Origin of the sequence: Leeuwenhoekiella sp. H156, assembly GCF_052218455.1 — a bacterium.
In the GTDB taxonomy this organism is placed as follows: domain Bacteria; phylum Bacteroidota; class Bacteroidia; order Flavobacteriales; family Flavobacteriaceae; genus Leeuwenhoekiella; species Leeuwenhoekiella parthenopeia.
This window is the reverse complement of sequence record NZ_CP197499.1, coordinates 2,751,634-2,809,304: the sequence shown is the minus strand read 5'-3', so window position 1 is coordinate 2,809,304 and position 57,671 is coordinate 2,751,634. Positions and strand designations below refer to the sequence as shown.

Annotated in this window: 35 protein-coding genes (2 of these 35 only partly in view); 13 read left to right on the top strand and 22 right to left on the bottom strand. The window is 43.2% G+C overall.

All coding sequences use genetic code 11. From position 1 onward, the window contains the following. From ACSSS3_RS12115 to ACSSS3_RS12100, 4 genes are all read right to left on the bottom strand, one after another. Positions 1 to 684, bottom strand: partial view of a rhamnogalacturonan acetylesterase gene (locus ACSSS3_RS12115; protein WP_442844829.1) — the 5' portion only. The gene continues 828 nt to the left of window position 1, outside the view; only the first 684 of its 1,512 coding nucleotides appear in the window; its start codon is at positions 682 to 684; its stop codon lies beyond the left edge, outside the window. Between the two features lie 292 nt (positions 685 to 976). Further along, the gene (locus ACSSS3_RS12110; protein WP_442844828.1) at positions 977 to 3,823 is read right to left on the bottom strand and encodes a glycoside hydrolase family 2 TIM barrel-domain containing protein; all 2,847 of its coding nucleotides are present in this window, start codon (positions 3,821 to 3,823) and stop codon (positions 977 to 979) included. A gap of 10 nt (positions 3,824 to 3,833) precedes the next feature. Further along, positions 3,834 to 5,114: a rhamnogalacturonan acetylesterase gene (locus ACSSS3_RS12105; protein ID WP_442844827.1), complete on the bottom strand. Its 1,281-nt coding sequence runs from the start codon at positions 5,112 to 5,114 to the stop codon at positions 3,834 to 3,836. Between the two features lie 75 nt (positions 5,115 to 5,189). Beyond that, complete coding sequence (locus ACSSS3_RS12100; RefSeq protein WP_228231648.1) at positions 5,190 to 6,236, bottom strand: GntR family transcriptional regulator; 1,047 nt, start codon at positions 6,234 to 6,236, stop codon at positions 5,190 to 5,192. A gap of 139 nt (positions 6,237 to 6,375) precedes the next feature. Between ACSSS3_RS12100 and ACSSS3_RS12095 the strand changes: the two genes are divergently transcribed. The 7 genes from ACSSS3_RS12095 (at position 6,376) to ACSSS3_RS12065 (ending at position 18,977) form a co-directional block, all read left to right on the top strand. Continuing rightward, positions 6,376 to 8,472, top strand: coding sequence for a bifunctional aldolase/short-chain dehydrogenase (locus ACSSS3_RS12095; protein WP_442844826.1), 2,097 nt, complete (start codon positions 6,376 to 6,378; stop codon positions 8,470 to 8,472). Between the two features lie 75 nt (positions 8,473 to 8,547). Continuing rightward, on the top strand, positions 8,548 to 9,828 hold the full coding sequence (locus ACSSS3_RS12090; RefSeq protein WP_442844825.1) for a sugar isomerase: 1,281 nt from the start codon (positions 8,548 to 8,550) through the stop codon (positions 9,826 to 9,828). Positions 9,829 to 9,844: 16 nt separating this feature from the next. Further along, a complete protein-coding gene (locus ACSSS3_RS12085) occupies positions 9,845 to 11,218 on the top strand; it encodes an FGGY-family carbohydrate kinase (RefSeq protein WP_442844824.1) in 1,374 nt (457 codons plus the stop codon). Between the two features lie 5 nt (positions 11,219 to 11,223). Beyond that, the gene (locus ACSSS3_RS12080; protein WP_228231644.1) at positions 11,224 to 12,372 is read left to right on the top strand and encodes an alpha-hydroxy acid oxidase; all 1,149 of its coding nucleotides are present in this window, start codon (positions 11,224 to 11,226) and stop codon (positions 12,370 to 12,372) included. Positions 12,373 to 12,375: 3 nt separating this feature from the next. Then, a complete protein-coding gene (locus ACSSS3_RS12075; protein WP_442844823.1) occupies positions 12,376 to 13,806 on the top strand; it encodes a purine-cytosine permease family protein in 1,431 nt (476 codons plus the stop codon). Between the two features lie 366 nt (positions 13,807 to 14,172). Then, entirely contained in the window at positions 14,173 to 17,094 is a 2,922-nt protein-coding gene (locus ACSSS3_RS12070) for a restriction endonuclease (RefSeq protein WP_442844822.1), read from the top strand. A 5-nt stretch (positions 17,095 to 17,099) separates the two neighbouring features. Then, positions 17,100 to 18,977, top strand: a complete 1,878-nt coding sequence (locus ACSSS3_RS12065) for a site-specific DNA-methyltransferase (RefSeq protein ID WP_442844821.1) — start codon at positions 17,100 to 17,102, stop codon at positions 18,975 to 18,977. Between the two features lie 381 nt (positions 18,978 to 19,358). On the opposite strand, the gene ACSSS3_RS12060 is transcribed toward ACSSS3_RS12065, so the two are convergent. After that, the gene (locus ACSSS3_RS12060; protein ID WP_442844820.1) at positions 19,359 to 20,126 is read right to left on the bottom strand and encodes a DUF481 domain-containing protein; all 768 of its coding nucleotides are present in this window, start codon (positions 20,124 to 20,126) and stop codon (positions 19,359 to 19,361) included. A 396-nt stretch (positions 20,127 to 20,522) separates the two neighbouring features. On the opposite strand from ACSSS3_RS12060, the gene ACSSS3_RS12055 reads away from it, so the two are divergent. From ACSSS3_RS12055 to ACSSS3_RS12040, 4 genes are all read left to right on the top strand, one after another. Next, entirely contained in the window at positions 20,523 to 21,824 is a 1,302-nt protein-coding gene (locus ACSSS3_RS12055; protein WP_442844819.1) for a hypothetical protein, read from the top strand. Positions 21,825 to 24,602: 2,778 nt separating this feature from the next. Beyond that, positions 24,603 to 26,093: a glycoside hydrolase family 28 protein gene (locus ACSSS3_RS12050; RefSeq protein WP_442844818.1), complete on the top strand. Its 1,491-nt coding sequence runs from the start codon at positions 24,603 to 24,605 to the stop codon at positions 26,091 to 26,093. Beyond that, the gene (locus ACSSS3_RS12045; RefSeq protein ID WP_442844817.1) at positions 26,090 to 27,964 is read left to right on the top strand and encodes a rhamnogalacturonan lyase; all 1,875 of its coding nucleotides are present in this window, start codon (positions 26,090 to 26,092) and stop codon (positions 27,962 to 27,964) included. The genes ACSSS3_RS12050 and ACSSS3_RS12045 overlap by 4 nt, the downstream gene beginning before the upstream one ends. Before the next feature lie 10 nt (positions 27,965 to 27,974). Further along, positions 27,975 to 30,854, top strand: a complete 2,880-nt coding sequence (locus tag ACSSS3_RS12040) for an exo-beta-1,4-galactosidase (RefSeq protein ID WP_442844816.1) — start codon at positions 27,975 to 27,977, stop codon at positions 30,852 to 30,854. 3 nt (positions 30,855 to 30,857) lie between these two features. Here the strand turns inward: ACSSS3_RS12040 and ACSSS3_RS12035 are convergent, their stop codons facing one another. The 4 genes from ACSSS3_RS12035 to ACSSS3_RS12020 all read right to left on the bottom strand — a co-directional run bounded on the left by ACSSS3_RS12035 (position 30,858) and on the right by ACSSS3_RS12020 (position 36,808). Continuing rightward, a complete protein-coding gene (locus ACSSS3_RS12035) occupies positions 30,858 to 31,799 on the bottom strand; it encodes a glycoside hydrolase family 43 protein (protein WP_442844815.1) in 942 nt (313 codons plus the stop codon). Positions 31,800 to 31,962: 163 nt separating this feature from the next. Then, positions 31,963 to 32,859 (bottom strand): alpha/beta hydrolase, encoded by an 897-nt coding sequence (locus ACSSS3_RS12030; RefSeq protein WP_442844814.1) that lies wholly within the window; start codon positions 32,857 to 32,859, stop codon positions 31,963 to 31,965. Between the two features lie 70 nt (positions 32,860 to 32,929). Beyond that, entirely contained in the window at positions 32,930 to 34,099 is a 1,170-nt protein-coding gene (locus ACSSS3_RS12025; protein ID WP_442844813.1) for a glycoside hydrolase family 88/105 protein, read from the bottom strand. Positions 34,100 to 34,117: 18 nt separating this feature from the next. Next, a complete protein-coding gene (locus ACSSS3_RS12020) occupies positions 34,118 to 36,808 on the bottom strand; it encodes a glycosyl hydrolase (RefSeq protein WP_442844812.1) in 2,691 nt (896 codons plus the stop codon). Between the two features lie 227 nt (positions 36,809 to 37,035). Here ACSSS3_RS12020 and ACSSS3_RS12015 point away from each other — a divergent pair, with 227 nt between their 5' ends. Both ACSSS3_RS12015 and ACSSS3_RS12010 read left to right on the top strand, forming a co-directional pair. Further along, complete coding sequence (locus ACSSS3_RS12015; RefSeq protein ID WP_442844811.1) at positions 37,036 to 39,462, top strand: glycoside hydrolase family 31 protein; 2,427 nt, start codon at positions 37,036 to 37,038, stop codon at positions 39,460 to 39,462. Between the two features lie 102 nt (positions 39,463 to 39,564). Beyond that, the gene (locus ACSSS3_RS12010; protein ID WP_442844810.1) at positions 39,565 to 40,737 is read left to right on the top strand and encodes an ATP-binding protein; all 1,173 of its coding nucleotides are present in this window, start codon (positions 39,565 to 39,567) and stop codon (positions 40,735 to 40,737) included. A gap of 1,272 nt (positions 40,738 to 42,009) precedes the next feature. Here ACSSS3_RS12010 and ACSSS3_RS12005 read toward each other — a convergent pair. The 13 genes from ACSSS3_RS12005 to ACSSS3_RS11945 all read right to left on the bottom strand — a co-directional run. Continuing rightward, positions 42,010 to 44,427, bottom strand: a complete 2,418-nt coding sequence (locus tag ACSSS3_RS12005) for a GumC family protein (RefSeq protein ID WP_442844809.1) — start codon at positions 44,425 to 44,427, stop codon at positions 42,010 to 42,012. A 1-nt stretch (position 44,428) separates the two neighbouring features. Continuing rightward, positions 44,429 to 45,226 carry a polysaccharide biosynthesis/export family protein gene (locus ACSSS3_RS12000; RefSeq protein ID WP_442844808.1) on the bottom strand — a complete coding sequence of 266 codons (798 nt, stop codon included), beginning with the start codon at positions 45,224 to 45,226 and terminating at the stop codon, positions 44,429 to 44,431. Between the two features lie 63 nt (positions 45,227 to 45,289). After that, positions 45,290 to 46,636: an exopolysaccharide biosynthesis polyprenyl glycosylphosphotransferase gene (locus ACSSS3_RS11995; protein ID WP_442844807.1), complete on the bottom strand. Its 1,347-nt coding sequence runs from the start codon at positions 46,634 to 46,636 to the stop codon at positions 45,290 to 45,292. Positions 46,637 to 46,670: 34 nt separating this feature from the next. Continuing rightward, on the bottom strand, positions 46,671 to 47,432 hold the full coding sequence (locus ACSSS3_RS11990; protein WP_442844806.1) for a glycosyltransferase family 2 protein: 762 nt from the start codon (positions 47,430 to 47,432) through the stop codon (positions 46,671 to 46,673). Between the two features lie 916 nt (positions 47,433 to 48,348). After that, a complete protein-coding gene (locus tag ACSSS3_RS11985; protein WP_442844805.1) occupies positions 48,349 to 49,704 on the bottom strand; it encodes a PL29 family lyase N-terminal domain-containing protein in 1,356 nt (451 codons plus the stop codon). A 792-nt stretch (positions 49,705 to 50,496) separates the two neighbouring features. Beyond that, the gene (locus ACSSS3_RS11980) at positions 50,497 to 51,441 is read right to left on the bottom strand and encodes a UDP-glucuronic acid decarboxylase family protein (RefSeq protein WP_442844804.1); all 945 of its coding nucleotides are present in this window, start codon (positions 51,439 to 51,441) and stop codon (positions 50,497 to 50,499) included. 10 nt (positions 51,442 to 51,451) lie between these two features. Then, positions 51,452 to 52,417 (bottom strand): NAD-dependent epimerase/dehydratase family protein, encoded by a 966-nt coding sequence (locus tag ACSSS3_RS11975; protein ID WP_442844803.1) that lies wholly within the window; start codon positions 52,415 to 52,417, stop codon positions 51,452 to 51,454. Then, positions 52,414 to 52,968, bottom strand: a complete 555-nt coding sequence (locus ACSSS3_RS11970) for a WcaF family extracellular polysaccharide biosynthesis acetyltransferase (protein ID WP_442844802.1) — start codon at positions 52,966 to 52,968, stop codon at positions 52,414 to 52,416. The genes ACSSS3_RS11975 and ACSSS3_RS11970 overlap by 4 nt, the downstream gene beginning before the upstream one ends. Positions 52,969 to 52,971: 3 nt before the next feature. Next, entirely contained in the window at positions 52,972 to 54,135 is a 1,164-nt protein-coding gene (locus ACSSS3_RS11965) for a glycosyltransferase (RefSeq protein WP_442844801.1), read from the bottom strand. A 3-nt stretch (positions 54,136 to 54,138) separates the two neighbouring features. Beyond that, entirely contained in the window at positions 54,139 to 54,948 is an 810-nt protein-coding gene (locus ACSSS3_RS11960; protein ID WP_442844800.1) for a hypothetical protein, read from the bottom strand. Then, on the bottom strand, positions 54,941 to 56,137 hold the full coding sequence (locus ACSSS3_RS11955; RefSeq protein ID WP_442844799.1) for a hypothetical protein: 1,197 nt from the start codon (positions 56,135 to 56,137) through the stop codon (positions 54,941 to 54,943). Before ACSSS3_RS11955 ends, ACSSS3_RS11960 begins: the two co-directional genes overlap by 8 nt. 35 nt (positions 56,138 to 56,172) lie before the next feature. After that, entirely contained in the window at positions 56,173 to 56,859 is a 687-nt protein-coding gene (locus ACSSS3_RS11950) for a CatB-related O-acetyltransferase (protein WP_442844798.1), read from the bottom strand. Beyond that, a protein-coding gene (locus ACSSS3_RS11945) for a hypothetical protein (protein WP_442844797.1) crosses the window boundary here: on the bottom strand, positions 56,856 to 57,671 show its 3' portion. The gene runs 345 nt beyond the window's last position; only the last 816 of its 1,161 coding nucleotides appear in the window; its start codon lies beyond the right edge, outside the window; the stop codon is at positions 56,856 to 56,858. The genes ACSSS3_RS11950 and ACSSS3_RS11945 overlap by 4 nt, the downstream gene beginning before the upstream one ends.

Genomic DNA, 57,671 nt, shown 5'->3' with positions numbered 1-57,671 from the left:
GCGTTTGTAAAACAGGTTTCCGGTAACGGCATCTTCCCCTTTTGCCTCCATCGCTAAAGCCATCTTATCATTGAGGTTAATAAAGGTCACACCTTCTTCCGCTGCAACCTGTTTCGCCCAGCCTCCATACGAGTCCGTATTGCGGGGCACTTTACCCTTCTTCCAATCGTTACGCGGTATGGGTGCCATAACAATCGGGATAGCGCCTTTAGATTTAGCTTCCTTTACAATTTTACGCAGATACCAGCCGTAGCTGTGCACCACCTCGTGCTGGCCGGTAAGCATATTATCAATCTCCTCGGTTTCTTCACCTACTCCCTCAATCGTTCCGCGGGCACGTGAATCGTCATTTAAAGCCCCGCTATCATTATGTCCAAACTGAATCAACACATAATCGCCTTTTTGCAGACGGTCTAAAACCGGTTGCCAAAGTCCTTTGGTCTGAAAGGTGCGACTACTCGTTCCGCCCAGGGCGTGATTCTCAACCCGTACCTGAGTCATATCTAAAAACTGACCGATAAAATCACCCCAGCCCCAAAGACCGCCATCCCCCTTTCCGCTTCCGTTTTTTACGGTAGAGTCTCCTACGCAGTACACCACAGGTTTTTGGGCATTCAGCCCCATACAGTTAACCAGGATCAAAGCGAAAAACATGAGGTAACTTATCTTTTTTAAGGCTTTCATTCTTCTGAGTTTTGTAATCATTTGTTCGGTGTTCGGTGTTCGCTAAAGAAAAATAAATGGTTGAATTGCTGAATCGTTTAATCGTTAATAGACATCCTACGCTTTACTCAGCATTCATCATTCTGAATTCTGAATCCTGCATTCTAATTTCCTATTACCATTGAGTTCTCCTGCTACCGTTAGTGTAGGCTTATTTAAAAACGTATTTCGTATTTCGTATTTCGTATTTCGTATTTCGTATTTCTATATTCTTTTCTCTATTGTCTTTCATCTAAAATCTTTCGTCTAAAATCTACTTCCTAAAATCAAACCACAGCTTCATCGAGATGCCGTCATCGCCGCTTTTGATGCGAATGTTTGAAGGCTGACTGCTGGGGCCTTGTTGTTCCAAAGGTTTAAAAGCCCGCATTCCCGAAATCTCATACATAAACGAAAGGTTTCCTTGCGGAAATCGCGGCTGAAAATGACTGCCTTTAAATCCGTTTTTGGCTTCATCAGGAGTGAATAAACGTAAAAACAATTTATCGCTTTCGCTAAATACTTTAAAACTGTTGTCACCGGCCTGTAAATTCCCCGCCAAAAAATTGGCATAATAGCCCTTAAACTCAGGATAAATCAGGTTTTCAAAACTTTCTCCGGTGATCGTGGTGTTGTATTCCTTTTCCCAGATTCCGGTTTCGATTCCCTGCAAACGGTTACGCCAGGTATGATAGGGTCCGCGGCCAAAAAGCGTAATGCCCTCAACTCCTTCTTCCGGAAAGTCAAAGCTGATCCCAAACTGGTCGATATCACCCTCGTAAAACGCACCATCAAAACCGCTGTTTCTACCCGCATTTTTAAGCGCGATCAATTCCATATGCACCCGTCCATCGGGATACATCGTCCAGGTAATGTGATCGATACCGCCATTATAATCTAGCCGGCAAACGGCATGTTGACCCTCCTGACTCAGAACTAGTTTTTCAACTTCAGCTTTCATCCCTATGGGCTGTGGCCCATTCACAAAAGGAACCAAACGATCTCCATCTTTAATTTCGGTGATGTAACCGGTTTGAGCATCCAGCTTCAGGCTTAGTTCACCTGCACGCAATGTAACCGTATTACCCTCGCGAATGCCGGTTGCAGCCTTGTTGCCTTCCCCTTTATACATAAGCTTTTCGGCAAAATAATCAGCTTTATGTATTGGCCAGGTCCAGGTGTAGAGTTCGCGCCCATGGCTGTCTGTAGCCGTAATCTCCAGCCAGTCGCCGTAGAAAAAGTCGGGTGATACCGGTATCTGTAACTTTCGGGTTTCCCCGGGTTCTGCATCAGGAACTTCAATGATTCCCGAATCAACCACCCGGGTTTTTGTTCCCGGTTGATATAAAGCTTTGGCATCGGCCTGAATTACCCGATAGTTCATCGTGACCGTATTCAGACTGCTAAATAAATAATCGTTTGTGACCAAAAAGCTGCCGTCAAAGGTTTCGGTGATCGCTTTGGGCTTAAACTGCACCGGTGACCAGATTTCCTTTACCGCAAAAAAACTGCCTTCCTTTTGCCGGTGCGGCCCCAAAACGCCATCTGCCGCCAGATTGCCTTTAGAATCGAATTTTTCATCTCCGGTCCAGTCGGTACGCAAAACGGCTTCATCGCTAAACACCCACATAAAACCGCCTGCAAACAGCGGACTCTCGCTGTAATGCTCCCAAAAATCCTTGAGACCTGCACCAATGCCGTTATCGTAGGTACCGTGCATAAATTCGGTAGGAAAAAATACGTTCTCCCCGTTACCAAAACGGTGTACACCCGTAAGATACGTGGGATAATGATGCGTATCCCAACCGTCAAAATCGGCCCAGGGATGAATCACAATGCGGTTTTGCGGATCGTGTTTATTGAATTCCCCATCCAGTTCGTAGTTCCAGCCGCCTTCGTTGCCCTGATCCCAAATGATGATTGAAGGATGATTCACATCGCGCTCCACCATTTCCCTGATCAGTTTTTTTCCGGTTTCGGTTTCATACGGATTCTGCCAGCCTGCGAGTTCGTCAAGCACAAAAAGCCCTAGCGAATCGGCCACTTCCAAGAAATGATCGTCCGGCGGATAGTGAAAACGCACGGCATTCATATTCATGTCCTTAATCAGGTTTACATCCATAATGCTGATGCGCTTGCTGGTACTGCGACCGCTTTCCGGCCAAAAGCTGTGGCGGTTGATGCCTTTCATTTTGATTTTGGTACCGTTCACGTAAATCCCGTCGCGTTTTCTAAACTCAAGCGTGCGAAAACCGATGCGTTGGGTTACTTCGTGAATGGTTTTCCCGTTTTCCTGCAGCTGCAGGGTCAGGACATACAGATTGGGGTTTTCGGGATCCCAGGTTTTAACGCCTTCCCAGTTAAACTCGAGTAGTTCTTCCGGCTTCCCGCTCAGCTTCCGGCTTTCAGCTTCAAAGGTTTCAGCCTCACCCGCAAGCGGAGTGATTGTAGCGCTTACACGAAGGTTCTTAGAAGGATTTGATAATTTTAAAACGGCCTTTAGGCTCCCATTCATTTGGGGATCTACGGCAACGTGAGCGATATGGGTTTGGGGGTTTATTTCTAGCCAGACGGGACGGTAAATCCCGCCAAAAAGCCACCAGTCTGCCTTCCGCTCTGCGTTATTAATACTTCCATTTTCAGAATGCTTCCACACGTGAACCTCAAGCAGATTTTCAGCTCCCGGCTTTACAAAAGGGGTGATGTCGTAGTCAAACTCGTAAAACCCACCATGATGCTTCGGCCCCACGACCTTACCATTGACTTTCACTTCGGTATCGGTCATTACGCCACCAAAATGAATGGATATCCTTTTGCCTTTCGCAGAAGCGGGAACTTCAAACTTCAGTTTATAAAAACCTTCTTCTTTGCTGGGCTCGTCCTGTTCCAGTTCTTTATACCAGCGACCATAGGTATACTCACCGAAACCCTGCAATTCCCATTGAGAAGGGACTTCGATCGTGCTCCAGCTCCCGCTGTTGATTCCTCCTGAAACTTTAAAATCCCAGGTTTTGGGATGTTCAAAGTCGGTTCCTGACAGCCAGATTTTATGGGTTTCCTGAGCCCTGGCACACGTAAAGCTTAGGCCGGCGAGAATGAGAACGTGAAGAAACTTGTGCATGATGCGTTGTTTAATTACCATCGGGTTTTTGCAGTTCAAAACGACTGCTCAGCGGAATGTGGTATGAGCCCGCTTCATTAGGTTGACCGGGGTTATATGCCGGTGCGTCGCTTCGAATGTAGTTTTTTAAGGGATGATCGGTTTGGCGAAGGGCGTGAATTACCGCCAGAGCGAGTTCGTTAGCCCCAAAATTGCTGAAATGCGTATTGTCTTCCAAAGCTTCGCGCTGCGCGGGAAAATAATTGGCGGGATACTGTACAAAAGCCTTCCGGGATGCTTCGGGTCCCCAGGCCTCGTACATCGCAGTACTCATACGGGTTAAATCGATGAGCGCAACCTCTTCCCGTTGCGCCACCTTCCGCATCGCATCGGGAAAATCGCCGTGGGTTTCTTTCAGTTTGGCACCTTCAAAAGCCCTGCGCTGGGTGGGCGTAATCAGGATGGGAATGCCCTGCTTTTCGCGAATGCGGCTTATAAAATCAGTCAACAAATTGGTATACAATCCCCAGGCGCCGTTGCCTTCGCCTTTGATCTTTTCGTCATTATGCCCAAACTCGATGATGACAAAATCATCGGGTTTAAGCTGACTTAAAATTTTATCGAAACGGCTTCCGTTAAAAGAGGCCAGCGAAGCTCCTGACGAAGCCTGGTTGGACACGGCGATCTCATCGGTCAAATAAGCCGTAATGAACTGTCCCCAGGAAGCCCAGGGCTCCACATCCTGATTGGTTACCGTAGAATCACCGGCTAAAAATAAGGTGCGGGTTTTGGGTGAAGGCTCAATATGGATCTCGTGGATAACAATGTCTCCCAGGAATTCTAGTGTAAGCTTATGATCCCAGTCTAGCGTGCCCTGCTCCCGATCTTTGAGCCCAACTTTATAGCTTTCAGAAATTTCAGGATAGAAAACGGCAACTGTAAAAGTTTTAGTAATCGCATCATCTGTGTTTATCGGTTCCCGGGCAGCAAAGAGCCGCTTTGATTCGGCCTTGAGCGTCATTTCGGTATCCTTTCCGGAAAGAACAAGACTCACCGTGTAAATCCCCTCAGGTACATCAACCGAAAAATAAACCGGTGCAGTTGCCGAAAAACCTGCACTATGCTGAGTTACGCGATAGGCTGTCCCAAAGTCAAAACCATAGCCCGTATCCGGCTGATAGGGAAGTGCAGTAGAAATCCCGGTAGCTTTTTCTGCGTCTGTTTCGGTACCAAAAACAAAATGGTAATCGATTGCATCCTGCGCATTAAGCACAGAAAAACTGAAAAGAAACCCGAAAATGAATGTTTTCATGAATTCAAAATGATATTAAAAAACGGAAAATACAAAGCTGTGCCCGTTATACCATCCTGTACTGTTCTGATTTTTTTAAACCGAGTTGCGCTCGATGTACCTGAACACGTTTTTAACGCGTTCTTTTTTGTTCTTCAGAATCATATAAGCGGCGGTCTCACCCATGGCCTTAAAATCGGTACTGATGACCGTAATGCCCAGCAACTCTTTTAGGGGAGTTTCATTATAGGAAATCACCCCAATATCGGTACCCAAAGTCAGATTACGCGCGCGGATTTGACGCATCAGGTTTACCAGATCCATCTCTTCGATGGTGATGTAGACGTCTTTACGTTCAAATTCCATATCCTCATAGATCTCATCAAGCACCTCAAAATCAAAATTGTACTTCTGGCAGAAAAACTTAAAACCGTGAACAATGCGTCTGGGATACGGGTGAATGCTCTTTGAAGGATAAACCAGAATCAGGCGGTCGTATTTCTTAAGCTTCTCAATGCCTTCTTCCAGCGCCTGATAGATATCCTCTTTAAAATCCTGATAAATGGCTCCGTAATTTCCTTTGATTTCAGGCTTGGTATTGTCTACCATAAGCAGCTGATCTTTGGGAATCAGTTCGATTGCTTTCAAAACCTGCGGCGTAAAGCTCAGGTGATTGAGATCGCCATCTTTAAAATGCGGCATAATCACATAGTAGTTGTAAGCACCTATATTTTTCTCGATCGCATTGATAAAAAGCGATTCTTCGCAATGATAAATAAACAGGTTTACATGGGCATTAACCCCCATCGCATTCACAAAATGATTGTAGATCATCATCTTGTACGAACTGGGTTTGTTTATGAGAAAAAACACATTGATTTTAGAAATCAGATCGGTCTTGGCGGTGTAATACCCCTTTCCTTTTACCGAAATGATCACCTTGCGTTCCTTGAGAATTTTATACGCTTTTTCAACTGTATCCCGACTTAGGTATGCGGCTTCGCTTAGTTCGTTGATAGACGGAATCTTCTCTCCCACCTTCAACCTTCCGTTGGCGATGTCATTAATCATAGAGTCTACAATCTGCTTATACTTGGGTATTCTCGAATCTTCGTTGATGTCTATCGTAAAGCCCTGAGCCATATTGGGAATTTTTTAACTTCGGTAAATGTATATAAAAGATAGGCTTCTCTAAAGATTATTCATACAGTACAGCACAGGATGCCTAAAATCAATGAAGCGCCTAGTTTTGAAATCAGACGCTTTAATCTATACTAAGAAAATGGAAAAAACCTTTACTCACGTAAACTACCTTTGGAATGAGCAAAAAGCCGCAGAATTGGGAGATGATCAGGTTGCGCTCTTTTTATACCGCTCGAATATTTTAGGGGCAGATTTACGCATTACCAATTACGGTGGTGGCAATACCAGTTGTAAAACCATAGAAAAAGACCCGCTCACCAACGAAGATTTGGAAGTTATGTGGGTTAAAGGCTCCGGCGGGGACATTGGCACACTCACCCGCGCAGGAATTGCCGGGTTGTACACCGAACGCCTTAGAAATTTAAAGAACGTTTACGGCGGTCTGGAAGATGAAGACCGTATGGTGGGCCTTTTCAACCATTGCATCTACGATCTGGACTCTAAAGCCCCATCTATAGATACGCCACTTCACGGCCTTTTACCCTTTAAACATATAGATCACCTGCACCCCGATGCGCTGATCGCAATTGCTGCCGCAGAAGACAGCGAGCGCGTTACCAAAGAAATCTGGGGAGATACCATGGGCTGGGTGCCCTGGCAACGTCCCGGTTTTGACCTGGGTCTTCAGCTTGAAAAATGCCTGAACGAAAATCCGGGTATACGCGGTATCGTTTTGGGAAGCCATGGTCTTTTTACCTGGGGCGACACCTCCTATGAGTGCTACATCAACAGCCTTGAAGTAATCGAGACGGCTTCAGCCTATATCGAGAAAAAGGTAAAAGAAAACGGAAGCGTTTTTGGCGGACAAAAAATCGAAAGCCTTCCGGCAGAAAAACGCAAAGATCAGGCTGCCAAACTGATGCCACTCCTGCGCGGGCTCGCTTCTTCAGAAAGCCGAATGATAGGCCATTTTACAGATAGTGATACCGTACTTCAGTTTATAAACAGTAACGATCTGCAGCGTCTGGCACCTATGGGTACCTCCTGCCCCGATCACTTCTTGCGTACCAAAATTCAACCTTTGGTATTAGAACTTGATAAAGACGCTGATCTCGATGACACTCAGGCGGTTTTAGACCAACTGAATCCTGCCTTTGAAAAATACCGCGAAGAATACAAAGCCTACTACGAAAGCTGTAAACATGACAACAGCCCCGCGATGCGCGATCCCAATCCCGTAATCATCATTTATCCGGGTGTGGGTATGTTTAGCTTCGCGAAAAATAAACAAACGACCCGGGTTGCAAGCGAATTCTACATCAACGCGATCAACGTGATGCGCGGTGCCGAAGCCATTACCAGCTATACCTCCTTACCGCGTCAGGAAGCTTTTGATATTGAATACTGGTTGCTTGAAGAAGCGAAACTTCAGCGTATGCCGAAGGAGCAACCGCTTTCGCGAAAAGTAGCCATCGTTACCGGTGCTGCCGGAGGTATTGGTAAAGCCATCGCCGATAAGCTGGTTGCCGAAGGGGCTAACGTGGTACTTACCGATATGAGCGAGGAAGCTTTAGACGAAGCCGTCGCTACGTACAAAAAAGATCAGGTTACCGGTGCGGTGTGCGATGTAACCAGCGAGGAAGCCATTAAAGAAGCCTATAAAAAAGCCTGTCTGGAGTTTGGCGGGGTAGATATCGTCATTCATTCAGCCGGACTCGCAATCTCTAAACCTTTAGAGGAAACCACCCAAAAAGACTGGGATTTGCTTCAAAATGTACTCGTAAAAGGTCAGTTTTTAATGGCTCAGGAAGGGGTTGCCGTAATGCGCAAGCAAGGCCTGGGCGGTGATATCGTGAATATCGCCAGTAAAAACGGATTGGTTTCAGGACCTAACAACGTGGGTTATGGCACTGCCAAAGCTGCGCAGCAACACATGACGCGCCTATTAGCCGCCGAACTGGGTGAAGAGAAAATACGCGTAAACACCGTAAATCCCGATGGGGTTATCGTAGGCAGTAAAATCTGGGAAGGCGCCTGGGCCGAAGGTCGTGCCAAAGCCTATGGCATTGAAGTCAAAGACCTGCCTGCTCACTATGCCAAACGCAACCTCCTTAACGAAATCATCCTTCCGGACGATATCGCAGACGGCGTTTTTGCCTGCGTGGGTATCCTGCTTAAAAGCACCGGAAATACCATAAATGTAGACGGTGGTATGGCAAACGCATTTGTGCGTTAACATTCAATGTACTAGTTTAAACCGCCGGAAGCTCTTTTTGGGGCCAACGGCGGTTCAATTAATGACTTTCTCCTCATGAATATCAACAAACAGCAACTCGCAGATCTCAATAAAACCAATCTCAAAAATCACCAAACGCATTTTGATTTTTTAGCTCAATCGTTATCGAATTCAGGTACAGACGTCTATGCGCTGTTAGCTAAACTCGCCGAATTTCAGGTGGCTATCCCCAGCTGGGCCTTAGGTGCCGGAGGTACGCGATTTGGAAGGTTTTCGTTTAGCGGCGAACCTGCCTCTTTAGAGCAAAAAATTGAAGACATTGGTCTTATTCACAGCCTTACGCAAACCGCAGGCGCGATATCCCTGCACATTCCGTGGGATGTGCCTAACGACTACAACGCCATTAAAGAACTCGCTGCATTGCACAACATTAAGTTTGATGCCGTAAACAGCAACACCTTTCAGGATCAGAAAAACCAGAAAGAATCGTATAAATACGGTTCGTTGAGCAATACCAGCGCCGCGGTACGCGAGCAGGCCATCGCTCACAATAAAGAAGTGGTCGAAATAGGAAACAAACTGGGCTCTAAAGCCCTGACGGTCTGGCTGGCAGACGGTTCGTCCTTCCCCGGGCAAAACAACTTTCAGACCGCGCTTACCCATACCCAAAACAGTTTGATTTCAATCTACGAGGATATGCCTGCCGACTGGAAACTGTATATAGAGTACAAACCTTACGAACCCAATTTTTACAGCACCGTCATTCAGGATTGGGGTACTTCGCTGATGCTGGCAAACGGCTGTGGCGAACGCGCGTATACCCTGGTAGATCTGGGGCATCACCTGCCCAATACCAATATTGAGCAAATCGTTTCAATCCTGATGCTGAAGGGCAAACTGGGCGGTTTTCACTTTAACGACAGCAAGTACGGTGACGACGACCTTACCGTAGGCAGTATCAAGCCCTATGCATTGTTCCTCATTTTTAACGAGCTCGTTTACGGGATGCAGAACAATCCGCAAAACCCCGAACTGGGCTGGATGATCGATGCGAGTCACAACGTGAAAGATCCGCTGGAAGATTTGATTCAGTCGCTGGAGGCCATTCAGGAAGCCTATGCGAAAGCTTTACTCATCGACCAAAACGCCCTGCGCGCTGCTCAGGAAGCTAATGATGTGACCGCATGCCAGGAACTTTTGCAAAACGCCTACCGTACCGATGTACGCCCGCTCATTCGCGAGGCCCGCTTGCGCCATGGAGGTGCGCTTAATCCTATTGAAGCCTATCGTGCGCTTGAGGTTCGCAAAAACCTCATCAACGAACGCGGCAACAAAACCGTAGCAACCGGACTTTAATCTGCAACAACACCTGATGAAGAAAACGGTAACGGCCATATTTGATATTGGTAAAACCAACAAGAAGTTTTTCCTCTTTGATGAAGACTTTCAGGAGGTGTACCGCGAGTATATCCAGTTTGAGGAGACCGAAGACGAAGACGGGCATCCCACCGAAGACCTTTCCGCTTTGCGGAACTGGCTCAAAAGCGTTTTTGACCGCATACTCAAGACCGAAAACTACGAGATCAAGGCGATCAACTTTTCGTCTTACGGCGCCAGCCTCGTACATCTGGACGAAAACCACGAGGTGATTTTCCCGATGTACAACTATACCAAAAGCATTCCGCAGGAAATTATTGATTCGTTTTACGAAAAATACGGCCCCGAAGCTGATTTTCACCGAAAAACAGGCTCCTCCAGCGCCGGAATGCTCAATGCCGGGATGCAATTGTATTGGCTGAAACACACCAAACCCGAAGTATTCGCCAAAATACGCTACAGCCTGCACCTGCCGCAATACCTCAGCTATGTGTTTACGGGTATTCCGCTTAGCGAATATACCAGCATAGGCTGCCATACCGCCCTTTGGGACTTTGAAAAAAAAGACTATCACGACTGGGTGTATGCCGAAAAACTCGATCAGCTGCTGCCGCCTATCGTTTCTACCGAAACCAGCATCAATATGAATTACAACGGCAAGCGCATCAAGATTGGTGTGGGTATTCACGACAGCAGTGCCGCCCTGCTACCCTATGTGCGCAGCCTGAGCAAACCCTTTATCCTGATCTCAACCGGCACCTGGAGCATTTCGCTCAACCCCTTTACCGATAGCCTGCTTACCGCACAGGATGTGGCAGACGATTGCATCAATTATATGCGCATCAACGGCAAACCCGTAAAAGCGGCACGTTTGTTTCTGGGAAATGAATACAGCATTCAGGTTAAAAAACTTGCCAAACACTATGGCGTAGATGCCGCTTATCACAAACAGGTCGTTTTTGATCCCGAGATTCATTACGAGATTCACAAAGATTTTGAGCCCCTTTTTCACTGGGAAACCATTGATGATCCCCATATGCCAGACAAAACTACATTAAGATATACTACTTTTGAGCACGCGTATCATCACCTGATGATGGAGCTGGTAGTGCTTCAGGTCGCGAGCATCAAAAGTGCAAAAGGCACGATGCCTATCGAAAAGCTTTTTGTAGACGGGGGCTTTAGCGACAACGAGGTTTACATACAACTGCTCTCGCATCATTTTAGAACGATGGAATTGCGCACCACAGACTCTTCTCTGGGGTCTGCACTGGGCGCTGCAATTTGCATTTCAGATACGCAACTGAATTCAAAATTTCTCAAGAAAAACTATTCGATGAAGAAGCATATTCCCTTCATCGTAAACTAAACATTATGGCAAATTCTTTTGACACTGCGTATCCTTCTGTTGACGATTTAAGAACCAAAGCCAAAAGCCGCGTACCCGCTTTTGCGTTTGAATACCTCGATGGGGGTTGTAATGAAGATGTAAGCATCAAACGCAACACCTCCGAGATTCGCGATGTACAATTACAACCGCGTTACCTCAACAATTATGGTCAAAGCTCTACCAAAACCAAAGTTTTGGGGATGGAGTTTGACGCGCCTTTTGGGATTGCGCCGGTAGGTTTACAGGGCCTGATGTGGCCCAATTCGCCTGCAATTCTGGCCCAAGCAGCTTACAAGCACAACATTCCGTTTATCCTGAGTACGGTAACGACTATGGATATTGAAAAAGCCAGCGAACTCACCGAAGGAAACGCCTGGTTTCAGCTCTACAACCCCGTGGAAGATGCGGTACGCAACGATATTATTGACCGCGCCGAAGCAGCCGGTTGCCCGGTTCTGGTACTATTGTGTGATGTGCCTACTTTTGGCTTTCGCCCAAGGGATTTTAAAAACGGATTGGCGCTTCCGCCCAAAATGTCGGTACGCAACATCATGCAAATCCTCGGGAAACCTACCTGGGCTTTTAATACGCTTAAATACGGGCAGCCCACTTTTGAAAATCTAAAACCTTACACGCCTGAAGGTTTAAACCTCAAACAACTGGGCGCGTTTATGGACCGCACTTTTTCAGGCAAACTCAACGAAGAAAAAATTAAACCCATCCGCGACCGCTGGAAAGGCAAACTGGTGCTTAAAGGCGTGCAGTCCCTTCAGGATACGCAGGATGCGATACGTATGGGCTTTGACGGCATTATCGTCTCCAACCACGGCGGGCGCCAGCTTGATGCAGCCCAATCTACCATCAATTCGCTTAAAGAAATCGCTGCTAACTATGGCGATCAGATCGAGGTGATGATGGACAGCGGCCTGCGCTCAGGGCCTGATATTGCCCGCGCGATGGCCTGCGGAGCCAAATTTACCTTTATGGGCCGCTCGTTTATGTACGGCTGCGGCGCTTTGGGGAACAAAGGCGGCGATCATACCATAGGCATGCTCAAAACCCAATTTAAACAAGTCATGGATCAACTGGTTTGTGAGCGGGTCGAAGACCTGCCCAAACACTTAATAACCTAACCGATGTCACAATACAATCAGGAAGAAGAAGCCATTGAAGCCCTTGCCGGCGGCGAATTTGAACGCGAGCGCGTACCCCAGTCGAGATTACAAAGCTGGAAAGCCTTTTTAGGAATGTATGCCGGGGAACACGCCGCAGGAACCGAGTTTGTCATTGGCCCCCTCTTTTTAACCACCGGGGTGAGCGCTTTTGACCTGATTGTAGGCTTGTTACTGGGTAACCTGATGGCGGTATTGAGCTGGAGGTTTCTGACGGCCGAGATCGGGACAAAATTCAGGTATACGCTCTACTTTCATTTAGAGAAAATATGCGGCACCCGTCTGGTGACCGCTTACAACCTGGCAAACGGAGTCCTGTTTTGCTTCCTTGCGGGAGCGATGATTACCGTATCGGCCACGGCAGTGGGGATTCCCTTTGATATGGAAATGCCCAAACTTACAGACACGACGCCCAACAGCCTTACCTGGGTAATCATTGTATTGGCCCTGGGTGCCGTGATTTCGCTCATCGCTGCGAAAGGCTATAATACCGTGGCCAAAGCGGCCAACTGGATGTCGCCCGTAATCGTTTTGGCTTTTATCGCCTGCGGTGTGGTAGCGCTGATTCAGCTGGATGTAAACAGCTTTTCCGATTTCTGGAATATCTGGGGCGAAGGCAGTGAACCCTTCCCGGGACAGATTAAATACACCTTTTGGCATGTGGTGCTCTGGTCCTGGTTTGCTAATGCGGCCATGCACATCGGGATGTCTGACCTGTCGGTATTTCGCTTTGCGAAAAAAGCCAGCGCCGGCTGGATGACCGCCGGGGGTATTTACATAGGCCATTACATCGCGTGGATTGCCGCCGCTTTGCTCTATGCGGTCTATCTCAAATCACCCGAAGCTCAGGCGATGCTGGCCGGTGGGGAAGCGCCATCGGTGGCTCCAGGTCCCCTGGCCTACAACGCCATTGGCATCTTTGGCATCATCGCCGTGATCCTTGCAGGCTGGACGACCGCAAATCCCACGATTTACCGAGCCGGACTTGCCTTTCAGGCCATTATACCGAAACTCTCTACCTTTTGGGTAACCATCATCGCCGGAACGGTTGCGACAGTAGCCGGATTATTCCCTGCCTTTGCAATGAAACTCTTAGGTTTTGTAGCCCTCTACGGTTTTATTTTGGCTCCGGTAGGCGCCATCATTGTCTTTGAATACTTCTTTGGCAAACAAGCCGGAATTCAAAGCTTCTATGCCGAAAAAACCGGAATCAAATTCAACTGGGCGGTATTTGCAGCCTGGGCATTGAGCTTTGGGGTATTCTATTTTATCTCGCTGGAGTACGACGTATTCCTGTCGTTTTTAACCCTCCCCGCCTGGATCAGTTGCGGAGTGCTTTTTTTGATTTTTAGCCGGGTTTACCAGAAAAGGCAAAGCGCCGCTACCGTAAATTAAAGCATTTCACTTGTGGAAACATGGCACTTTCGGGTGCCTTCTAAACGGCCGTTATTGTAGGGGATAACGGCTGTTTTTTTGTTTTGGGAATTCGGCTGTCATTGGAATGTCAAAAGAACATTGGTTAACTTGAATATGGTTTAGTTTCAGATCGTAAGTAGCGAGAGAAGCAGAATAAATTTCTATCTACTACATTTATTATTAGTGTTATTCAACACCAAAAAAGATTACTCACGCGAATAGAATCTTTATTTCCCCCATCTATTCCTCAATCTGTAAAAAATCAAAAAACGATTTTTTACAAGTTCTTGAACAAACTAAGTGGTAAGGAAAAAGTAACTTTGGAATCGGAAAATGGATATTATAATGAAGCCAAAAACAGAAACAAAACAGTTTCAATACGAAATACAATCTTACCAAGAAGATTGTGTAAAAAACATTATTAGTCTATTTGAAAGCCTTCGCCAAAAAGCAAATTTTGGTGATGTGCTAACGGCACACCATAAAAAGAATAAATACAATTTTCCTGTTCAAGACACTAAAAACATTGACATAATGATGGAAACGGGAACGGGTAAAACGTTCACGTTTATCAAAACAATTTTTGAACTGAGCAAAAATTTCGGATATAAAAAATTTATCGTTCTTATTCCAACTGTTCCAATTAGAGAGGGAACAAAAAGTAACTTAGAGGACACCAAAGATTACTTTAAAAGCTTTTACGCCAACGAAAAAGAAAAGGAAATTGAAACCTTTGTTTACGAAGGCGGAAACATTTCTGCCGTAAGGCAATTTATAGGCACTTCGCATTTATCGGTTTTGGTAATGACACCAAGTTCATTTAGTCACAAAGACAATATTCTTAACCGACCATTAGAAAAGGAGATTAATACACCTGAATTATTTGTTAAGAATCAAGAACCGCCAAAATCATATTTGGAATGTTTAAAACGCTTAAATCCAATTGTGATAATGGACGAGCCTCACCGTTTTGAAGGTAATGCCTTTAAAACCTACTTTGAGGGATTTGAAAACTACTTTTTGCGATTTGGAGCAACATTCCCAAAGAAGAAAGATAGTTTGGTTCTTTCAAACGTAGCTTATGTTTTAGACAGTATTTCTTCTTTCCGACAAAACTTGGTAAAGAAAATTGTGGTTTACACGCAAGACGTGATTGAAAACACAGATACTCTTATTGGAATAGAAAAAGTAGGCTCTAAAAATATCGCTCACGTAAGTACTTTAACAAATGGAATTATAGCAAGACGGGAATTAAGTGTTGGTGGTGTTTTTAACGGTAAAAGCATTAAAAAAATTCTTAAACACAATATTGTGTTAACGGACGACACAATTGAGAAAGTGGATTACTCTTTGTCGGAAGAATCATTGCGAGCAATGATTAAAGAAACAATCAAAATACACTTTGAGAAAGAAAAAACACTATTTGAGCAAGACGTAAAATCACTCACTTTGTTTTTTATGGAAAGTGACACCAGTTTATTTCGTGGTGATAATCCAAAAGTCAAAACCATTTTTGAAGAAGAATATAAAAAGCAATATACGGAGCTTATAAGCAGACTCGACCAAACAAGTGATTATTACAAATTCTTGCAAAACGATTATGATAGTGATAATACTTTGCAGGTTCACAAAGGTTATTTTTCAGGCGACAAAGGAAACGCAGACGAAAAAGTAAAAGCAGGTGTTGATGAAATTCTGAAAGACAAAAAGAAATTATTGTCGTTTAAAAGTCCCTCACGTTTCATTTTTTCTATTTGGGCTTTGCAAGAAGGTTGGGACAACCCAAATGTTTTTACCATTTGTAAACTTTCAAATCAAGGAAGCGAAATATCAAAATTGCAACAGATTGGACGTGGTTTGAGAATTTGCGTTAATCAAAATCTACAGCGTTACACACTTAAAAACTTAAATGATAATCAAGAGGACTTTTGGAAAATAAACAACCTTGATGTGGTTGTATCCAGCAAAGAACAAGGTTTTGTGGAAGCCATACAAAACGAGATTTTAAGTAACTCGTTTCTCATTTCCGAGACATTTACAGAACAAGAACTGATTAAAACGCTCAAAGAAAAATCAGGCTTTGATGATGACACCATTATTACTTTGGTTGATGATGTGTTGAAAGACCAAAAAATGATTGTTCGCAAGGCAATAGTTGACGGACAAAAGATTTACGAAAAATCACCTGAGTTCTCCGCAATTTTGAAAGAACAAAACTTACCCGAAGAACAAGTAAAAGCAATCGAAAGTTTGTTTGCAACCGACACAAAAACATATGTTCAGAAAGCCGAGAAGAAAAAAGAGAAAAAGAAAGTTTTCATTAAGGCAACCCACTTACAAGAGTTTCAAAACCTTTGGAACGCTATCAATAAAAATGCTTTTTATGTTTTAGAAACTTTGACCGAAGAACAGGAAACCCAACTGATACAAAACATTAAAGCTCAAATTGAAGCAGTAAACATTGAAGAAATACTGTTGCAAACCATTCGTGCAGAACTGAACGTAAACATAATTGGCGAACAAGGTGCAATTACAGAAAGACTAACCGATACCGTTTCATACAAAAGCAAAGTTGATTATTTGGAATTGGTTCGCACCTTATCCAATAGCACTAAAACCCCTATTTCATTTGTAGTAAAGGTTTTCAATGCGTTGAGTGATGATTTTAAGACTAAAATGCTCTGCAACAATCCTGAACAAGCACAAAGGGAAATTTCCGAAATAATCAATAAGAACTTAATTGCAATGCTCAAAGCAAACATTAAGTATGACGGAATTAACGGAAAAGGTTTGCCAAACGTATTCAAAACGGAACAGGGAAAAACATACTTAGACACAGGAAGCATAGGCAAATTTCAAAAAGAAATTTCAGGCGATTTTTCTTTGAAAACAAAATGGGTATTTGAAGAAGTGATTGAGTATGACAGTGATTTTGAATTGGAAATTGTGGAGCAAGACCCCGACATTGACAGTATTGAAATTTTCGGCAAACTTCCACGCCTAAATATTCAAACTCCTCTAGGCAAATACAACCCTGACTTTTGCTATGCAATCAAAAGCACAGGAGGCAACAAAATATTTCTTGTAGTGGAAGCCAAAGGTTATAAATCATCCACAGCTATACCTGTGGATGAAAAAGGGAAAATTGACTTTGCTAAAAAATACTTTGAAGCACTAGGCGAATACTACAAAGACCAAAACATAAAAGTTTCATTTAAAGAACGTATAAATAAAACGCAATTAGCTGCATTGATAAACAACGTATAAAAATAATGGCTGAACAAGATTTTATAAAAGCAGGATATTCAGTAGTTGGGTCCAAAGAATACGAAAACAAATTATTGAGTTTTCTCAAAGAACACTATCCAAGTGTACTAAAGGACAACGAAATTGATCTAAATGAACTCAAAGCTATTGCAGGTTTGCCTATTGACGAGAAAGTAAATGGGTATGGATTAAATTTTGTTGGCAGAAACTTTAGTCGTGCTAAATATAGTCAAGAGACAGATAGAGAACTAATCATAAGTAAATTTCTTAGCAAAGAAATCGACACGACTGAAAACTTAGTTTTAAAAGGTGATAACCTGGACAGTTTGAAAATTTTAAAAAATTATTATAATGGTAAAATAGACTGTATTTACATAGACCCTCCATATAATACCGACAAAGACGAATTTGTATATCCAGACAAGTTTGATAAGGAAGAAGCCGAAGCATTAGGGTTGGCAAACTTGAGCGAAAGTGATTTTGAACGGATGGACTTTAGTTTTAAATCCAAAAAGAATCATAACGGATGGTTATCTTTTATGTATCCAAGAATTCTTTTAGCTAGAGATTTATTAAGTAAAGAAGGGGTTATATTTATAAGTGTTGATGATAACGAAATGGCTAATATTAAGCTACTCTGTGACGAAATATTTTATGAAGATAATTTTATAGGCGTTATAAAAAGACGTGCTGCTCGTAAAAATACTTTTTTGAGCAATAAGTTGTCTGATATGTGTGATTATATTTTAGCATATAGTAAAACAAATTTATTTCAACCACTTAGCGCCGGTAATCTTACTGATAAAACTCGTCCTGTTTTTAATGAAGGCAATGATATTGTTACTCGAAAAATTGCTACGGGTACTGAAGCTAGAGTTCAGGATGGAGTTTACGAAAAGGGAAAATATAAGGCCAGAACCATTGAATTTGAACTTTTGTCAGATTTGGAAGTTAAGAATGGTAAAACAACTGCAATATCTGAGATAAAAGGACCTTTTAGAATTGGCCAAGATTTACTTGATCAGACAGTTTATATTACTAGCAATTTTAGTCTAAGGCGTCACTTATTGCCAAAAGAACTAAAAAAGGTTAAATTAATGAGTGACCTCTTAGATGATCCCGAATGTTATAATGAAAAAGGAAGTGAACACTTAAATATACTTTTTGGAGAACGCGACCTTTTTAATAATCCCAAGCCTGTTGCTCTTATTGAATATCTTATTAAATCTTGTACCTATTTATCCGAAAATAAACCATTGATAATCTTGGATTTTTTTGCAGGTAGTGGAACTACTGGAGAAGCAGTAATGCAATTAAACAGAGAAGATGATGGCAATCGCAAATTCATTCTTTGCCAAATAGACGAACCTATTAAAGAGGATAAGCCAGCTTATAAATTTTGTTTAGATAACAATCTGCCGCCTGCTATTTCAAGCCTAACCTTAGAACGATTAAAACGAGCAGGAGAAAAAATCAACAAAGACATTGAAGCAGAAAACAGCAAAGCAGGTCTATTCGAGGAAGATAAAAAACAAGTTCCTGATATTGGTTTTAAAGTCTTTGATAGTATAGAAGCACCACAGTTGAAGGTAGATGACAAAGGACAAATTTCAATTACTGAAAATGAAACGGATGCTTTAAGTCGCATTTACAATATGATTTTCACCGTTGGTTTAGACGAGCCAACACAAGTTCCCGAAGAAGTGGTAAAAGACTGCATTTACAAAATAGACAACCATTATTACGTTACCAACAGCGAGAAAATTGCAAGCGATGATTATTCCAAAGCAATTAAAAACGGCAAAGTATTTATTGACGGATGGACAGCCAGCCTGAACGGAACATTGCAGAATTACAAAGAAGATGTGAAGATTGTATTTTGAGCTAAAAAACTCTAAAAAAGCAATGCTATAATAAAAAATCAAAGTGCAAATTTAAGAGAGTTTACTAAAAAAAAACAGGTTTTGATTTTGTAGAGTCCTTTACTTTTTTCATCTATGCTCCACTTAAATAAAGCCGCCTAGAACAGACTTTCATCCAATTATCAAAAAACACCTCTTGCTTAAGTTACCCGATTTTGGTAATTTTCGGTATATTCTTATCATAATGGGAAAAAACACCTCAATAGCACTCGGAGATTACTTTGAAGAATTTATAAAGTAAATCGTCTTTCAGGCAAGAACAGCATAGGAAACCGCCCCGATTTTACTCACGACGTGAACGCACAACCCGTATTGCCTGGCTAATAGGGTGCACTTCAAAAATCACAAACTGATGCCTATCCCTATATTTAGGTTGGAGGTATATTCCTGGGTATTCAGCGGGGTTTTACTGTCAAAATAGTAATTGTACGCCGTAAAAACCTTAAACCACTCCGCCAGAGGAACGTCCAGTCTAAACTGTTCCAAAATCCGGTAGTCGCCCAGTTCCCGGTACAGGGGTTGATAATAGACCGTGTTTGCTACAGAAAATTTAGATGATTTGGTAGCATAGGATACCGTTAGGTAGGTGCTGTTGCGGTGATTGTAATTGGTCGTGCCCGCGCGTTCGCTAAACTCAACTTCGTACAGATAACTGTTGCCTGCATAGCCGGTAAAACGATCCCTGTCCATCCATTTCACCCTTAGACCTGCCCCAATGAGGTTGCGCTGTTCTACAACCAGCAGCTGGTTATATTGCCCCTGTATAAAGCTTTCAAATCGTAACCATTGCATTCCCTCAAACTTATAATTAAATCTTCCGTGGAGAAACCAGGCGTTCTGCAGGTTTTCGGCTCCAGAATCAATCAGCCGGTAATTTCCAATAAGGAAATAGAGCTTCCGGAGGTCTTTAGATTTTAACTGGGTAGTCAGGGCGATATCTATCTGCGTGACCTGTTTGCCATCATTGTTGGTATGGTTCAACGAGAAATCGCCGTTAAGTGCAAACCGCAACGAGTCGGTCTGCATACGTTTGGATTCAATATTCACCAATTGGGCGAAGCCTACACCTGGAACCAGGCAAAGGCAGGCTAAAAGTAGGATTCTAATCATAAATTTTACTGAACGCCAAAAATAAAAATAACGTTTCCAATATGGCTTAAGGCCTTCCTTATTTTCCTGCCGGGGATTCGGCTTTATAAAGCAATCAGGTTCAGTTTATTGACGCATCCGTTTTACAACAAAGGACTCCCGTAAACTACCCTAATACAGGCCTCAGCGCATTTAAATCTCGATTACCGAGTAAAAAATAAAACTGCCTTTACATTTTCATTACATTCATTGGCATTGTAATTGATACCTTTGAAAAAGGCTCAACAGGTTGTATTTTTTTGATCCTATTGAGTCCAAAAACGGTAAGCGTAGCTTTACTGTTCTTAACGATTCTGGTCACAAACCAACCTACACTAAACGCTTTTCTATATTTTCTAAAATGCACCTCCTTAGCTTATGAATAATTTCATTTTTCGATCAGTACTCCTTGCAATTACAGTTTTGTTGCTTTCCTGCCAGGAAGATGATAATCTTTCTCAAACCGACTATTCTATTGAGTCTGATGCGTATTTCCAAATAAGCAGCAAGTATCCCAATGGCTGGATCAAAGAGGCCAAGCGTGTAGACAATCTGGAAAATCCCTATGAGCAATTTGAATATTATGAGAACGGGTATCTCAAAGCTGCTAAAATCTATTCCAGCTTTCCACAGCAGCATTTGTATATGGAAGTGAGCCGCAGTGAAGACAATAAACCCCTTTGGTCTAAATATTACACCCCTGAAGGTGATCTATGGTTTGAGACAACCTATAAGGATGGACTGGCATCAGAGAAAAAGGTGTACACCGGGAAAGGCATTTCAGTTTATCAGTATGAAGATGGCGACCTTACATCCATAGCATTTACAAGAGCCGATGCTAACGCAACAAGTTCAACGGTTTACGATAAAACCGAAGGAACCCGAACCGTTACTATTAAAAAAGACGGAGCAACCCTTTTAGAAGAAGTGTATCCGTACACCGAAAATATTGGTGCCTCGATACTAACGAACAATCAGGTCCCACTGGCTAACCCCTTTACTAATCCTGAAGGCAATTATAGTAAGCTTATTGAATCGTTCGCTCAAGATGCTATTTGGCAAATCAATGCAGATCCTATAGAAGGCGTACCAGCCTATCGTAACTTTTACGAATTTTACGCTCCTAACACCACTTTTGCCACAAAATTTGCGGTAAACTCAGAACTTTACCAATCGATAATAGAACAGTATCCCGTTACCGAAGATCAGGTTCTTACTTTAAGTTACCAGCATATAGAGGGTCGCAACAGCTTCCTCCCGCCCTATCAGGAGCGCTTGTCCCTAACTGAAGAAATGGAACAGGACCCTTCCCTTTTTGAACTGAAATACGGGAATGAATATGTTGAAAAAGTGTTTTACGGTAAAATACTTTATATGGTAGGGGCCTTACGTAATATGCCCACCGATTATAACGCAGCTAGCGAAATTAAAAATGCAGCCCGTAAGCAAATGAACTTTATCCTTTATGGAACGAATGAGTTAACGGCCCAAGAACAGGAGGTTCTCGATAAGGTGTGGTTTGAAGTGAAGTTTTTCTCCACGCTCAAGGCGCATCGCAACGGAGTTGTTTTAACTAACAACGACGACTATAATGCGGTTACTCAGGAGTTTCAAGATTCTGAATCTTCAATCATTCAACTGGAGTATGCGGCGTTTGAACAGCTGATTACCGGCAGTTAAACGAACTCGGGCTCTTAAAGCCTGCAACCTTGCATGCACCTCAAATTTAACGATACTCTCTTGCAGGTCATTTCTAAGATTAGAACTAAGAATACAATTCTTTAGTCCTCCCTCGGTTCAGAATAGCTGCAGGTAGCTCCGAAGGACAGCAGCGATAGCGACGCGGAGCTGACAAAGTGGTTTTCGTCCGGATGGCGAAAAATTCCTAGGCGAAGGTGTCTTTTCTTTTGTTGAGCCTGCACTGAGCGATAGCCGAAGGGTTTCTTTGGACAGGCAAAGAAAAGTAAAGAAGATGCCATAGGACCTATAACACTCAACCCCGTTCCCTTTCTTTTGTAAAGACTTTTGTAAAGCTTTTTCTAAAACCCCTTGTTACCGCGCGATTGTATCGCGTGCCTGAACAAAACAACTTTAGGACCGAAAACCTCTGATCTTATTCCAGGTTCCCGAACTGAAGAAACAAGATTTCTATTTCTATGCTTGCTTCTTTTCTTTTGTCTTGATACAAAAGAAACAAAAGATCAAGGCTCACAAGACGGTGTCTAAATTTATCGTTCACTGCACTGCATGCGCTTAACTCGACCGCTAAGGCGGCCTCAAACAGAACCGCCTGCGACGCTCCGCTCACTTCAAATTTTACAACACCTTCTTGTAGGCCGTCTTTTAAACCAGAACTGAAAATTTTATTCTTTAACCCTCTTTTTCTTCAGTATAGCAAAAAGTTCCCGTTAAAAATTTTCGAAGCCTTGGAGAAAATTTAGGGGACTTCTTGCGGTTTTGCCTGATAAGGCAAAAATGCCTAAGAAATGTGCCAAACCTAAATGATCCTAAAGAATTCCAATCATTATAGGCACATTCTATCTGACCAAAACAATAAGCGATACAGATTAAAAAGGCTCCTTTCTTTTGTTGAGCCTGCACTGAGCGATAGCCGAAGGGTTTCTTTGGACATGCAAACCGAACTTGGAAGTTCACAAGCTCCAAAACCAATAGGCGACAGCGAGCTAAAGAAAATGAAGAGAACATGCCATAGTAGTACTGCATACACAAACCGACATCAGGAGGTTGCCAGCACTTAAAACAAAACTAGGACTTCAATTAGCCTTTCTGTTCTTTTGTCTTGATACAAAAGAACCAAAAGATCAAGGCTTATTTTTACATCCTTGAAAACTACGCAAACTCCTTATCGTGCGGATGGCAAACCGCTGCGCTAAGCCATCCTCCACTGCCCGGCGCTGCGGCGTTTGCTTGTTTTGCTACAGATGTAAAAAGTAGGCCGTTTCCAAAATTGGAACTAAGAATATCATTCTTTAGCTTTCTTTTTCTTCAGCATAGCAAGCAGTCCCCGTTAAAAATTTTCGGAAGCCATGGAGAAAATTTAGGGCACTTCTTGCGGTTTTGCCCCTAAGGGCAAAAATACCTAAGAAATGTGCCGAACCTAAATGATCCTAAAGAATTCCAATCATTATAAGCACATTCTATCTGTCCAAAACCAATAAGCGCTACAGATTAAAAAGGCTCTTTTCTTTTGGTGAGCCTGCCCTGAGCGATAGCCGAAGGGTTTCTTTGGACAGGCAAACCGAAATTGGAAGTTCACGAGCTCCAAAACCAATAAGCGAAAGCGAGCTAAAGAAAATGAAGAGAACATGCCATAGTAGTACTGCATACACAAACCGACATCAGGAGGTTGCCAGTACTTAAAACAAAACTAGGACTTCAATTAGCCTTTCTGTTCTTTTGTCTTGATACAAAAGAACCAAAAGATCAAGGCTTATTTTTACATCCTTGAAAACTATGCAAACTCCTTATCGTGCGGATGGCAAACCGCTGCGCTAAGCCATCCTCCACTGCCCGGCGCTGCGGCGTTTGCTTGTTTTGCTACAGATGTAAAAAGTAGGCCGTTTCCAAAATTGGAACTAAGAATATCATTCTTTAGCTTTCTTTTTCTTCAGCATAGCAAACAGTCCCCGTTAAAAATTTTCGAAGCCTTGGAGAAAATTTAGGGCACTTCTTACGGTTTTGCCTGATAAGGCAAAAATATCTAAGAAATATGCCCAATCTAAATGATCCTAAAGAATTCCAATCATTATAGGCACATTCTATCTGACCAAAACAATAAGCGATACAGATTAAAAAGGCTCCTTTCTTTTGGTGAGCCTGCCCTGAGCGATAGCCGAAGGGTTTCTTTGGAGAAGCAAATCGACGTTAGGAGGTTCACGAGCTCCAAAACAAATAACCGACAGCGAACTATAGAAAATGATCAGAACATTTTATAGAGACTATACTTATCAAACCTGAAAGATTAAGGAAATGGTATTTGTTTCCAGAATGATAAAATCGGCATATAGAAAAGATCTCGTAAAATTTGAAATGAGTGCTTCGTAAAATTTTCTGCTGTTTGACCCGCAGGGGAGTTCAGAAAATTTAGAAGCCGAATGATAAATTTAGAGATCGTTTCTTAAGCCTAGACTTTTTTGGTTCTTTTACCTGCCCTGAGCGCAGTCGAAGGGTGGGCGATGCAAAAAAGAACAAAACATAATATAAAAAATACTTATTTCAACCTAAGAGGTCACTTTATAAAACTGAGCATTCATCATTAGAATTCCATCAATTGACCATTTTTGATTGCTAAGACTTTGCTTACTATTCCAGCAAAAATCAGAACACTACATTTAATTTAAAGAAAACTAGTTCTTTCATCTTACCCATCAGGTAAGAACAGGATGCCTTATCCTGCTAAAATCAGGAACTTGATTCGCATACCAGTAGATCCTTGCAATGAAATCAATCGTATCTGTTTTATCCTTTGTTTTTTTAAGTCTAACCGCCTGTAAAAACACCAACTCAGACGGCGAGCAGGCCGTCACCGAACCGGCCGCCTTTCAACCCGAATGGATTCAAGAAGTAGGTGCCGATACCATCACCTTTAAACCCGATGTTTTTTACGTTAACGACTACGATGCCATCGCAGACGGTAGTGCGTTAGCCACCACCGCCATTCAAAAAGCCATTGACGCGGCTGCCGAAAATGGCGGCGGTACCGTAAGCTTTAAACCGGGTAAATACCTCAGCGGTTCAATCTTTGTCAAAGAAAACGTACGCCTTAACATCCCCGAAGGAGTGACCCTCCTGGGCAGCCAAAACATCGCAGATTATCCCGAAATCGACACCCGCATCGCCGGGATCGAGATGCAATGGCCCGCAGCACTCATCAACGTACTCGATCAAAAAAATGTACAAATTGACGGTGACGGCCTCGTTGACGGTCAGGGAAAGGTCTTTTGGGATTACTACTGGAACCTTAGAAAAGAATACGAACCCAAAGGCCTGCGCTGGATTGTAGATTATGATGCCAAACGCCCGCGTACCCTACTCATTCAAAATTCGGAAAACACCCTGCTTAAAGACCTCAACATTCAGCGTGCCGGTTTCTGGACGGTGCAGGTGCTGTACTCCAGCCATGTCACCGTTGACGGACTCACCATACAAAACAACATTGGCGGCCACGGCCCCAGTACAGACGGGATTGATATCGATTCGTCGACCTATATTTTGGTTCAAAATTGCGATATCGACTGCAACGACGACAACTTTTGCCTCAAAGCCGGCCGGGACTGGGACGGCCTGCGTGTAAACCGCCCCACCGAGTATGTGGTGATACGCGATTGCATCGCCCGCGCAGGATCTGGTTTGTGTACGCTGGGCAGCGAGACCAGCGGCGGCATCAGGCACGTCTTTGTTTCCAACATCAAAGGTCTCGGCACCAAAAACGGACTCAACATCAAATCGGCTACCAACCGCGGCGGCACCGTTGAAGACATACGTATGCAAAACATCAAAATGGACAGCGTACGTACCTTTATGGAGGTTTCGATGAACTGGAATCCCTCCTACAGCTATTCCAAACTGCCCGAAGGCTACGAATACGACAGCATCCCGCAACGCTGGAAAACCTTATTGATGGAAGTAGATCCTCCTGAAAAAGGCATTCCTACCTTTAAAAACATTTCGCTTTATGATATTGATGTGAAAGGAGCTCAACGCGCCATTAATGTGAATGGGATGGAACAATCCCTGGTGGAAAACATCACCCTAAAAGACGTGCACATTCAGGCAGCGGAAGCCGGGCAAATCACACACACTACGAATTGGAATATTGAAAATGTAAGTCTCAATATTGACGATGGCTCTACTTTAAAAATAGAAAATTCACCGGGAATTCGCTTTTCAGATTCGCTGTACACCTCCCTAAAACCAAGAAAACCTTGAAATACAACTACCTGCTTATCCTTCTGATTTCGGTATTAGGCCTGCAAAGCTGCACAGCCCAGCGCCTGATGGAAAACCTGGACCGCGGCGTAGTGGCGATCCCGCTAAAGGAAGGTTCGGTTGCGGTGAGCTGGCGTATTCTGGGTACCGATCCGGAAAACATAGCCTTCAACCTCTACCGGAAAACCGGAGATGCCGCTCCCCTGCTTGTAAAAGAAGGTTCGGCTGCAGATCCGTCGTTTTTCACGGATCAAAACGTTGATCTTTCCAAAGAAAATACCTGGTATGTCACTTCGGTTATAAACGGAAACGAACAGCCAGAGCCCGGCTCCTATACCCTAAAAGCAGGAGCAACCCATAAAAACTATATTTCACTTAAACTGCAACCTATTGAAGGCTATACCGCCAACGATGCCTCGGTAGGCGATCTGGATGGCGACGGGGAATATGAGCTTGTTTTGCATATGACCGGCGTGGGGCACGACAATTCGCACCGCGGCCTCACCGATCCTCCTATTTTTCAGGCCTACAAGCTGGACGGCACTTTACTCTGGCAATTGAGTCTGGGTAAAAACATTCGCGAAGGCGCACATTACACCCAGTTTTTGGTCTATGATTTTGACAGCGACGGCAAAGCCGAATTCGTCTGCAAAACCGCAGATGGCACCACCGATGCGCTGGGAACGGTTATCGGTGATCCCGATGCCGACTGGCGCGATACCGATGAACGCTCGCGAACCTACGGTAAGATTTTAGAAGGCCCCGAATACCTCACCGTGTTTGACGGAGAAACCGGGAAAGCCCTCGCCACAACAGACTATATACCTCCCCGTGGAGATATCGGCGCCTGGGGCGGTGTGGGTGGGAACGGACATAATGATCGTACCGGTAACCGGGCAGATCGTTTTACGGCCTGCGTGGCCTATCTCGACGGTGTAAATCCCAGTATTGTGATGGGTCGCGGTTATTACGGGCGTATCGTTTTGGCGGCCTTCGATTTTAAAAACAATAAGTTAGAATCCCGCTGGACTTTTGACTCTGAGAATAGTAAAAATCCCTATTCGGGAATGGGAAATCACAACCTTTCGGTCGCCGATGTGGATGAGGATGGTAAAGACGAAATCATTTTTGGCGCGATGACCGTAGACGATGATGGCAGCGGCCTGTACACTACCGGTTTCCGGCACGGCGATGCCATTCACGTAAGCGATCTGGATCCCGAAGTTCCGGGTTTGGAGCGTTTTGGCGTACACGAAATTGAGGAGGGCACCAAAGGCCCCGGCGTGGTGCTCTTTTCGGCAGAAGACGGCAAGGTTTTGTTTGAGGCCGAACCCAATCAGGATATCGGGCGCGGGGTGGCAGCACCCATAGATTCTACCCGCTACGGCGCCCAGATGTGGTGGTCGGGCTCCCGGGATTTATACGATATTAAAGGAACTAAAATAGGTCCGGCTCCGCGTGCAGCCAATTTTTTAATCTGGTGGGACGGCGACAGTACCCGCGAACTGCTAAACCGCAATTACATCGAGAAATACGGCAAAGGCCGAATTTTCAGAGCCGAAGGCGCACATTCCGTCAACGGTACCAAAGCCACTCCGTCTCTGTCTGCAGATATTCTGGGAGACTGGCGCGAGGAGCTCATTTTACCCAGCAATGACGGTACCGAACTACGTATCTACAGCACCACGATCCCAACCGATTTACGAATGTACACACTGATGCACGATCCGCAGTACCGCCTGAGTATTGCCTGGCAAAATGTAGGCTACAACCAGCCGCCACATTTGGGATTCTATTTCGGTTACGGAATGAAAACCATTCCCAGACCGAATATCAAACTGATTCCTGTGCAGTTAGAAACCAACGAATAAAAACAGTCTTATGAAAATGCGCATCCTCAGTCTACTCTTGCTCGCTGTATCGGTTTCAGCTTTCGCCCAAACCCGCGATTCGCTTGATCTGGAAGGTACCTGGGATTTTCAGATAGACCGCGAAGATCAGGGAGAAATTGAAGCCTGGTTTTCAAAAAAACTAAAGGATAACATCATCCTGCCCGGCTCGATGCTGACCAACAATAAAGGCAACGACATCACGATCAAAACGCAATGGACGGGCAGTATCTACGACAGTTCGTTTTACTTCAATCCCCGGTTTAAAAAATATCAGCAACCCGGAGATGTAAAATTTCCGTTTTGGCTTACGCCGAAAAAAGAATACGTGGGTGCCGCCTGGTATCAAAAAGAAATCAACATTTCCAAAAACTGGAAAGACCGGCACGTTTTTCTGTTTTTAGAACGCGCGCATACCGAAACCGTCGTCTGGCTTGATGATCAAAAACTGGGGATGCAAAACTCGATGGTGGCTCCGCATCAATACGAACTGCCTCCCGAACTTAAACCCGGCAAACACACGTTAACCATTCGCGTAGACAACCGCATCAAGGCGATCAATGTAGGCCCCGATTCCCACAGCCTTACCGATCATACTCAGGGAAACTGGAATGGTATTATCGGAAAGCTCAAACTCATCGCAACTCCTTCCATTTATATGGGCAACATTCAGGCGTATCCAAATCGCGAGCGGGCTGAAGTCACCTTCAAGATTCCTGTAAACCAACTGGAAGTCCATAATTCTAAGGTATCGCTAAGCCTTCAGCTTTCAACCTTCAACACGGCTGAAAAACAAAAATTAGCACCGCTAACCCAATCCTTCCGTCTAAACAAGCAAACCGATACCCTGCAAATTACCGCAAACCTAGGTAATAGCGTTCAGCTTTGGGATGAATTCGACCCGGCTTTATACCTGGCTGATTTCCGCCTAAAGTCCAAAAAAGGAACAGATCAACAGCAGGTTGAATTTGGTGTTCGGGACTTCAAAACGGAAGGAAGATTCTTTACGATCAATGACCGACCTGTTTTTCTTAGGGGGACTCTCGATAATGCGATTTTTCCGCTTACCGGCTATCCACCTATGGATGTACCCGCCTGGGAACGTATCTTCAGCATCATTAAAAACCACGGACTCAACCACGTGCGCTACCATTCCTGGTGTCCGCCTGAAGCGGCTTTTAAAGCCGCAGATCTTGTGGGCTTGTACCTGCAGCCCGAAGGTCCCAGCTGGGCCAATCACGGTACTGCGCTGGGTGTGGGCCGCAACATCGATCGCTATATTTATGAGGAGACCAACCGTATGATGCAGCAGTATGGCAATTATGCCTCGTATATGATGATGGCTTACGGCAACGAGCCCCGAGGCAAACAGGTGGAATACCTCACGGCCTTTAACGATTACTGGAAACAAAAAGACACGCGCCGCCTGTATACCGGGGCTTCTGTGGGTGGCAGTTGGCCCGTGATTCCCAACAACGAATTTATGGTACGTGGCGGTGCCCGCGATCTGGACTGGAAAAACCGCGCGCCACAGTCGGCGGCTGATTTTAGCGACAACATCAAAAACTTTAGTGTGCCTTTCGTTTCCCACGAGACCGGGCAGTATTGTGTTTTTCCCAATTTTGACGAAATCAAGAAATACACCGGCGCCTACAAGGCCAAAAACTTTGAACTTTTTCAGGAAGATCTGGCCGATCATCATATGCTTGATCAGGCGGATGCCTTTTTTAAGGCTTCGGGAAAATTGCAGGTGCTGGCCTACAAATACAGTATCGAAAAAGCGATGCGTACGCCCGGCTATTCGGGCTATCAATTGCTTTCGCTGAATGATTATTCCGGTCAGGGAACCGCGCTGGTAGGGATTTTAGATGCTTTTTGGGACCCAAAACCGTATGTAAGCGCGGAGCAATGGCGTGAATTCAGCAGCGAGACCGTACCGCTAGCCGAGTTTCCGAAGTTTGTATTTACCAATGCCGAAACACTTACCGCAGATATCCTAATTGCACACTACGGTGTCGAACAATTAAAAAATTCCATCAGCTGGCAGATTACTGACTTTGATGGCGCAGTCCTCGCAACAGAAACTTTCGATGCGGGTGCGATAGATTATGGACTTTCCGCTTTGGGTTCTGTAAAGTTTCCGCTTCGCGAAATAACCGAGGCTCAAAAATTGACCTTGAGGGTTGCTGTTCAGGATAGCCTTTTTAAAAATCATTGGGATTTTTGGGTATTTCCGGAGTCACTCCCGGAGGTAAAAGGCAGCGTATATGAGTGTACGGTTTTAGACGAAAAAGCGTTACAAGTACTCGATGAGGGCGGCAGCGTTTTATTGAATGCAGCCGGTAAAATCGTCAAAGGCGCCGAAGTGGCACAGACCTTCCTCCCGGTTTTTTGGAACACTTCCTGGTTTCAGATGCGGCCGCCGCATACGCTGGGTTTCGTGGTAGATCCCGAGCATCCGCTTTTTAAGGACTTCCCTACCGATTCGCACAGCGACCTGCAGTGGTGGAGCATCGTTAACAAGGAACAGGTGATGCATCTGGAGGACTTTCCACCCGATTTCAAACCGCTGATTCAGCCTATAGACACCTGGTTTATGAACCGCAGACTGGCGATGGCTTTTGAAGCCAAAGTAGGCAACGGCAAGCTGATCATGCTCAGCGTTGATCTCAACAATGCGGATAAGGACGGCGCCGCGCACCAACTGTATTACAGCCTGAAAACCTATATGAATTCGCCGGAGTTCGATCCACAAACCCAACTGGACGCAGCTTTAATACAGGATTTGATAACAACCCCTTCGCGTCAACAGTTTGACAAATACACCAAAGACAGCCCAGATGAATTAAAACCGGAGCATAATGGGAATTAGATTTTAATTACTAAATACCTCCTGAATCTGCTTCAACTCTGCAGGAGAAACTCGTATCGCAGTACCATGTCTAATCCCGTCTGGAAAAGAAACCTGATCTGAAATATCGGTCCAGTTCTTAAGGTCTGCAGATTGAACCGCTCCGTATTGATGGTCGGTATATTTATCAAAATAAACGATCCAACTCTCATCCTTTTGAATGATGGTAGGACCTTCTGCCCAGTAGTTGCCGGTGATGGGTGCGCTGGCTTCGGAATAGGGTCCGGTAAGGTTTTGCGCAGTAGCAACTTTTAAATTTTTACGGGCAGGCTCACGGGTTTCATCCTTAAGAATCATCACATACTGCTCCCCATCCCATTGTATGGTCGCGTCAATCGAATTAAAACCGGGATCGTACAATACCCGGGCTTTAGTAAACTCTTTAAAATCCTTGGTAAGCGTATAATATATGCGATGATTGTACCCGGCATCGAGCTCCGATTGGGTTTCGGGATACAACCCGGGAATGGTTGTCGCCCAGTAGATCATGTATTCGTCCTTTTGCGCATCATAGGTAATCTCGGGTGCCCAGCAGTTGCGGGCGGTTTCTTCGTGTTCCATCACCGGAATCAATTGCTGTTCAGACCAGTTGATTAAATCAGCCGAAGAGGCATAGCCAATACCGCGCTCGGTCCATCCGGTCGTCCACACCATATGATACCTGCCATCTCCGCCTTTAATCACTGCGGGATCACGCATCAGCTTTTGCTCGCCCACCTCGGGAGTCAAAACCGATTCATCATCATTCAACGCCTTCCAGTTTAATGCATCGATGCTGTAAGCCAGATGCAGACCGTCTTCGCCATTACCTTTAAAATAGGTAAAAATATAGGCGGGTTCCTGGGCTTTACAGGATGTGAAAGCAGTTGCAATTAATACGATAAGTACGGGCAGTTTTTTGAGCATAATAAAAATTTTGGCTATGTATTGTATAATCATTCGAAAGGACTGTCCCCTCGAGCGCAGTCGAGAGGTTATTAGTTCGTGTTATTAGGTTAGCGACTCGTCCCGATAACATTCGGGAGCGCTCGAACTGACTATTAAAAGCTTGAAATGAATACTACGCTTTTTATTCAGTTATGAGATTGTGCTTCTTCATCCACAGGCTTAAAGCTTCCGGCCAGGCATTGGCAGTAGCCGAAGTGCCCATCCCAAAACCGTGACCGCCATCTTCATACAAATGCAGTTCTACCGGCACACCGGCATCTTTTAAAGCCGAATAATACCGAATGCTGTTTTCAACCGGTACAGCGCCGTCATCGGTAGCGTGTACTAAAAACGTCATAGGGGTTTCCGGCGTAACCTGATACTCTCCGCTAAACTTATAAACCGCTTCCTGTGTTGGTTTTTTGCCCAACAAATTATCTCGCGAACCCTGATGTGTGATACCCTCCTGCATACTGATGACCGGGTAAATCAAAATGGAAAAATTTGGCTTTGCCGAAACCCCTTCTGTGTTTTCATAAACCACATCCTCATAATGGGTAGATGCCGTGGCGGCTAAATGCCCTCCGGCTGAAAAACCCATTATTCCCACTTTAGCCGTATCAATACCCAACTGTACAGCGTTTTCCCGAACGTATCGAATGGCACGTTGCGCATCTTGTAGCGGACCAATACTTTTGTCTTTCATTATACGATCGTGAGGTAAGCGGTATTTCAATACTATTCCGGTTACGCCCTGCCCGGCGAACCAGGCTGCCAGCTTATAGCCTTCCTTGTTGATGGCTAAGTGTCCATAGCCGCCACCCGGACAAATGACTACGGCCGTGCCATTAGCATTACCGGCTTCCGGCTTAAAAATGCTCAAAGTGGGTACGCTTACTTTATTATAACCGCGTATCGCTTCTCCTTCCAATTGCTGCTCTTCCCGGTAATCTGCATCTGCAATTCGACCGGGTATTTCATCCCAAAGCGCAACTTCCTGCTGTTGTGCGATAAGGGCATTGCTTACAAATAAGCTCATTAAGATTAGGTGTTTTAATTTCATTCTGTAATTTAAATAAAGGCTGGAAAATACGCGGCTTTTAAAAGGCTTATTCGTTGTTCTCGCGCGATTCTATCGCGTGACTATCAAAACACTGATAATCAATACGATACATTTCGGCGCCGGCCAAAAGAAAACAGCCCAGACCGTAATCTTCAAAATCGGGAATCTTGTCGTAAGACAGCGGCTGACCGTCCTTAGGCTCTTTTCCGGTGGACTGCAGCCAGCCCAGGAATCCGTTTTCGTGCAGGCTGTCTGAAATCATCGCATTCCAGGCCCTGGTCACGACGGGCAGATAGGTGTCACGATCCAAAAGTCCGTTATTGATGCCGTGGGCAATTCCATATACAAATAAAGCTGTACCTGAAGTTTCCTTGCCTCCAAAATGGGTAGGATCGTGCAAACTCACATTCCAAAACCCGTCTTTGCGCTGCACTTTGGCAAGGGCTTCGGCCATAGCCTGCAAATCTTCAACATACTGCTCCCGGTGCGGCGCATCTTCGGGAATGATCGAAAGCGTTTTGGCCAACGCGGCAATCACCCAACCGTTCCCACGGCTCCAATACGAATCTTCCCCGTTTGGCTCGGTATACGGCGGATCAAAATCTGCATCCCGCCACCAGAGTCCGTCTTCCGGATTAAAAAGTCCGTTACCTCCTATATGGTTTCGGCTTTCCATATACATCTGGTACATTTTTTCGAAATAGCGTTCGTCTTGTTCCAAGACGCCCATTTTGGCAAAAACCGGCATCCCCATTTGTATGGCGTCAATCCAGTCCCAATCGTCGTTTTGGGGCGTAACCAAAAACTTCTGCATACAGGCACGCGTATTTTTTAATTTTTCAGGATCGGGTTGCAGCATGTACAAATCGATATAGGTTTGCGCGGCATCGTAGTCGTCTGCATTGCGGGTCTCGTTCCCACTACGGAAGCCCCATTGGTGAAAGTTGGCCCAGTCTAAGGCATACCGGTAATATTCGGCTTTCGGATAAATCTCGTGCAGCGCCATCAGCCCCTCATAGTAAACACCCCGCGTCCAGATGTTGCTGGGACGTTCTTTATTGGTAATAATGGTCTTGCCCACATCAGGCCATTTCTGCATAAAATAGGCATTGGCCAGTTCCATTTTTTCAAGAATCGCATCGCGTTCTACCGGTTTCTGCGCAGCACAATTAAGGCTGAAAAGAGCACCGAAAACGAGGAGTATGTATTTTTTCATGAGTTTGATTTTGAATGTTTATTTGGTTTCCAGTTTAAGCGGAATTAGAGTTACAGGGCCTAAAAGTCCGGAAGGAGTGGGCTCCCAGACCGAAGCATCAAAGGCTTTGTAATCTTTATTCACCATATTGATTTCATAGAAATTCTTCCACTCCTCACCGCGGCGTTCCTTGGCCCGGATGCGGTTTGCCCCCAGATTGGTAACAGCTATTTTAAGAGTGTTGCCTTTAGGTTTTAAATCAGGAAGCCTCAACCGAAACGGTACAGACCAGGCCGTGCCTATATATTCATCATTCAGCCAGACTGCCGCACTTTCGCGCACATCGCCCAGATTGAGCATCCAGGCATCTGCAGGAGTTTCGGGTGTGTCAAAGTTCAAGGTATAGGTAGCAGTACCCGAAAAGTTTTCGGCATCTGTTCCGAGTTGAGTCCAGGAAACGAGTGCATCAAGCTGTGCGGCTTCGGGAAGCACGGGGCCACCTGCATCAAAGTTTAGCTTCCATCCTGTATCAAGAACAACTCCGTTACCCGCCGGGATTGCATACTCCCAATCAGCATCGATACGCTTCCGGGTTTTAAGGATCAGGGCATCCCCGGAAGCGATCTGCAGACGCACCCGTGTTTTTCCATTTTCAAGACGGGTCTCGGCGTTACCCTGCTTTCGCGTAAGCGGATCGAGGATCACCACATCGGTTGTGGTTTCATTAAGCGGAATAAAATCGTCTATCGCAGCGGCCGTATGATTAACCAGATAGTAGGTTTTAGAATTTCCGTTTGAACGGCGAATGAATTTCAGTCCGCTTTCCACCAAAGTCTCGGGATATACCTCAGCGGCCTGAAGCGCCGGTTCCAGATCGGTCACAGCCAGTTTGCTTTGGGTAATCAGTTTGTGGAGCGCTTCGGTTTGCTGCTCGTATTCAAAAAATCCCGGGACGCTTTCCGGCATACCGGTAAAAATAATAGCCGCACCCTGCTCTTTCAGTTCGATCAGCTTTTGCAGGGTTTTTAAAGGCATAAACTGCATTTCGGGAATGACCAAAGCCTTATAGCTTCCTCCGGGTAATTCGATTTTCCCATTTAGCACTTTGGCTTTTGCCAAAAACGCATCCGACAGAAAATCGACTCCGTAGCCCTTTTCCATTAAGGTAGTTGTGGTTTCATAGAACGGCGTGTCGAGCAACCACTCGTTAAGCGAATGTATTTTAAACTGAAAAAACAACTGCCCGTCTTTAAAACTGTTGTACTGATCGTAAACAGGCCAGTAGAGCAAAGTCTCGTTAGCTGCCTTACCTTCCTGCAAAACGCTTTGCACATTGGTGAGATAAGAAAACAGGGCCGGAGCGTGATTCCAGATCGTATTTTTAGGGCTAAAGTTGACCGAAGCGTAAAACTTCCAGCCCGGCCAGCCGGCGCTTTCCGGCGAATAGGTAGAGCCGTGTAAAAAGATGTGGTTAACGCCGTTAAGCAGCAATTCTTCGGCTTCGGGCTTGGTTTGGGATAAAGCCGTTTTAAAATGTTCTCTAAGCCAGGTAAAGGTTTCGGAAGAAATTAAAGGTTTACCTGCGATATGTCCTGCCGAAGACGAAAATTTAAGCATCACGGGATCTGCATCTCCGGTACGAATATTTTCAGCCTCGCGTCTAAATCCGGTGATATCATAAGGCATAGAGCCAAAAGTCTCACACTCGGGTATAGCTGCCGAAGCATACAAATCAATCAGATTACCCGGCGAACCATGGGCCTGTAGTTTGGTTTTAAAACCGTGACGGTTTGCCCAATCTGTCCAGGGCTCGTCGAAACGATTCAACAAAAGGTCAGACAAGGTCTCGCGGTAATCGCTTTTAACCCGGTTTCCTAAATCGTTATCGGTATCACTCAATAATAGATTTATATGGGGTTTGAGATCATAGCCGCGATACTTCTGAAAATACTCGAAGAATTTCGGAGTGAAATCGGTACCATAAACTTCATAACTGTCATTAAAAATCGCCCGCAAATGGCCTTTTAGTTTAGCGAATGCCGTGTCATACGGCTGCACGTAATCTTCAAAAGCTTCCTGTGAATAATGATCAAGGGTAAAACCTGCTCCTCCCGGCGCCGAGCGTTTTACCTGCTGCCCGGTTTTTCCGGTAAAGAGGGCATAGAGTGTATAATCCCCATCCTGCGGCGTCCAGTTAAGTTTTCCATCGTTAACCTCAGCCGTTAAATCTTTAAAGTTTTCGTCGGAATCATAGGCCAACAAGGCGGTTAGTGTGGCGGGCTGCTTTTCGTTCGCATCAGGCTGTAGTTCAGCATTAAAAGCCTCTCCTTTTTTGAGTTCGTAACGCTGCACAATCAGTTTGGTAGCCGCATACTCCTGTTCTACCTGCGGGCCGCCATAGGGCCAGCCGGTTCCCAGAACCATGTCAACCCCCAGTCCCAGACTGTCTGCTGTAATCAAGGTATAATCTAGCATCTCCAGCCACTGGGGCGAAAGATGCGCTAAGAACCGATCTTCTGCTCCTTTAGCCCCATAAATAGGGGTGATTTCCACACCTCCCAGTCCGGCTTTTTGAAAAGCGATGAGGTGTTCTTTGATATTTGGTTTGTCAACAGCACTGCCCATCCACCACCAGCGCGTCCAGGGCTTTGAGGTTTGTTCAACATCGGGCCAAAGATCCGGGGAGCTGGTCACCGGCTCTACCTGTTCCTGTGGTTTGCATGAAAACACACTGCAACAAAAGACTAAAAAAAACAGGTATTTGAACGGAAAAGGCATGGAGTTAATTACGTATAGTTATACCAAAGACGGTTACGAAGTTCGGTTAAAAATAGGCTGAACCTGCAAAAAAGCTATCCTGTGCCGTCCTGCTGGAATTAACACTTAACCCAAAAAAGGTAAGTACAGGACAGCTAAGAAGAAGGCTTCCCTTAATTTTAGAAACTAAACCATCACGTATGAGATTCCAGGCTGCTTTAATTCTATTCGTATTGGCTTTCAGTTCTCAGGCCCAAACCGGTCTCGGCAATTTTCAGGAAATTGAAAATCAAAACGAAAGCTACATTCAGATCAAAACAGATAATGCCCATCTGCGTATCGAAATCTGTTCAGATGCCCTGCTCCGCATCAGAAACTCCTGGGACGGAAACTTTGAGGCAAACGAACCCTATATGGTGGTCAACTACGATTGGCCGGCAACCTCCTATACCCTGACTGACTCAGAGGAGCAGCTCATCTTGCAGACCGAAAAACTGAAAGTAACGATTACAAAACAACCGGTTCAGATCAGTATTTTTGATTCGGAAGGCAGGCTGTTGAACACCGATGCTTCCGCCGGAAATTATAGAGACAACCAACACGTAGGGGTGCAGAAAAAACTTTTCCCCGATGAGCATTTCTTCGGCCTGGGAGAGCGTATGGACTTTTTAGACCGAAGGGGAAAGAAAACCACATTAACGGTTGGCCGCGGTGAAGGTTTACCACACATCATTGGTGCCTATAATGTTTTGGAAGCCAACTACAGTCCCGTTCCGTTTATAATGAGTACACGGGGTTACGGGATATTTTTTCACACCTCTTTTACCTCAACCTGGGATTTGGGACATAGCACGAGCGAAACCTATAGCTTTGAAGCCGAAGGTGGCGAACTCGATTACTACTTCATATATGGGCCTGATTTTGAAGCAATCTTAGACCGCTATACCAGTATAACTGGAAAGGCTCCGCTTCTTCCCAAAGCAGCTTTGGGCCTGCACGTAGGTACCTACAGCGGCGGCACCTGGGGACACGAAGAAAAAACCTCTGACCACTACCCGGTTGATTTGGTTCGTAAATTCAGGGAACTGCATATTCCTATAGACATCCTCCACCTGGATTCTACCTGGCGCATCTTTGGTAAAAATGGCGGCAGCGGTGCCACAACCTTTGAATGGCGGGAAACTTTTGAGAATCCGGAAGCCATGTTCGACAGCCTGTATGCCGAAGGCCTGAGTATGGTGGGGGTGCACGTACGGCCCCGCTTTGACAACGGCAATACGTTAAACCTGCTCGATCAGGCCCGGGAGGCCGGCTTTGTCTATCCGGAGCCCAATAATACGGGAGAGTTTGTTAACTTCTTTGATACGAAAGCCGTAGACTGGTGGTGGCAAAACGGAGCAAAACGCCTGGCCGATACCGGAGCTATGTTTTTTAAAACCGATGAAGGCAGTGCCTTTGGCCGAAAGGCTAATGAAAGCAATAAAACCGGTCCACAGGGGCCCGAAATCAAGCGCCTGCACAACCTCTTTCCTTTGGCCTATGCCAAAGCACCCTATGAAAAGTTTCAGGAATATAATGGTATGCGGGGTATGAATCATACCCGTGAGGGTTATGCCGGTATACAGCGCTATCCCTTTATTTTTGCAGGCGACTGGCCCAGCGAATGGCAGTATTTTGAACCCGTGATTAAAGCAGGCTTAAACATCGGCCTTTCGGGGGTAAGCAACTGGGCGCATTGTATGGGCGGTTTTGAGCACGTGGCAGATCCCGAATTGTACATCCGCTGGACGCAATTTGGCCTCCTCAGTCCCATCGCCCACCTCTTTGGGATGGAACACCCCAATTATAAGGAGCCCTGGGCGTATGGCGAGGAAGCTTTGGCCAACTTTAGAAAATACGATGAGCTGCGGTATGAGCTTGCCCCCTACCTCTACAGCGCCATGTATGAAAACCACCTGACGGGCAAACCCATGATGCGCGCGCTGGTTTTAGACTACCAAAACGATCCCAATGTGTACGACATTACAGATCAGTACCTGCTTGGGAATGCTATGATGATTTGCCCTGTGGTGACCAAAGGAGCACAAACCCGAACCCTTTACCTGCCGCAGGGCAACTGGATTAATTACTGGACCGGGGCAAAACATACCGGCAGGCAGTACCTCAATGTGCTTTGTCCGCTTGATCAAATCCCTATTTTCCTAAAAGAAGGCGCTATGATACCCACCCAAAAGCTGGTACAGACCTTAGATGCCGAAACTCCGCAGGAAATCCTATTGAACATCTATCCGGGAACTGAAAATACGCTTTTGCTTTATGACGACGACGGTAAAAGCCTGGACTACCGGGAAGGCAGACTAAGTACCACTGCGTTCAGCCTTACCGCAGACGAGGAGCGCATCCGGTTAACCAAAAAAGAATTGAAACAGGCATATAAGCTGGAGAACCGAACCTATCGCTACCTCCTTCACCTCGATCATAAACCCCAAAAACTTTGGTTAAACGACAAAGAAGTCAATTTGGAGGGCACCACGTCTGAAGATTTTTCTGTGACTTATAGAGATGGAATTTTAAATATAGGAAGTGGTATTCAAAAAGAAATATTCAGTATTCGTATTAAACCTTAAAAATTTAAGAGAATACGCATTTCCGGCTCCTTATTTTAGGGGATTCTTAAGAGCAACTTCGCCTTAGCCTTTTGTACTTTTAGACTCCCTAATTCATTTAATTTGAACCCTAAAGATTTCCGTCGCGTAAAAAAACTGGCCGAGTTGGATTTAGACTATCAGGAACTAAAGGAAGAATTGACTCCCCTTAGTAAACTGGCTGCTCAAATTGCGGGCACCGAACTGTCTGAAGTGAATTTCATAGACAACTTCACCCAGTGGACCGTTGCCAGTACCCTGGGTGGTTTTAGTCAGAAACCCCGCGAGGAAGCAATCTGCAACTTTACCATCGAAGAAGAGAAAGATTTGATGATTCAGTTGCCTCGGGATCCCAGATTCGAGAACAGCACCTATGTGGTTGATGAGGGCTATAAACTCTATTACGGTATCCCGCTTAAATTTGATGATAACATCGCGATAGGGGCTCTGTGTGTGGCCGGTAAATCTATAGAAGATCTGGATGACCTTCAGATTAAACAACTGCATCTTATAGCCAGACAAATCGTAAAACAGCTCGAACTCCGCTTTGAATTGAAGCAAGCACAGGATGCGGTATTAAAAGAGCGTAAACTCAAAAGACAGCTCGCACATGATGTACGCAGTCCGCTAAGCGGTATCTCACAACTTGTAGAACTCACAGATGTACAGGATACATCAAGAGTAGAACTCACCAACATCATTTCTTTAATTGCCTCCAGTGCCGAATCTGTACTGGAACTTACAGATGAAATCCTAAATGAGATCACCATTCAGGATGATCTGAAGAAAAGCAAATCGGTATTTACCTTTGAAGGTTTAGGAACCAAATTACGCAATCTGTATAAACCTCAGGCTGAAGCCAAACAGATTGATTTTGAAGTAACGTATGACAGCCTGAAACGCGAATTTACCGGCAAAAACCTGCTGCCCTTAATCGGTAACCTGGTTTCTAACGCTATTAAATTTACCCATAAAGGAGGCCGGGTAAGTGTGCATTTAAGTTTGACCGGACTCAAACCTATCGATGAAAAAATCAACATGCGCGTGGAAGATACTGGTGTAGGAATGACATCCGCGCAAATAGAAGCAATAAGCATGACCGATTTCCGGGATCGCCTGCAAAGCTCAGATACAAATGGTTTTGGAATGGGCTTACTGTTTGTACGCGAATTGATTGAAGATCTGGGAGGAGATCTTGAAATCAGTTCCCAGCCGAATAAAGGAACTCAAATCACCATCGCTTTACCTTTAATTTAAGGGCACTTCCCCGCTACAGCTTTCCTGTTCTTTAGCTGTTCTGCTTACCTGAAATCAGCACATTTGTTGTGGCTTCGATAATTTTGAATGCAGAATGCAGAATGATGAATCCTGAATGCAGAATGAAGAGTTTTTTTGAATTTTAAACTTGGAACCTTGAACTGAACTCTGAATACTGCTCACTGAGACTGCCCACTAATTCTGAATGCAGAATGAAGAGTTCGATGGTATTATTCAATTCTCTTTACTCTTTATTCTTTGTTCTCTTTTCAAAAACAAAACGCACTCGTGACTCCGAACTTAGAACGGATTTGGTAATCATATAAACGTTTTGAACTAAAGAAGCGGTACATCCAAGGATAAACCTGCAAAGCTCCTGCTTCGATACAAATTGCACTGCGCTACGCTGCGTGAAATTCACTCAGCCACCGCTTTGAGAATGATGAATCCTGAATGCAGAATGAAGAGTTTTTTTGAATTTTAAACTTGGAACCTTGAACTGAACTCTGAATACTGCTCACTGAGACTGCCCACTAATTCTGAATGCACAATGAAGAGTTCGATGGTATTATTCAATTCTCTTTGCTCTCTGCTCTTTATTCTCTGTTCTTTACTCTTTATTTTCTTTTCAAAAACAAAACGCACTCGTGACTCCGGACTCAGAACTTTGAACTGATTTTGTATTTCGTATTTCTAATTTTTCGGGACCCTGAGTGATGCGACCCTGGGAGCATCTAATCGAAGCAAAGGGCCGGGGATGGATGTAATTTTGAACTTTAAACTTTGAATTAAACTGCAACCTCAATCAGATGTGATTTCTCGTCGCTTTGGGCTCCTTCGAAATGACTGAAACTGCCCACTGAGACTGCCCACTAATTCTGAATGCAGAATGAAGAGTTTTTTTGAATTTTAAACTTGGAACCTTGAACTGAACTCTGAAAACTGCCCACTGAGACTGCTCACTAATTCTGAATTAGGAATGCAGAATGAAGAGTTCGATGGTATTATTCAATTCTCTTTACTCTTTTCTCTTTGTTCTCTGTTCTTTGCTCTTTATTCTTTGTTCTCTTTTCAACAACAAAACGCACTCTTGACTCCGAACTCAGAACTTTAAACTGATTTCGTATTTCAAATTTTCCTTTGGTACTAGAAAACTTAGGTTTAACCTCAAACATCAATAATAATAACACTAGAAATAATAATAAGGAATAAAAAAAGACGCCTTAGCGTCTCCTTTTATCTAAAATCTGATGTCTTAAAGCTAATCGCTATTTAAAAACTTTTCTTAAACCGCTCCCAAAGGGAAGGCTGCTCGGCTCCATAGGCATAGCCGTATTTATTGCCGTATCCAAAATTGGCGGTCTTCACATCGTTAATTACAAAACTAACATCGTGCAGTTTACCATCATTCTGCGCATCTACCGCAAACTGCAACAGTTTTTTCTCGGTATAGCCGGCACGGGTAACGTAAAGGATGAGATCGGCGTATTTGCTGATCAGGAAGGTATCGGCCACCAGCATCGAAGGTGCCGTATCTACAATCACATAATCATACTGCTCCCGCAATTCCGCAATCATCTTACCAAACTTGGGCTGACGCAGGAGTTCAGACGGGTTGGGCGGAATACTCCCCGACAGGAATAATTTCAGTTTGGGATGAAACTTCGAGTCGTGTATCAGCTTCTCCAGACTGTGATCGTTACTCACCAGGTAATCGCTTACCCCCAGTAAACTCTTAGAATCGGAGTCGTAACGCTGCAACTGCGGATTTCGCAAATCGGCCCCAATGATCACCACCTTTTTCCCGGTATTGGCCAGGGTCATCGCCAGGTTGATCGAGGTAAAGGTTTTTCCTTCCCCTTTAACGGTAGAGGTGGTATAAATACAATAGCCTTTCCCATCGGTCTCGGCATTTACCAGCAGGTATTGCAGATTCGTCACCAAAATCCGAAAGGACTCGGCTAAAACCGAACGGTCATTTTCCACAATCAGATCAGACTCACCCCGGGCAATACGCGGCAATTCGCCTACGATAGGTATTTGTCGGGTAATTTTTTCGATATCATCCCGGCGTTCGATTTTATTGTTGAGCAGCCGACGGATGTAAATTACCAAAAAGGGAATAGCTAAACCCAATAGCAGTGCCGCAGCCAAAACAATGTTCCGCTTGGGGGAAACCGGATCCCCTAAACTGTAAGCCGGATCTACAATCTTAGCCTTGGGGGCTGTGGCTGCGAGCGACAGGGAGTTTTCTTCCCGCTTTTGCAGTAAAAAGATATACAGGGCCTCCTTGATGTTTTGCTGCCGCGAAATGTCCCGAAACTGCAATTCCTTAGCCGGTACCTGTGCAATTTCCGAACCGATCAAATTGCTTTGTCTTTTCAAATCGTTTAAAGCTATTCGCAAGTTGCTTTGGGTACGTTGCAGGCCGCTTAAAATGGTTGATCGCAATTGCTCGATCTGACTGTTTAACCGGATTACCGCCGGGTTGCGTTCGGTAGCTCCGCTCAGGATTCGGTTGCGTTCCAATACCAGTTGATTATAATTTTCTATTTGGCCATTTACGGCCTCGCCTTCCAATCCCATATTAGCCGGTAATAAATCGGAATTTTCGGGATTATCCTGTAAATAAGAAATCATCGAATTGGCCAGCTCCAATTGGGTTCCGATCTCCTGCTCCCGCCTTCGGTAATCACTGGCATTTTCGATAATTAGGGAAGACTCTGCTTCTATATTGGTCAACCGGTTATCCTCCTTAAAATCTTTAAGCCCTACTTCGACCGTATCCAGATCCTGACTGATGATTTGCAGGCGCTCGTCGATAAAGCGCGCGGTATTGTTGGCCACTTCATTTTTATCTTCGATGGCTTCCTTGTTGTATTCAAAAATCAACTGATCTAAAACGTCCTGAGCCTTTTCCTTTACGGTGCTTTCCAGATTGAATTCGAGCAGGGTGGCATTATCATCGATTAAGTTGACCTGCACCTTTGATCGCAATCTATCTGCGATTTGCTCTACGGTTTTTAACTTTACAATTTGACTTTTTTTGGAGGTAAGCAAACGACCTGTTGCCTCGTGAAACTTCCGGTTATCTTTTACAACCAGGGTTGCAAAAGGCAGATTTACAATTTCGTTTAATTTAACACGCAACACTTTATCGTTCTCTAAAAAGTGCAATTCCACAAACCCTTCCTCTTGGGCTGGTTTAATTAAAAAATCAGATTCGCCCTCACGGGTGGCCTGTTGGAGCAACGCGTCATCGACGCTTAAAAGCGTGACCAGATAAGGGGCATCTAAATAGATTTCATCCTCTTTTACTCCTGCTGCATCGTAATATTCAATATTGAGATTTAAGGCCTTAACCGTACTGATCATCAGGCGTCGGGAGTTTAACAGGCCAATTTCATTTTCTATAGAGTTAGTCCCCATTCCGCCTAACAGGCCCAGTTCACTAAAATTAGCCATTTCGGCGGCTCCCCCACCTCCCTGGCTTTCTTCATCCTTGATGATCACACTGGCAACGGTATTGTAGACCGGTATTGTAAGTCGCAGATAAACAAATGCACCGATGATGGCTACGAGTACCGTTATTAAAAACCAGGGCCAGTATCGCAAATATTTCTCAAGCTCCTCACGGATGTTTATTTCGTCTTCTGTATTCAATTGCTGAAAATTATTGGGATTAGTCATACTATCGGGAAATAACAACAATTAAAGAAATAAGTACTGAGGCTACAGAAACATAGAGCGATGCATTTCGGTTATAATTGGCGGCCTGTAAGGCAGGTCTGTTGGGCTCTACCACTACAACATCATTTTGCTTTAAATAAAAATATGGGGAGTTAATCACCTCATTATCGGTAAGATCCAAATAAGCCTTAATCAACCTTCCATCTTCCTCCCGCATTACCAATACATTTTCCCGACGACCGTATATAGTCATATCCCCGGCCAAGCCTAAGGCCTTTGGTAAACTGATATATTCATCGCTGATTGAAAATGTACCGGGTTTCGCAACCTCTCCCAATACCGAAATTTGAAAATTGACTACCCGTACGTTTACAATAGGTTTTTTAACATATACTCCTATTGCCTCTTCCAATTTTTGAGCCAATTCCCTTCGCGTAAGCCCGGCTACATCTATTTCTCCAAGTACCGGAAATGAAATAGCACCTTCATTACTTACTAAGTAGGTCTGCAATTGAGGGGTACCCATAGGGCGAAGACCGCCCTCCAACACATTTCCAACACCCACTACAGGAAGGTTAAAGGGAATTGCAGCTTCTTGTTCTGCTGCTGAAACGCTTATGGTAAGCTGATCATTTGCTTTGATTCGCAATTGGGAGCGCTCAGGCTGCATCAATTCATATACACTGGGTTTTGCCGCGGATGCTTCATTTTCGTAGAAATATACCATGTCTTTTCTCGAAACACAGGAAGTAATCCCCGTAAAAATGAGCAACAGCAATAAAACATTTTTAATATTCATCGATAAAATTTTGTGCAAAAATAGAATTAATTTACAAGTTTTAGAGAGTATTGATAGACTAAATCAATATGCCTTTTCTTCTCCGCGAACAGCGTTAAGTACGGTTTTAAGAATGATTTTAACATCCAGCCATAAGGTCCATTTTTCAACATAAAAGATATCCAAACGGGTACGGTTAACGATATCACTTTGTTCTGCGATTTCCCCCCGGTAACCCCGTATTTGGGCCAGACCGGTAATTCCAGGCTTTACAAAGTGGCGTACCAGGTATTTATCTACCGAGCTTTGATACTGCTCGGTATGCAGTTCCATATGCGGGCGGGGGCCCACCACACTCATATCGCCTAAAAACACATTAAAAAACTGGGGCAATTCATCAATACTGGTACGCCGTAGTACCCGCCCCAAACGCGTCACCCGGTCGTCGTTTTTGGTCATCATCTTACGATCTGCATCTTCGGTGGTGATCATGGAGCGAAATTTATAACACCAAAACACCTGCTTATTCACCCCATGCCGTTTTTGCTTAAAAAAAACGGGGCCCGGTGCACTGCGTTGCATCAGGAGATAGATTATGGGGGTTAGCCAACTCAGGATACCTACAATCACCAGTCCCGAAAACACCACATCAAAACACCGCTTGACAGCTTTGGCATAGGGCCGGTCCAGAGGTAATTCTCTTAAATTGAGCACCGGTATATTCTCGTACAATTCGATGTTCATCGCCCGGGTAAATACCTCCTTATTATCGGGAATGATTTTAAGCTTGGTCAAATTGTTATCGGCATAGGCAATCAGGTTAAATAACTGGGGCTGCGACAATCGCGAAGCCATACAAAAAATCTCGTGCACATCATGCTTCCGCATATAGCCAAAGGCTTCTTCAATCTTTCCCAGATAGGTAGGGCTGGGCGAATGCGCGTTATCAAAATAACCCAGATAGCGATAACCCAAATCGGGCTCATCAAACACCTTGCGTATTTTCTTGAGATTGCGATCCCGTCCGATGACCACCACATTCACGGCGTTCCCACCTTCCTCCCGATACCGGGCCCGGGCATAATAGAACAGTACCCGGTAAGCCAGCAGACTTCCAAATAAACCCAGCAGTACACGGGCGTGATAGCCTAAAGAGCCCAGGCCGGTTTTACTCAGGCTAAACCATGCAAAATACGCCAGGCTAAAGAGCACATACAATTGTATGGGCTTGTGAATATTGGTAAAAAAGCGTTCCTTTCGGGCGGTGGGATAATAGTCAATCGCATAGGCACTCAGCAGCCAGGCGGCATTGTAAAAGAGTATCGTATTCACGTTAAAGTACAGCCCGGGAATAAACCAGGCTAAAAATCCATTCAACAGAGTTAAATGGATCAAAATACTTACAGGTATGATATACAGCGAACGCTTCATGATGGCTTTAAACTACCGGCAAAACTAAATGCTTTTAACTAAACTTCTTAAACTTTGGGATGAGATATTGCGGGATTTTCCGGCCTATTTTAGAAAAAAGGGTATAATACCCCAACAAACCAAACTTACGAATGATCTGTAAATCTTCTGTCGACTTCCGCTTTTGCAGGCTGGCCGTGGTGCTTTTGCCTCCCAGACGCATCTTAACCAGCCAGGCCTTTAAAAAATAGGTCTTTAAAGCGGGAGCCTTAAACCAGCGCAGCGAAATCTCATAATCACTCGCGATTCGATAGCCTTCATCATAAGGTCCATAGGTATCAAAAACTTCCCGTTTAACATAGATCGTGGTATGTAATGGGATCCATCCCCAGTTTAAATACCGCTTTTTAAAAGGCTTACTGCGATACACCCGCTTAACCGTATTGATGTCATCCCGGTCAACGTACATCCCATTGCCGTAAACCAAATCAGCCCCGCTGTGCTCAAAGGCCGCTGCCACCTGTGCCAGGGTATCGGAAGCATAAAACAAATCATCCGAATGCAAAATGCCGATCACAGCTCCCGTGGCTTTTTGAATCCCTTTATTCAGCGCATTATAAAGCCCCTTGTCCGGTTCAGAGATATAGTATCCCAATTTATCAGCATAGGCCTCAATCACCTCCTGCGTGCCATCGGTAGAACACCCGTCGATAACCAGGTGCTCCACCTCTGCATAGGTCTGCCCCAATACACTCTCGATACACGAAGCGATATGCTCCCGGTTGTTATAGACTATGGTAATGATGGATATTTTCACGAATTGGGTTGTTTGTTATTTGTTATTTGTTATTTGTTAAAAATTATCAGGAATATAGAATGCTGAGTTCAGAGTGCAGAGTTTTTTTACTTCTTTCCTATCACCTTCTACCGCTCACCTCTTACTTTTCACTGCTCATTTGTAATTACTTAATTCCATATAAAAGTCCGAGAACTGCCTACTGATATTGCTGATTAATTCTGAATTAGGAATGCAGAATGGTGAGTTCAATGAGATAAGCAATTCTTTTTACTTTTTGTTCTTTACTCTTTGTTCTCTTTTCAACAACAAAACGCACTCTTGACTCCAAACTCAGAACTTTGAACTGATTTCGTATTTCGTATTTCTAATTTTTTATTATTCGGGCCCCTGAGTGATGCGACCCTGAGAGCATCGTATCGAAGGGTCACTTCTCACCTCTCACCTTTAACCTGCAACCCGCAACCTCAATCAGATGTGATTTCTCGTCGCTTTGGGCTCCTTCGAAATGACTGAAACTGCCCACTGAGACTGCCCACTAATTCTGAATGCAGAATGAAGAGTTTGATGGTATTATTCAATTCTCTCTACTATTTTCTCTTTGTTCTCTTTTCAACAACAAAACGCACTCTTGACTCCAAACTCAGAACTTTGAACTGATTTCGTATTTCGTATTTCTAATTTTTTATTTTTCGGAACCCTGAGTGATGCGACCCTGAGAGCATCGTATCGAAGGGTCTACTTCTCGCTTCTTACTTACAAACGCTCTGGCTTCGATACAAACTTTACTCCGCACCACTCAGTAAAATTCACGCAGCCGACACGGAAACAATTCAGAATTCAAAATGCAGAGTGATGAGTTATTTCGTATTGCGAATTCAACAAAACTAAGAGTGCCGGGACCTAATACGTATTATACCGGTGTTAAACTGCTATTTTACTCCGACATACCTAAATCTAGCATGCGCTGATAGGTCAAATTTGCAATGACCCGATTCCCTTTTTCATTAAAATGCACCCCATCACTAAGAAATTGAGGCGGACATTCCCCCATCTCCATAGCGAATAGATCTTCGGGTGTTGGTGTATAACCACCATCCCGTAAAGCATTGGAAGCCAGATATCTTCTCAAATTGATAAAACGAGCTCCAAACTCAGCCTGCATTGCGGTTTCAATAGCTTTCATTCGCGATACAGATCCTGCTTTATGTAAACCGATAATGATATAATCTGCAGACCCACTGAACTCTGCGATTTTTTTATACTGAGCAACTAAATCATCAGGAGAACTGAAGCCTCCATTCTGACCGATAAAATAAATATTAGCATACAAATTGCGCAATTCCCGCATCGAAGAAGTAAATACCAACGATTGTGCTGGCACAGAATAGGATTCTCCGGGGTATTTCCGCTGAATGGTATATTTACCATCTGCGTCATTCCAGGAAGTCCCGGTCCATCTTAGTATACATTCAATCCCTCCTATTTTACAGGAGTTTACAGTTGAAAAACCTCCCTGCAATAAAGGTCTGACATCCGCTTCTGGCGTATGTAGAGACATAAAGGGTGGATTTACATAATCCCCAAGTATCAGCTCTTCCGTATCTTCAGGAAATACAAAAGGTTTATCAATATACATCGGCAATCCGCCCTGCCGCGCTCCAATGGTCAGTGAATTTTCCCCACCTACCCCGCAATTTACAATAGAATATGTCGCCCCTAAGATATTTTGTAAAAGCACAGGCCATTGATTACCGGCCGTTAAACTATCGCCCCAACAGGCGATACGCTTATTACCTATAGCATAAGGCACTTTCAGGATGGAACCATCCGAAAAGTCAAATTGAAAGCCGGTAAGCGTTTGTACAATAGCAGTAATTCGGGGTGCATCAGCCCCCTCAACTCCGTTGGCCGCTGTACCTGTATCCGTACCATTAATTATCCAGTTGCCGCTGTTTCCAATTTCTACAGTAGGGGTCATCCCGTCCTGTGCCATCGCATTGACACCGGTATCTACCCCATCTACAAACCAGTTTCCACTAGCTCCTATTTTAATGATCGGAGTCTTTCCATCCTCTAAATTGATGGCACTTCCATCCGAAAAAACAATTCGGTAACCATTTGTGTCTTCTTCAACTCCGGTAATACTCAAATTGGCCTGCAAAGCTTCAAGTATTTGAGCCTGAGCATTTACTTCCCGGCGTAAGTTATCCAGATCTTCCCGAAGTTCAGACACACAGGAATTAAAACAAAAAAATACCAGAGCTAATAAAACAATATTCCGTCTCATCATAACAGCGTTTGTGATCATTAAACGCAAAACTCTTAAAAAAATATTAAAAACGCTTACGGAATTCCATAAATAGAGTCTAAAGAATTAAAAAAATTGCTGAATTCCCTTGGGTCTCTAAACGGATTGATACGTTAGCAGAAATCGTATTGAAGGAACAACCTCAAAGCTTTGGCTTCAATTCAAATTTTACTGCACTTTTCTCTGTAAAATTCGCGCAGCTGACGCGGAAATAATTGGGGATTCAGAATGCAGAGTGATGAGTTATTTTGTATTGCGTATGTATCAAAACGCTATGGCTTCGATACAAACTTCACTCCGCTTCGCTCTGTAAAATTCACTCAGCAAACGCGGAAACAATTCAGAATGCAGAGTGATGAGTTTTTTTATCCTCATCCCCAACCCTTCTCCCAAGGAAAAGGGGGCAAAACTCTAATATGTTTAAAAATCCTACTATATACAAACCCGAAGGGTATAACGATTTCCTTCCCTCGGTTCAGAATAGCCGCAAGGACAGAGCGTTAAGAAAAGGTCTGGTAGACCTTTTTAGCGAATGAGCCAGGTGGCGCATAGGCATTAATATCTTAACCTTTCTTTTGTTAAGCCTGCCCTGAGCGATAGCCGAAGGGTTTCTTTGGAAAAGCAAATCGACGACAGGAGATTCACGAGCTCCAAAACCAATAAGCAATAGCGAACTAAACCGAGATTCGAGGTTCAAGAGCTCCAAAACCAATAAGCAATAGCGAGCTAAAGAAAATGAACAAAGACACTACTTAAACTAATGAAAAATTTGACCTAAGAGTTCTTAAGAACCTTATCAAAATAAGAAATCGTTTTCTCAAGCCCATCCCTCAGTTCCACACGAGACTCCCAGCCGTTTAGCTTTTCATAGGCCAAAGAAGTATCCGGCTTGCGCTGCTTGGGATCATCCTGAGGCAAAGGCATAAACTTCAATTGGGATTTCGAACTGGTGAGCTCCAAAACAGTTTCCGCAAGCTCCAGCATGGTAAACTCTCCGGGATTCCCCAGATTTACCGGGCCTATAAATCCAGGGTCTGAGGCCATCATCCGGCACATCCCTTCTATTAAATCGTCTACATACTGAAACGAACGGGTTTGGGTCCCGTCGCCAAAGATGGTAAGGTCTTCCCCTTTTAAAGCCTGTGCGATAAAATTAGAAACCACCCGTCCATCATCCGGATGCATATTGGGCCCGTAGGTATTAAAGATGCGTACTATTTTAATGTCTACTTTATTGCTGCGATGGTAATCCATAAACAGGGTTTCCGCACAGCGCTTTCCTTCATCATAACAGGAACGCAAGCCTATGGGGTTTACATTCCCCCAATAACTTTCGGGCTGCGGGTGTACGGCAGGGTCGCCGTACACCTCAGAGGTACTGGCCTGTAAAATACGGGCTTTTACCCGCTTGGCCAGACCCAGCATATTGATAGCTCCCATCACCGAGGTTTTAATGGTCTTGATAGGATTGTACTGATAATGTACCGGGCTGGCAGGGCAGGCCAGATTATAGATCTCATCGACTTCAGCATAATAGGGCTCGGTCACATCATGCCGCACGAGTTCAAAATAGGGATTGTCCAGAAGCTCAATCACATTCTGTTTGCTGCCGGTAAAATAATTGTCGAGGCAAATCACTTCATTGCCTTCCTTTAGCAGGCGTTTACACACATGCGACCCGATAAATCCGGCACCTCCGGTAACTAAAATGCGATTCATGAATTGCTGGTTATACTCCTTGTTGTTCCAACCAGGCCACAGTTTTAAATGTACCTTTGAGTCTGCTGACCGGTAAATTTGGAGCAATATTTTTAATCGTCTTCATATCATAAATATTATCTGTAGTCATATTCTTTAACCGAAAACTGGTCATTGGGAATTTTACTCCGAATACCTTTATAATATCACCAAAAAGGGCGGCTCCCTGAAATGCGAAAAAAGGAATCTTAGGTATTTTGATCTTCTTCACATCTGCTATTTCATTAGCCCATTGGCTTATATTATACGGCTCATAGTCGCCAAGATAAAATACCTTGGTATTGACCTGATCTGTTGTTGCATTTAAAATACAGTCAATTTGATATACAAAATTATCAATATAACCGTAAGTCTTTTTACATGCTTTTTCACCCAGGTGAAAATATTTACGCGCTAATACTATTTTGAAAAACAAATTATAAGGCTCACCAAAAAAGGGACCCCAGATAGAAGTAGGTCGTATAATGCACCATGAGTAAGGGGGATTATTTTTCTTAATAATTTCCTCAGTTTTCACTTTACTTTGTCCGTAAATAGTATGGGGATTATAATCGTTATCATCAGAGGGAGTATAACCTGGTTCACAAACATACATGGATGAAGCAAATACGGCTCGTTCTAAGCAGTCAATCTTTAGTAGCACGTCAAGTAAATTCTGGACACCTTCTGTGTTTGCCGCATACGCTTCAACGGTATCTCCATCCAAATCCGTACGCGCGGCTAAATGAATTACAATATGCGGCATAAAGTCAAGTATCTCGGTTTCTAATTCTTCTGGGCGGGTAATATCAATTTCTTTAAAATACTCCAGATGAGTGTCCAGTTTAGGGGCTTTAACATCCACATTTAATATTTCAAAACAACCTGAGGTTTTATAATACTCAATAATGTTTGTACCTATAAATCCTGATCCTCCTGTAACTAATAAACGCTTCATAAAAGCCTGTCTTTAATTATTCGAGCCGGTGTTCCGGCACAGATTTTTCCCTCTTCTAAAATGCTTTTCAAAACTGAACTCCGAGCTGCTATAATAGTTCCTTTGGCCAGGCTGACACCCGGAGCAATATATACATCATTGGTCAACCAGCATTCATCGCTTATGTACACCGGTTTAGCAAATATGTCAAAAGTTGTTTTATTATATTCATGCCCTCCTGTATTTAGATACACCTTATGAGCCAGGGCAACGTGTCGACCGATATAGATTTTCCCGAGGCTGTAAAGTACATTATCCTCGCCAATCCAGCTGTAGTCTCCAATCTCTATATTCCAGGGATAAGTTATTTTAGCTGTCGGCCTTATGAGTACACCTTTCCCGATTTTCGCTCCAAATAATCGTAGTAAAAAACGCCTCCATCCATAAAACACCTGAGGAGACCATGAAAATAAGGTTGATTGCACAATCCACCACAATTGAGTCGTGATTTTTGACCTTCCCCTAAATGTATCGGGTAAACGAAATAAATTTAAGTCTTGATAACTTGTCATATTTTAATTATCCTTTTTAAAAACCTCTTTCATGGTATGTGCAAATGAACCCGGCGTGAACTTTTCTAAATATACTTTTCTGGCATTATCCCCTAAATATATTTTCTCTTCATTTGGAAATGAATTCCATTTTTCTAATAAAGTCTTTGTGCCTTCTATAGTATCAGGAGCAATTAAGCCGGCATTACCCAGTTCAATTTCCCTAAATATATTAACCTGATTACTTATAAGAACCGGTTTACTGCAAGCTAAAGCTTCTGCAACAACAATTCCAAAATTTTCTTGATGACTGCTCAGTGCAAAAGCTTCACATCCATAAAATGCACCCCACTTCAGTTTACCTACTAACATATCGGTAAAATGAATACGTTCATTAGATTTAGCTAAGCCTTTAATGATCTGACCATATTTTGAGTTAATACCTGGACCGGCAATTACAAGATCTGGTTTCTCTGGATTTTGAATCTCATTATACGCTTTTACTAACAGATCTACACCTTTCTTTTCATCAATTCTACTAAGAAATAGGATATAGCTATTATTTATACCAAATTTCAATTTAAAATCGTTGATCCAATTAAAATCACAGTTTGGAGGCGGCTCTACTCCAAAACCTATATTTTCTTCACGTTGGGGAATGTAATGGTTGAAAGTATGTTTAGCTAATACTTTTTCTTGTTGACACGTAAAGAGAAGTCCGGTACTATAATTTACAACATTCTTTTCGAGAATATTCCAAAAAACCCAATTTCGTAATGCTTTAAAACGTCTTGATTTTGCTTTTTGAAAATAAGGATCTAGCATGCCATGAGGCATGACCCACAATTGAGTAGATCTATTTTTGTTTTTGACAAATTCCCTCCAAAACTTATAAGTTCCATAACTAGAATATTGCCAAAGACCATGTATAATAACGACGTCAAATGATGCGAAATGCTCCCGGGCCCAAGGCCTATATTTTTTTGAATATGCGTATAAATTATCAGAACGTCCTAAAGCGTGAATCTTAATTTTTGATTCTTTAACAAAACTTTGATCGGGGTAGTCAAAACTAACAACTTCTGAACTGATATTCAGCCTTGAAAGTGCTTCAACAGAAATTAAAACGGCCTTTGCAACACCTCCAGTTTCAGGATCAATACTTTTAAGTACGTGAAGTATAGTCATAAATCAGTTGCCAGATCGGAAGATTGTTTTCATTGATTTTGTACCAGCTATTAATCGATTTATATAAATTGACATATTCCTCAATCGAAATACCAGCAATACCACTATTCTCTTACTAAAACCTGGCTTTTTTAAACGAGATTTTAATAATTCATGCTCAGCATCTTGCAATGAACCATCTGAAGATAACTGACCAACCTGAAGCGTATAACCTGCACAAAACGCATTTACATATTCAAAAACAGCCCGCTTTTTGATCGCGCGAATCCAAAAATCAGTATCCGCAACTAATTTATAGCTTTCATCAAAACCATTTAAATCAGTAAATAATTCACTTTTAATTAACGTGCTTTGCTGCGTAAATAAAATCACGTCTGAAAAAAATAGCGCTTCAAAATTTTCATAAGAGGGAGAACAAGTCTGTTTGCTAATCACATTAGCGCTCTCATTATAATACAGCACTCTGCCGTAAGCTACATCAACTGTTTTATTTGACAAAACAAGGTCAATTAAATTCCGGTAAGCGGGCAGCCAAAAATCATCATCATTTATAAAAGTTAAATACTCAAAATTTGGAGCATACTTTAGAAGGGCATAGTTAAGCGCAGCATATATTCCTTTGACATGTCCGGGCTCTTCGAGTATCTCTAGCTGAGGATGACTTTCTCCTAAATGTTGAATTTCTTCTTTTGGAGCTATCAATACATGTTTCACATTTGCCCCCCCAATTTCAGCTACACTTTTTACTGTTCTCGCTAATGACTTTCGATTACCTAGGGTTGCAGTCACTACTAAAATAAAAGGATCAGGCATATTTTAAATTATCATTATGGCTTTTTCTTAACCCTATTAAATTATTTTTTATGTTAAGATGATTAAAATAATACATAAAAACAAAGAAATACATTTCAGGAGGGAAGTAATTACCTTCCCGTATTAATTTATAAATAAAATAAACCAGCACTGCTCGAGAGATATGTTCCGAAAGACCAGCTTGACTTGAATATTTTTGTTTAATAAAAAAAATTACTAAAAATATACCTATCAAGCCTAGTTCTGAAATAATCCTCAGAAGCAAAGAATTAGCATCTTCAGCATTCAACTTCTTTAATCTTTCAGGGCCTGAGAAATTTTCATAGCCTGGCAAATTTTCAATATAGCGCTCGTGATTACTGGGGTGAGAACCTAATCCTCCTCCCCAGATAGGACTTTGTAAAAATGATTCCTTAGCTACGTAAAAATTAGATAGGAGAGCGTAAGTACTTAAGTTAACATCTGAAACATCATTTTCGGCAAAAGCTCCTAAGGTATCATCAATCCTCAATCTAAAGTTTGGGATAGAATAATACGCAACGTTACCTGTTAAAATAAGAATCAATACGACAAAAACTATTCTAAATGCTTTTCTCTTTTCGGATGTTAATAGCAATGCAACACCGGCACACAAAAATCCTATAGATGAAAAGCTTAATAATAAGCTTAATGAAACAATAAACCATTTTTTTTTATTAACTCTAAAATTCTTTGTCAATAAGAAAAAAGCCGGAAGAGTAATACCTGCAAAATGGGCAGGCTCCGTAAGTACACTGTGTAAACGATAACTATAATCACCTTGGATAAGAAAGAAATAAAAGAATAATAATAACCCAATAATGCATACATAGTAAACACATTTAATATATGTTTCAAGCACTAAGCCTAGGTAATGTTTGAATAATTTAAAGAAATTATAAAAATAAATCACTGAAATACTAATACCAATGACTTGTAAAAAACCCTTAAAACTATTATGGAATACAAATGTTAATATTGAAGAAACTAATAAGAAAATAGCAAAGAGAACAAAGTATTTAAATACATAGATATTTTTTTTAAATGCGAGAATAATGAAAAGGTTGAATAAAATAATTAGATAATAAAACTTTAAGTCTATAGTACCATAAATTGTTAAGGATTCACTAAAAACTAGAACCATTGTACTATATAAAAGATATTTTAACAAAAAATCATGCTTTAGTGATGAATAAAACTTTTAATTTATACCCTTTCCAAATTAACTTTCAATTTCTCGATATTACGTATGTCTTTAAATTGAATGTGATGACTCTCTATTTTTTTAAATGGATAATCCCACCATTTTGTTGCCTTTAACAACTCTATTTTATCATTTTCAAAACGCATTTTTTTAACTTTAGCTGGTGATCCTACTGCAATTGAGTAATCAGGTATATTTTTAGTCACAATAGATCCTGCACCAATAATACTTCCATCACCAATTGTAACACCATCCATAATAATAACATCAGCACCAATCCATACATCATTTCCAATTTTAATTTTCTCGTATTCTTTGAAATAATTTTTGTTATTATTTATTTTTCCTGTCAAATTATTTGTAGAATAAAAAATTGGATGCGTCGATATCCAATTTATTGGGTGCATACCCATTCCAGATTTTACGTTCGGCCCAATTGAACAAAACTTACCTACTTGAGTATTATTTAAGATACTGCTTTTAGCTATGTAAGAAAAATCATCAATTTTACAATTTGAAATATCACAATTATATAAACAAACGTTTTTTCCAAATTGAGATTGATATATATTACAAATCCCTTTCAATTTTAGGCTGGGAAATTTCCTCTTAAGTTTGATAAATTCATTAACCCTGCAGAAGTGACGATAAAAAGGGGATAGTATAAACTTTATAACATCAAATATCATCTTAAAAATTTCTTTAACACTTTTTGACAACAATAAACTATTAAACATTTTAAATCAGGACTCGAATAATTAAAGTCAAATACAAAATAATTCTTTAATGTATATAGATTAGTTTTCGAAATATTTTTTTTAAAACTAAGATGGAAAAAATTATTATCCGATTTATATATAATATTATTGACTATTGGTCTAAGACTGAGACCATAAGATTTTAAAATTTTATTTTTACGAACCTTTTTAGAAGTTAGTACTAATTCCGTTGAAATGAATTGTAATTCTTTAAGTCCATACATATCAACCGTAAAGTCATAAGATTTCAATTCCGGCTGTAAATTCTTCAATCTATCAGGTAAAATTTCAAAATAACTATCATAAACATTATTGCTTTCAACAATACTTGGTAACACAAATCTATTACGATTGCTGAGAGATACCTGATATTGATGATTACTAGTTAAATTATGAGTGCCTGAATCACCATAATTTGTTGCAAGAGAATAATTAGGATACACGAAATAAAGATTACTTTCTACGAGATATCCTATGAAATATTTTAACCAAGAGCTCTCAGGCCACTTTTTAATATAACTGGGCATATTAATTAAGGATATGTCCTGTGCCTTATCATACCAACTTCTAAATCCTGACCATTGCTTTTTTGTCCAAGCTTGCCCCCAAGACGAAGCAATCTGTAAAAAATGAACATCGAAATTATCCCCTATTGGTCTAAAATTTAATGAATTGACAAAATTCTTTTGGTGAGTATATAGTGAAACTCCACCAATCATATCCTCATTTTCATAATGACTAAG

Bases quoted from the DNA above. Each gene is read 5' to 3' on its own strand.
- ACSSS3_RS12110 (WP_442844828.1), bottom strand. From the start codon at position 3,823: ATGCACAAGTTTCTTCACGTTCTCATTCTCGCCGGCCTAAGCTTTACG.
- ACSSS3_RS12105 (WP_442844827.1), bottom strand. From the start codon at position 5,114: ATGAAAACATTCATTTTCGGGTTTCTTTTCAGTTTTTCTGTGCTTAAT.
- ACSSS3_RS12100 (WP_228231648.1), bottom strand. From the start codon at position 6,236: ATGGCTCAGGGCTTTACGATAGACATCAACGAAGATTCGAGAATACCC.
- ACSSS3_RS12095 (WP_442844826.1), top strand. From the start codon at position 6,376: ATGGAAAAAACCTTTACTCACGTAAACTACCTTTGGAATGAGCAAAAA.
- ACSSS3_RS12090 (WP_442844825.1), top strand. From the start codon at position 8,548: ATGAATATCAACAAACAGCAACTCGCAGATCTCAATAAAACCAATCTC.
- ACSSS3_RS12085 (WP_442844824.1), top strand. From the start codon at position 9,845: ATGAAGAAAACGGTAACGGCCATATTTGATATTGGTAAAACCAACAAG.
- ACSSS3_RS12080 (WP_228231644.1), top strand. From the start codon at position 11,224: ATGGCAAATTCTTTTGACACTGCGTATCCTTCTGTTGACGATTTAAGA.
- ACSSS3_RS12075 (WP_442844823.1), top strand. From the start codon at position 12,376: ATGTCACAATACAATCAGGAAGAAGAAGCCATTGAAGCCCTTGCCGGC.
- ACSSS3_RS12070 (WP_442844822.1), top strand. From the start codon at position 14,173: ATGAAGCCAAAAACAGAAACAAAACAGTTTCAATACGAAATACAATCT.
- ACSSS3_RS12065 (WP_442844821.1), top strand. From the start codon at position 17,100: ATGGCTGAACAAGATTTTATAAAAGCAGGATATTCAGTAGTTGGGTCC.
- ACSSS3_RS12060 (WP_442844820.1), bottom strand. From the start codon at position 20,126: ATGATTAGAATCCTACTTTTAGCCTGCCTTTGCCTGGTTCCAGGTGTA.
- ACSSS3_RS12055 (WP_442844819.1), top strand. From the start codon at position 20,523: ATGAATAATTTCATTTTTCGATCAGTACTCCTTGCAATTACAGTTTTG.
- ACSSS3_RS12050 (WP_442844818.1), top strand. From the start codon at position 24,603: ATGAAATCAATCGTATCTGTTTTATCCTTTGTTTTTTTAAGTCTAACC.
- ACSSS3_RS12040 (WP_442844816.1), top strand. From the start codon at position 27,975: ATGAAAATGCGCATCCTCAGTCTACTCTTGCTCGCTGTATCGGTTTCA.
- ACSSS3_RS12035 (WP_442844815.1), bottom strand. From the start codon at position 31,799: ATGCTCAAAAAACTGCCCGTACTTATCGTATTAATTGCAACTGCTTTC.
- ACSSS3_RS12030 (WP_442844814.1), bottom strand. From the start codon at position 32,859: ATGAGCTTATTTGTAAGCAATGCCCTTATCGCACAACAGCAGGAAGTT.
- ACSSS3_RS12025 (WP_442844813.1), bottom strand. From the start codon at position 34,099: ATGAAAAAATACATACTCCTCGTTTTCGGTGCTCTTTTCAGCCTTAAT.
- ACSSS3_RS12015 (WP_442844811.1), top strand. From the start codon at position 37,036: ATGAGATTCCAGGCTGCTTTAATTCTATTCGTATTGGCTTTCAGTTCT.
- ACSSS3_RS12005 (WP_442844809.1), bottom strand. From the start codon at position 44,427: ATGACTAATCCCAATAATTTTCAGCAATTGAATACAGAAGACGAAATA.
- ACSSS3_RS12000 (WP_442844808.1), bottom strand. From the start codon at position 45,226: ATGAATATTAAAAATGTTTTATTGCTGTTGCTCATTTTTACGGGGATT.
- ACSSS3_RS11995 (WP_442844807.1), bottom strand. From the start codon at position 46,636: ATGAAGCGTTCGCTGTATATCATACCTGTAAGTATTTTGATCCATTTA.
- ACSSS3_RS11985 (WP_442844805.1), bottom strand. From the start codon at position 49,704: ATGATGAGACGGAATATTGTTTTATTAGCTCTGGTATTTTTTTGTTTT.
- ACSSS3_RS11980 (WP_442844804.1), bottom strand. From the start codon at position 51,441: ATGAATCGCATTTTAGTTACCGGAGGTGCCGGATTTATCGGGTCGCAT.
- ACSSS3_RS11975 (WP_442844803.1), bottom strand. From the start codon at position 52,417: ATGAAGCGTTTATTAGTTACAGGAGGATCAGGATTTATAGGTACAAAC.
- ACSSS3_RS11970 (WP_442844802.1), bottom strand. From the start codon at position 52,968: ATGACAAGTTATCAAGACTTAAATTTATTTCGTTTACCCGATACATTT.
- ACSSS3_RS11965 (WP_442844801.1), bottom strand. From the start codon at position 54,135: ATGACTATACTTCACGTACTTAAAAGTATTGATCCTGAAACTGGAGGT.
- ACSSS3_RS11960 (WP_442844800.1), bottom strand. From the start codon at position 54,948: ATGCCTGATCCTTTTATTTTAGTAGTGACTGCAACCCTAGGTAATCGA.
- ACSSS3_RS11950 (WP_442844798.1), bottom strand. From the start codon at position 56,859: ATGATATTTGATGTTATAAAGTTTATACTATCCCCTTTTTATCGTCAC.